Origin of the sequence: Paractinoplanes tereljensis (assembly GCF_016862435.1) — a bacterium.
Lineage (GTDB): Bacteria > Actinomycetota > Actinomycetes > Mycobacteriales > Micromonosporaceae > Actinoplanes > Actinoplanes tereljensis.
The window spans coordinates 57,672-114,262 of the sequence record NZ_BOMY01000037.1 but is presented as its reverse complement, the minus strand read 5'-3'; the positions used below and the strand labels follow the sequence as shown (position 1 = coordinate 114,262).

The 56,591-nt window shown below is 69.3% G+C and carries 53 protein-coding genes and 1 pseudogene (2 of these 54 cut by a window edge); 27 read left to right on the top strand and 27 right to left on the bottom strand.

The features are described from left to right. Window positions 1-500: the beginning of an ABC transporter substrate-binding protein gene (locus Ate02nite_RS28560; protein ID WP_203810916.1), read on the bottom strand. 514 nt of this gene lie to the left of the window's left edge; 500 of the gene's 1,014 nt are visible here — the first part of the coding sequence; the start codon lies at window positions 498-500; the stop codon falls past the left edge of the window. Then, entirely contained in the window at window positions 497-1,306 is an 810-nt protein-coding gene (locus Ate02nite_RS28555) for a class I SAM-dependent methyltransferase (RefSeq protein ID WP_203810915.1), read from the bottom strand. The genes Ate02nite_RS28560 and Ate02nite_RS28555 overlap by 4 nt, the downstream gene beginning before the upstream one ends. Window positions 1,307-1,509: 203 nt before the next feature. On the opposite strand from Ate02nite_RS28555, the gene Ate02nite_RS28550 reads away from it, so the two are divergent. Then, a complete protein-coding gene (locus tag Ate02nite_RS28550) occupies window positions 1,510-2,277 on the top strand; it encodes a DUF5919 domain-containing protein (protein WP_239147766.1) in 768 nt (255 codons plus the stop codon). On the opposite strand, the gene Ate02nite_RS28545 is transcribed toward Ate02nite_RS28550, so the two are convergent. The 3 genes from Ate02nite_RS28545 to Ate02nite_RS28535 form a co-directional block, all read right to left on the bottom strand. Beyond that, window positions 2,200-3,729 (bottom strand): GGDEF domain-containing protein, encoded by a 1,530-nt coding sequence (locus Ate02nite_RS28545; protein ID WP_203810914.1) that lies wholly within the window; start codon window positions 3,727-3,729, stop codon window positions 2,200-2,202. The two genes, Ate02nite_RS28550 and Ate02nite_RS28545, sit on opposite strands and share 78 nt — an antisense overlap. A 101-nt stretch (window positions 3,730-3,830) precedes the next feature. Continuing rightward, window positions 3,831-5,534: a carbohydrate-binding protein gene (locus tag Ate02nite_RS28540; RefSeq protein ID WP_239147765.1), complete on the bottom strand. Its 1,704-nt coding sequence runs from the start codon at window positions 5,532-5,534 to the stop codon at window positions 3,831-3,833. A gap of 126 nt (window positions 5,535-5,660) precedes the next feature. After that, the gene (locus Ate02nite_RS28535) at window positions 5,661-6,230 is read right to left on the bottom strand and encodes a redoxin domain-containing protein (RefSeq protein ID WP_203810913.1); all 570 of its coding nucleotides are present in this window, start codon (window positions 6,228-6,230) and stop codon (window positions 5,661-5,663) included. 200 nt (window positions 6,231-6,430) lie between these two features. Here Ate02nite_RS28535 and Ate02nite_RS28530 point away from each other — a divergent pair, with 200 nt between their 5' ends. After that, complete coding sequence (locus tag Ate02nite_RS28530) at window positions 6,431-6,718, top strand: hypothetical protein (protein ID WP_203810912.1); 288 nt, start codon at window positions 6,431-6,433, stop codon at window positions 6,716-6,718. On the opposite strand, the gene Ate02nite_RS28525 is transcribed toward Ate02nite_RS28530, so the two are convergent. Then, on the bottom strand, window positions 6,687-7,856 hold the full coding sequence (locus Ate02nite_RS28525; protein ID WP_203810911.1) for an NAD(P)/FAD-dependent oxidoreductase: 1,170 nt from the start codon (window positions 7,854-7,856) through the stop codon (window positions 6,687-6,689). The genes Ate02nite_RS28530 and Ate02nite_RS28525 overlap by 32 nt on opposite strands. Before the next feature lie 6 nt (window positions 7,857-7,862). Beyond that, a complete protein-coding gene (locus tag Ate02nite_RS28520; RefSeq protein WP_203810910.1) occupies window positions 7,863-8,507 on the bottom strand; it encodes a dihydrofolate reductase family protein in 645 nt (214 codons plus the stop codon). Window positions 8,508-8,524: 17 nt separating this feature from the next. Between Ate02nite_RS28520 and Ate02nite_RS28515 the strand changes: the two genes are divergently transcribed. Both Ate02nite_RS28515 and Ate02nite_RS28510 read left to right on the top strand, forming a co-directional pair. Continuing rightward, a complete protein-coding gene (locus Ate02nite_RS28515; protein WP_203810909.1) occupies window positions 8,525-8,884 on the top strand; it encodes a hypothetical protein in 360 nt (119 codons plus the stop codon). A 1,505-nt stretch (window positions 8,885-10,389) separates the two neighbouring features. Continuing rightward, window positions 10,390-11,100, top strand: a pseudogene (locus tag Ate02nite_RS28510) (transposase); the annotation flags it as partial. Window positions 11,101-11,918: 818 nt separating this feature from the next. On the opposite strand, the gene Ate02nite_RS28505 reads toward Ate02nite_RS28510, so the two are convergent. Continuing rightward, entirely contained in the window at window positions 11,919-13,847 is a 1,929-nt protein-coding gene (locus Ate02nite_RS28505) for an APC family permease (protein WP_203810908.1), read from the bottom strand. Between the two features lie 159 nt (window positions 13,848-14,006). Between Ate02nite_RS28505 and Ate02nite_RS28500 the strand changes: the two genes are divergently transcribed. Next, window positions 14,007-15,257, top strand: coding sequence for a diaminopimelate decarboxylase family protein (locus tag Ate02nite_RS28500; RefSeq protein WP_203810907.1), 1,251 nt, complete (start codon window positions 14,007-14,009; stop codon window positions 15,255-15,257). Here the strand turns inward: Ate02nite_RS28500 and Ate02nite_RS28495 are convergent. Beyond that, window positions 15,254-16,300: a magnesium transporter CorA family protein gene (locus tag Ate02nite_RS28495; RefSeq protein ID WP_203810906.1), complete on the bottom strand. Its 1,047-nt coding sequence runs from the start codon at window positions 16,298-16,300 to the stop codon at window positions 15,254-15,256. The genes Ate02nite_RS28500 and Ate02nite_RS28495 overlap by 4 nt on opposite strands. A gap of 304 nt (window positions 16,301-16,604) precedes the next feature. Between Ate02nite_RS28495 and kdpF the strand changes: the two genes are divergently transcribed. Genes kdpF through Ate02nite_RS28460 form a run of 7 tightly spaced genes read left to right on the top strand, consistent with a single transcriptional unit; the run spans window position 16,605 to window position 24,733 of the window. After that, window positions 16,605-16,694, top strand: a complete 90-nt coding sequence (kdpF, locus tag Ate02nite_RS28490) for a K(+)-transporting ATPase subunit F (protein WP_203733356.1) — start codon at window positions 16,605-16,607, stop codon at window positions 16,692-16,694. Next, window positions 16,694-18,340 carry a potassium-transporting ATPase subunit KdpA gene (kdpA, locus tag Ate02nite_RS28485; protein WP_203810905.1) on the top strand — a complete coding sequence of 549 codons (1,647 nt, stop codon included), beginning with the start codon at window positions 16,694-16,696 and terminating at the stop codon, window positions 18,338-18,340. Before kdpF ends, kdpA begins: the two co-directional genes overlap by 1 nt. Continuing rightward, window positions 18,337-20,421, top strand: coding sequence for a potassium-transporting ATPase subunit KdpB (kdpB, locus tag Ate02nite_RS28480; RefSeq protein ID WP_203810904.1), 2,085 nt, complete (start codon window positions 18,337-18,339; stop codon window positions 20,419-20,421). Before kdpA ends, kdpB begins: the two co-directional genes overlap by 4 nt. A 1-nt stretch (window position 20,422) precedes the next feature. Continuing rightward, the gene (locus Ate02nite_RS28475) at window positions 20,423-21,289 is read left to right on the top strand and encodes a potassium-transporting ATPase subunit C (protein ID WP_203810903.1); all 867 of its coding nucleotides are present in this window, start codon (window positions 20,423-20,425) and stop codon (window positions 21,287-21,289) included. Between the two features lie 21 nt (window positions 21,290-21,310). Further along, window positions 21,311-23,791, top strand: a complete 2,481-nt coding sequence (locus tag Ate02nite_RS28470; protein ID WP_203810902.1) for a DUF4118 domain-containing protein — start codon at window positions 21,311-21,313, stop codon at window positions 23,789-23,791. After that, window positions 23,788-24,468 carry a response regulator gene (locus Ate02nite_RS28465; protein ID WP_203810901.1) on the top strand — a complete coding sequence of 227 codons (681 nt, stop codon included), beginning with the start codon at window positions 23,788-23,790 and terminating at the stop codon, window positions 24,466-24,468. Before Ate02nite_RS28470 ends, Ate02nite_RS28465 begins: the two co-directional genes overlap by 4 nt. Before the next feature lie 55 nt (window positions 24,469-24,523). Beyond that, window positions 24,524-24,733 carry a hypothetical protein gene (locus tag Ate02nite_RS28460; protein WP_203810900.1) on the top strand — a complete coding sequence of 70 codons (210 nt, stop codon included), beginning with the start codon at window positions 24,524-24,526 and terminating at the stop codon, window positions 24,731-24,733. A gap of 9 nt (window positions 24,734-24,742) precedes the next feature. Here Ate02nite_RS28460 and dhaK read toward each other — a convergent pair whose 3' ends face one another. Genes dhaK through Ate02nite_RS28390 form a run of 14 tightly spaced genes read right to left on the bottom strand, consistent with a single transcriptional unit; the run spans window position 24,743 to window position 37,945 of the window. Next, the gene (gene dhaK / locus Ate02nite_RS28455; protein WP_203810899.1) at window positions 24,743-25,738 is read right to left on the bottom strand and encodes a dihydroxyacetone kinase subunit DhaK; all 996 of its coding nucleotides are present in this window, start codon (window positions 25,736-25,738) and stop codon (window positions 24,743-24,745) included. Next, window positions 25,735-26,370: a dihydroxyacetone kinase subunit DhaL gene (dhaL, locus tag Ate02nite_RS28450; protein ID WP_203810898.1), complete on the bottom strand. Its 636-nt coding sequence runs from the start codon at window positions 26,368-26,370 to the stop codon at window positions 25,735-25,737. The genes dhaK and dhaL overlap by 4 nt, the downstream gene beginning before the upstream one ends. Continuing rightward, on the bottom strand, window positions 26,367-27,116 hold the full coding sequence (locus Ate02nite_RS28445) for an HAD-IA family hydrolase (RefSeq protein ID WP_203810897.1): 750 nt from the start codon (window positions 27,114-27,116) through the stop codon (window positions 26,367-26,369). The genes dhaL and Ate02nite_RS28445 overlap by 4 nt, the downstream gene beginning before the upstream one ends. After that, window positions 27,113-27,973: a class II fructose-bisphosphate aldolase gene (locus tag Ate02nite_RS28440; protein WP_203810896.1), complete on the bottom strand. Its 861-nt coding sequence runs from the start codon at window positions 27,971-27,973 to the stop codon at window positions 27,113-27,115. The genes Ate02nite_RS28445 and Ate02nite_RS28440 overlap by 4 nt, the downstream gene beginning before the upstream one ends. A gap of 21 nt (window positions 27,974-27,994) precedes the next feature. Beyond that, the gene (locus Ate02nite_RS49005) at window positions 27,995-28,744 is read right to left on the bottom strand and encodes a helix-turn-helix transcriptional regulator (protein ID WP_239147763.1); all 750 of its coding nucleotides are present in this window, start codon (window positions 28,742-28,744) and stop codon (window positions 27,995-27,997) included. A 9-nt stretch (window positions 28,745-28,753) separates the two neighbouring features. Next, window positions 28,754-30,025: an Nramp family divalent metal transporter gene (locus Ate02nite_RS28430; RefSeq protein WP_203810895.1), complete on the bottom strand. Its 1,272-nt coding sequence runs from the start codon at window positions 30,023-30,025 to the stop codon at window positions 28,754-28,756. Next, window positions 30,026-31,720: a chaperonin GroEL gene (gene groL, locus Ate02nite_RS28425; protein ID WP_203810894.1), complete on the bottom strand. Its 1,695-nt coding sequence runs from the start codon at window positions 31,718-31,720 to the stop codon at window positions 30,026-30,028. Window positions 31,721-31,731: 11 nt separating this feature from the next. After that, on the bottom strand, window positions 31,732-32,412 hold the full coding sequence (locus Ate02nite_RS28420) for an iron-sulfur cluster assembly protein (RefSeq protein WP_203810893.1): 681 nt from the start codon (window positions 32,410-32,412) through the stop codon (window positions 31,732-31,734). After that, the gene (locus tag Ate02nite_RS28415) at window positions 32,409-33,479 is read right to left on the bottom strand and encodes an amidohydrolase family protein (protein WP_203810892.1); all 1,071 of its coding nucleotides are present in this window, start codon (window positions 33,477-33,479) and stop codon (window positions 32,409-32,411) included. Before Ate02nite_RS28415 ends, Ate02nite_RS28420 begins: the two co-directional genes overlap by 4 nt. A 3-nt stretch (window positions 33,480-33,482) precedes the next feature. Then, entirely contained in the window at window positions 33,483-33,854 is a 372-nt protein-coding gene (gene mimD, locus Ate02nite_RS28410) for a propane 2-monooxygenase effector subunit MimD (RefSeq protein ID WP_203810891.1), read from the bottom strand. Then, a complete protein-coding gene (locus Ate02nite_RS28405; protein WP_203810890.1) occupies window positions 33,851-35,020 on the bottom strand; it encodes a ferritin family protein in 1,170 nt (389 codons plus the stop codon). The genes mimD and Ate02nite_RS28405 overlap by 4 nt, the downstream gene beginning before the upstream one ends. Beyond that, window positions 35,020-36,036: an FAD-binding oxidoreductase gene (locus Ate02nite_RS28400; protein WP_239147762.1), complete on the bottom strand. Its 1,017-nt coding sequence runs from the start codon at window positions 36,034-36,036 to the stop codon at window positions 35,020-35,022. Before Ate02nite_RS28400 ends, Ate02nite_RS28405 begins: the two co-directional genes overlap by 1 nt. 19 nt (window positions 36,037-36,055) lie before the next feature. Next, the gene (locus tag Ate02nite_RS28395; protein ID WP_239147761.1) at window positions 36,056-37,705 is read right to left on the bottom strand and encodes a ferritin family protein; all 1,650 of its coding nucleotides are present in this window, start codon (window positions 37,703-37,705) and stop codon (window positions 36,056-36,058) included. A 3-nt stretch (window positions 37,706-37,708) separates the two neighbouring features. Further along, window positions 37,709-37,945 (bottom strand): hypothetical protein, encoded by a 237-nt coding sequence (locus tag Ate02nite_RS28390; RefSeq protein WP_203810888.1) that lies wholly within the window; start codon window positions 37,943-37,945, stop codon window positions 37,709-37,711. Window positions 37,946-38,050: 105 nt separating this feature from the next. Between Ate02nite_RS28390 and Ate02nite_RS28385 the strand changes: the two genes are divergently transcribed. Continuing rightward, window positions 38,051-39,823, top strand: coding sequence for a sigma-54-dependent Fis family transcriptional regulator (locus Ate02nite_RS28385; RefSeq protein WP_203810887.1), 1,773 nt, complete (start codon window positions 38,051-38,053; stop codon window positions 39,821-39,823). On the opposite strand, the gene Ate02nite_RS28380 is transcribed toward Ate02nite_RS28385, so the two are convergent. After that, window positions 39,790-42,027 (bottom strand): ATP-binding protein, encoded by a 2,238-nt coding sequence (locus Ate02nite_RS28380; RefSeq protein ID WP_203810886.1) that lies wholly within the window; start codon window positions 42,025-42,027, stop codon window positions 39,790-39,792. The two genes, Ate02nite_RS28385 and Ate02nite_RS28380, sit on opposite strands and share 34 nt — an antisense overlap. Window positions 42,028-42,142: 115 nt before the next feature. Between Ate02nite_RS28380 and Ate02nite_RS28375 the strand changes: the two genes are divergently transcribed. From Ate02nite_RS28375 to Ate02nite_RS28325, 11 genes are all read left to right on the top strand, one after another. Next, window positions 42,143-42,517, top strand: coding sequence for a YbaB/EbfC family nucleoid-associated protein (locus Ate02nite_RS28375; RefSeq protein ID WP_203810885.1), 375 nt, complete (start codon window positions 42,143-42,145; stop codon window positions 42,515-42,517). Further along, window positions 42,514-42,828, top strand: a complete 315-nt coding sequence (locus Ate02nite_RS28370; RefSeq protein ID WP_203810884.1) for a type VII secretion target — start codon at window positions 42,514-42,516, stop codon at window positions 42,826-42,828. Before Ate02nite_RS28375 ends, Ate02nite_RS28370 begins: the two co-directional genes overlap by 4 nt. Then, window positions 42,825-44,138 (top strand): WXG100 family type VII secretion target, encoded by a 1,314-nt coding sequence (locus Ate02nite_RS28365; RefSeq protein WP_203810883.1) that lies wholly within the window; start codon window positions 42,825-42,827, stop codon window positions 44,136-44,138. Before Ate02nite_RS28370 ends, Ate02nite_RS28365 begins: the two co-directional genes overlap by 4 nt. A 2-nt stretch (window positions 44,139-44,140) precedes the next feature. Continuing rightward, window positions 44,141-44,527: a hypothetical protein gene (locus Ate02nite_RS28360; protein WP_203810882.1), complete on the top strand. Its 387-nt coding sequence runs from the start codon at window positions 44,141-44,143 to the stop codon at window positions 44,525-44,527. Window positions 44,528-44,541: 14 nt separating this feature from the next. Beyond that, window positions 44,542-45,141, top strand: coding sequence for a toll/interleukin-1 receptor domain-containing protein (locus Ate02nite_RS28355; protein ID WP_203810881.1), 600 nt, complete (start codon window positions 44,542-44,544; stop codon window positions 45,139-45,141). Next, on the top strand, window positions 45,138-46,892 hold the full coding sequence (locus Ate02nite_RS28350; RefSeq protein WP_203810880.1) for a tyrosine-protein kinase family protein: 1,755 nt from the start codon (window positions 45,138-45,140) through the stop codon (window positions 46,890-46,892). The genes Ate02nite_RS28355 and Ate02nite_RS28350 overlap by 4 nt, the downstream gene beginning before the upstream one ends. Before the next feature lie 72 nt (window positions 46,893-46,964). After that, entirely contained in the window at window positions 46,965-47,489 is a 525-nt protein-coding gene (locus Ate02nite_RS28345; protein WP_203810879.1) for a SigE family RNA polymerase sigma factor, read from the top strand. Next, window positions 47,486-48,409: a hypothetical protein gene (locus Ate02nite_RS28340; protein WP_203810878.1), complete on the top strand. Its 924-nt coding sequence runs from the start codon at window positions 47,486-47,488 to the stop codon at window positions 48,407-48,409. The genes Ate02nite_RS28345 and Ate02nite_RS28340 overlap by 4 nt, the downstream gene beginning before the upstream one ends. A gap of 31 nt (window positions 48,410-48,440) precedes the next feature. After that, a complete protein-coding gene (locus Ate02nite_RS28335; RefSeq protein ID WP_203810877.1) occupies window positions 48,441-48,734 on the top strand; it encodes an ArsR/SmtB family transcription factor in 294 nt (97 codons plus the stop codon). Between the two features lie 11 nt (window positions 48,735-48,745). Further along, on the top strand, window positions 48,746-49,078 hold the full coding sequence (locus tag Ate02nite_RS28330; RefSeq protein ID WP_203810876.1) for a VOC family protein: 333 nt from the start codon (window positions 48,746-48,748) through the stop codon (window positions 49,076-49,078). Window positions 49,079-49,124: 46 nt separating this feature from the next. Beyond that, complete coding sequence (locus Ate02nite_RS28325; protein ID WP_203810875.1) at window positions 49,125-49,580, top strand: hypothetical protein; 456 nt, start codon at window positions 49,125-49,127, stop codon at window positions 49,578-49,580. A gap of 17 nt (window positions 49,581-49,597) precedes the next feature. On the opposite strand, the gene Ate02nite_RS49525 is transcribed toward Ate02nite_RS28325, so the two are convergent. Together Ate02nite_RS49525 and Ate02nite_RS28320 are read right to left on the bottom strand one after the other, a co-directional pair. Further along, complete coding sequence (locus Ate02nite_RS49525) at window positions 49,598-49,732, bottom strand: hypothetical protein (RefSeq protein ID WP_275422965.1); 135 nt, start codon at window positions 49,730-49,732, stop codon at window positions 49,598-49,600. Between the two features lie 74 nt (window positions 49,733-49,806). After that, window positions 49,807-50,376, bottom strand: a complete 570-nt coding sequence (locus Ate02nite_RS28320) for a TetR/AcrR family transcriptional regulator (RefSeq protein WP_203810874.1) — start codon at window positions 50,374-50,376, stop codon at window positions 49,807-49,809. 69 nt (window positions 50,377-50,445) lie between these two features. Here Ate02nite_RS28320 and Ate02nite_RS28315 point away from each other — a divergent pair, with 69 nt between their 5' ends. Together Ate02nite_RS28315 and Ate02nite_RS28310 are read left to right on the top strand one after the other, a co-directional pair. After that, a complete protein-coding gene (locus Ate02nite_RS28315; RefSeq protein ID WP_203810873.1) occupies window positions 50,446-51,318 on the top strand; it encodes an SDR family oxidoreductase in 873 nt (290 codons plus the stop codon). Window positions 51,319-51,418: 100 nt separating this feature from the next. Next, the gene (locus Ate02nite_RS28310) at window positions 51,419-53,752 is read left to right on the top strand and encodes a rhamnogalacturonan lyase family protein (protein ID WP_203810872.1); all 2,334 of its coding nucleotides are present in this window, start codon (window positions 51,419-51,421) and stop codon (window positions 53,750-53,752) included. Window positions 53,753-53,765: 13 nt separating this feature from the next. Here the strand turns inward: Ate02nite_RS28310 and Ate02nite_RS28305 are convergent, their stop codons facing one another. After that, entirely contained in the window at window positions 53,766-55,076 is a 1,311-nt protein-coding gene (locus Ate02nite_RS28305) for a methyl-accepting chemotaxis protein (RefSeq protein ID WP_203810871.1), read from the bottom strand. Window positions 55,077-55,235: 159 nt separating this feature from the next. Here Ate02nite_RS28305 and Ate02nite_RS28300 point away from each other — a divergent pair, with 159 nt between their 5' ends. After that, window positions 55,236-56,591, top strand: the 5' portion of a protein-coding gene (locus Ate02nite_RS28300) for a pectinesterase family protein (RefSeq protein ID WP_203810870.1). The gene runs 81 nt beyond the window's last position; only the first 1,356 of its 1,437 coding nucleotides appear in the window; its start codon is at window positions 55,236-55,238; its stop codon lies beyond the right edge, outside the window.

The window sequence follows — 56,591 nt, the reverse complement described above, 5'->3', positions numbered from 1 at the left end:
TCCACCCCGGCGAGCCGGGCGTACGCCTTGAACAGGCTGTAGACCACGCCGCCGGGAATGTAGGCGATGGTCTTGCCGGCCAGGTCCTTGGGCGCGGCGATGCCCTTGCCGCTGACCGCCATGATGCAGGACAGGTTCATCTGCTGTACGGCGTTGACGACGGTGAAGTCGGTGAACTTCTTCTGGCCGTACGCGATCAGGGCCGCCGTGATGTCGACCATCGCGTAGTCGGCCTGGCCGGACTGCAGCAGCTTGAGGTTCTGCTCGGTGCCGTTACCGGGCTGGACCTTCACCTCGAGGCCTTCCTCGCGGAAGTAGCCCTTCTCGATGGCGACGAAGATGAACGCCTCGCGGCCCTGCACGCCGGCACCGGTCAGATAGGTGACCGGGGTCAGCGTGCCGGACTCGGCGGCGGGGGTTTCCTTCTCGCCGCTGCTGCACGCGGTCAGCAGCAGGGCCGAGGCCAGGGCCGCGGCCGCGAATCGACGGAGATTTCTCATGCGGCTCGCCGCCCCGAGGTCGAGAGCAGCAGGATGCCGCGCAGGACCACGCGCGGGTCCAGGCCGAGGGTGGCCAGCAGGTCGAGTTCGTCGGCGGTCATCCCGGCGGCGATCAGGCGCTCGCGCTGCTCGGTCGAGCCGGCCGAAGCGAGCAGGGCCGCCCCGGTGCCGCCGCGCCAGGCGCCCTGCCAGCTCTGCGTGTCGACCTCTTCGAGGCCGACCTTCTCCATCGCGGTGAACAGGCCGCGGCACCAGGTGGGGTCGTTGCCGGCGGTACGCAGGACCTGCTGAAGAGCGGTCTCGTAGTGGGCGGTGATCTCGTGCAGCCGGTCGTCCGGAGTGGCCAGCACCGACTTCGACCAGCCGGCCTCCATCTCCTCGACGACCAGCACGCCGCCCGGCTTCAGGGCGCCGGCCAGCCGGGCCAGGACCTCGTGCCGCTCGGGCAGGTGCTGCAGGACCGCGCGGGCGTGGATGCCGTCGAACTGCCCGCCGGGCAGCTCGTCGGTCACGATGTTGTGCTGCAGGACGGTGACGCCGGCGTGTTCCCGGATGTGCTGCGGGCGGACGTCGGTGGCGATCACCTCGCCGTCCGGGCCGACCTGGTCGGCGAGCCAGCCCGCGATGGTGCCGGCCCCGGCGCCGATCTCCAGCCAGCGGGAGCCCGGCGCGACGCCGGCCTCGGTCAGCCGGCGGATCGTGAACGGGTCATGCATCTGTCCGAGCGCATCGAGCAGCTGCCGGGCCGTGGGCCGGTCGTTGCTGAACACGTATGGGGTTCCGGGATCCCGGACGGCCGTCGACATGGTCCATTCCTCTCGATTCCTGGCGGCGCGATTATTGACGATCACGTCGACCTTGGAGATCCATTGCTGAATCGCCCGCAAGTCAACCCGTACCGCTGGGACGTTTCACCCGCGTGGAAGGACCTTTCCAAGACGTATTGATCATTGAAAATGTCCTAAGAAAATGCTTGAAAAGTGCCCATAGGTACTGGCACCGTCGTCGGGTGAACAAACCCCTGCCGAACGAACAACTGCGGTCACTCATGCTTCAACGGGGCGTAAGCGCCGAGGAGCTGGCCGTGAAGTGCGGCATCGACACCAAGAGCGTCGAGCGCTGGCTGTCACACGGCCGCGTGCCGCATCGGCAGAACCGCTGGACCGCCGCCAAGCTGCTGGACGCCGACGAGACCTACCTGTGGCCGAGCATCCTGGCCCGTGGGGCCCGGGGCCGCACCACCGGGCGGTCCGAGTTGATCGAGCTCTACTCGGACCGGGCGAGCGTGCCGCGCGAGACCTGGCTGCGGCTTCTCGGCGAGGCGCAGAACAATGTGGACGTTCTGGTCTTCTCCGGCGCCTTCTTCGCCCAGGTTCAGCCGCGCATCGCCGAGGACCTCGCCGAACGGGCCCGGGACGGCGTCAAGGTGCGGCTCTGCTTCGGCGACCCGGCGAGCGCGGCGGTAGCGGTGCGTGACAACGAGGAGGGCCTGGCCGGCACGCTGCCCTCGCAGATCCAGGCCAGCCTGATCCGATACCGCGATCTTCTGGAGGTCGACGGCGCCGAAATTCGGCTGCACGGCACCACCCTTTACAACAGCCTTTTCCGGTACGACGAGCAGCTGGTCGTCAATCCACACGTCTACGGCAACCCGTCCAGCCTGAACCCGGTAATTCGACTGCAGAAGGTTGACGGCGGCCTATTGTTCGATCTTTACTGCGCGGCCTTCGAGCGAATCTGGAACTCGGCCGTTCCGTGGCCGGGAGTCGGCCAGTAGGAAGTTGGTCTGCTGGTCGGTGCGGGCCGGATGACCGGTGACCGAGTATTGATCACGGCCCTCCCGTTTGGCGGTATAGAGGGCCGCGTCGACCCGGGCGGTGAGCTCGGCGGCCGACTCGTCGCCGGTCCACAGCGCCAGCCCGGCCGAGAAGGTCTGCCCGTCCGGGGTGGCGTCGCGGAGCCGGTCCATCACGATGGCGGCGTCGCGCAGCCGGCCGTGCAGGATCAGGCCGAACTCCTCGCCGCCGTACCGGGCGATCAGGTCCTCGGCCCGCAACTGCTGCTCCCAGGCCGTGGCCGCCTCCCGCAGCAGCTGGTCGCCGGCCGGGTGGCCGAGCAGGTCGTTGTACCGCTTGAAGTGGTCCAGGTCGATCAGCCCGACGATCAGGGTGTCGCCGGCCCGGCGGGCGATGGCGAGGCGGCGCTCGAGTTCGGCATCCCAGGACCGCCGGTTGGCGATCCCGGTGAGGGCGTCCCGGTAGGCGATCGACTCGAGCCGGTCGGCTTGATCCTGCACGGTCCGGATCAGTCCGACCATCCGCATGATGACCAGCAGGAACACGACGATGCAGCAGATCGAGGCGGCCAGCCAGTCGACCCGGCCGCGGTCGACTATCCCGTTGGCGATCAGCAGCAGCGGGCTCAGCAGGCAGGCCGAGCCGATCAGCATCACCCGCCGTGGCGTGGCATTGCCGGCCGGGCGGTCGTCGCGGGCGCCGAACGCCGCCATTGAGGGATGCAGCGCGGCGCCGCCGAGCAGCACGGAGAAGACCATGAACAGGGGCGCGAGGCCGCCGACGGCCGCGTGTTGCGCGACCTGCCATTGGTAGGCGGCCTGCAGCACGCCCTGCACGGTGACCGCGACGACGAGTTGCCAGAAGGCGGGGCCGCGGCGGACCGAGGAGGTACACATCCGGATCACCCCGGCGAGCATCAGCAGGCCGGCCAGCGGGTACGCCATCGCTACCAACCGGACGTCCAGTGACATCCCCGGAGCGACAAGTGCCCGCAGGAACAGCAGCCAGACGGCCAGGCCAAGGCCGACGCTGACCATCAGGGTGTCGATGATGCTGTCCCGGTCCCGCCGCCAGTGCGTGCCGTTCACCAGCAGCATGAGACCGGCCAGTTCCAAGCCATATCCGGCGAGCCAGAACGGGTCCGCCAGGGAGGGGAACGGGGTCACCCCGTGGGCCACATAGATACCGAACACGACGTCGCCGGTGATGGTGGCGGTCAGGCTGGCGATCAACAGGTACCAGGGGAGTTTGCGAGCCGGGCGGTTGAGGCGGATGCCGGTGATGACGACGGCGACCGTCAGCAGCGGATAGCACCCGGCGGCGGCCGAGGCGACCGGCGAACTCTCCGGTACCAGGCTGCCCACCAGCACCACCAGCACCGCACTGACGGCCAGGTAGCCCAGCCAGAGCCGACGGATCCCGGAAACTGCCATAACCGCCCCGATCGGCCGCCGACCGGCGCCCCTGAGCGGCGGGGCGAGGTTGCTACCGTCGGGCACCCCGCCGGCCGGGTCAACGACCGGCGGGGCGCTGATCAGGACAGCGTGATCGCGTCCAGCTCGGCGTAACCGGTCCCGCCGGCGAAGTACGGCGAGCCCTTGGCCAGCCGGATCGTGTTCCAGCCGGCGTTGAGGTTCACCGTGGTGTTGACCGAGGAGCCGAACGTTCCCCATGCGCTGGTGGCCGGATAGGTCACCGTCGACCAGGCGCTGCCGTTGGCGGCCAGGCCCTGGGTGGCGCTCGCGCCGGTGGCGTTGGCGTACCCGATGTTCAGCGTGTACGCCCGGGTCTGCGGCACGTTGACCAGGAAGTCGACGAACGACGCGCTGCGCATGTCGGTCGTGCCGTCGATCTGTCCGACGTAACCACCGCTGGAGGCCGAGGCCGAGGAGAACCGGTTGGCGTTGACCACCGTGGCGTTCTCCGCCTCGTACCGCTGCTGCCAGGTCGGCACGCCGCTGACCGGGGTGACCAGCAGCTGGTAGGAGTCCAGGGCGTTCATGCTGTTGACCGGCACGCTGATGCTGCCGCTGACCACGTTGTAGGTGCCCGAGCTGACCGCGATCGGCGCGCTCTGGTTGGTGGTGCGCCCGGTGGTGCCGCTGCGCGTCAGGGTGACCCGGACCTGGGTGCCCAGCGCCGCGAGCCCGTTGACCTTGACGGTGTTGTTCCCGCTGTCCCCGCCGAGCACCACGTTGACGATCTTGCGGGTGCTGTCGTACGCGGCGACCCCCTCCAGCCACGAGCCCGGGACCGTCTGCACGATGTTGCCGGCCAGGTCGCCGTACCACTTGTAGGTCCAGTACGACGCGGTCGGCGCGTTGTTGTAGAGCAGGCCGTTGAGCGTGCCGGCCTCGTACCAGTAGGCGCGTTCGGCGTCGCGGATGCCGTGCCGTTCGAAGACCGCCATGTAGTGGACCGCCACGCTGGGGATGTCGACCTGCGACGGCGAGGCGTACTCGTTGATCGAGATCGGCCGGGGCGTGATGCCCAGCGAGGTCTCGATCGCCCGGTAGTCGGCGACGTGCGCCTGCACGTTGAGGTAGCTGTCGTTGTCCAGCTCGTGCCAGACGATCACGTCCGGCACGGTGCTGGTGTTCTTGGCGTTGGTGAGGAAATCGAGCATCCAGCTGTGGTTGTAGATGGAGTGGCTCGGCCCGACGATCGGGGTCACCGCGTCGAGCGTGCGGATCAGCTTGAAGGTGCGGGCCCAGCCGGCGTTGAAGGTGCCGGCCGACGCGGTGTTCCAGGTCCAGTCCGGCTCGTTCCACAGCTCGTAGCCGTCGACGTTGGTGGTGCCGGTGGCGGCCAGCCGGGCCTGCACCATGGTGCGCACCTTGGACTCCCAGTCGGCCCAGCTGATCCACTGGTACGGGAAGTTCGGGTAGATGTCCGGCAGCCGGTAGAACTGCTGGGCGCCGCTGCTTGTCACCTTGCCGCCGACCTGCAGGCCGTCACAGCAGGGCTGGGTGGCGCCGTTGCCGAGTTGCTGACCACCGGGCGGGGGCTGGGTCAGGTGGTTCAGCCGCAACGGGTACATCAGGCTCAGCGGCGGGTTGTTGCCGGTGTTCACGGCGTACAGCCCGCCGGCCGCCACGTGGGTGACCGGCCGCACGACGGTGCCGACGTTGACGGTGAGGGTGTTTCCGGCGGCCTGCGCCGGGGCGGAGAGCGTGCTGGTGGCGAGAACGGTGAGGACGGTCAGGGCCGCCGCGGACACGGCGGTTCGGCTACGCACAACATCACCTCGGGGATAGTGATGGCGCCTCAGATGTAGCTAGGGGGAGTTCGGGCGTCAAGGAAAACGATTGCCTTGACGCTAGGGATCGCCTCCTGTGTATGTCAAGGAAACAACCTAGGAAACTCAGCGGACCGCCTGCAGGATCCGCGACGGGCTGGTCCGGGTCGACCAGTCGGCCCGTACGTCGGTGAACCGGACGATGCCGCTGCGGTCGGCGACCACCACCGCGGCGAACGGCAGCACCGAGCGGCCGGTGCCGAGCGTGGGCCCGGCGCCCGGGCTGCTGAAGCCGAGGTTGAACGCGTCGATCAGGGCGTGCCGGCCGTCCGACGCGACGAAGAAGTCGAGGTCGTGCCGGCGCTTGACGGCCGCGAGCGGCTCCGCTGCCTGCGGGCTCACGGCGACCAGGTGCGCGTCGAGCGCCGCCAGCCCCGGGGCCAGGGAGTCCCGGTAGAGGCGCAGCGCGGCGCCGCACTCCGGCGAGTTGGCGTGCCGGATGAAGAGCAGGACGACCGGCCCGGTCTGGCGCAGCCGGCTCAGATGGATCGCGCCGAGGTCGACCTCCAGCAGCGGCAGGTCGGGCAGTCGGTCGCCGACGGCCACCATCCGGTTCCAGATCGCGTTGCGCTCGAGCTGAAGCCGAAACGCCTGGTCGTCAACAGCGTGGCCTTGGGCGCGGACGGAAGTCGCCATCGTTCTCTCCACTTCACCGGTCTTCATCGACAGTCTCAGATTACCTACATCGCCTATATTTACAGTAGGAATTAGTGTTGAGATGTGTGACGATGTTCGCCGGCTCGGCCGGATCAAAAGCGCGTTAAAAGAGGGCGCGGGCCTGTCGACGTCCCGTTAAAACAGCGGCCGCGTGAAGGTGGCCGACGGATGTTCGATAGGTGGATTACGCGTTATCCGGAGTCGGCGCCGTGGTTCTGGTGGTGCAGCTCCTGCTCAGCCGCCGCGGGTGCCGCCGGATCAATCGCCCGCTCCGGGTGGCGAGTGCCGCGGCCGCCGTCCTGGTCTGCGTCGAGATCCTGGCGACCGGGCATCAGGCGCCGCGCACTCGCTCCCCGCGGCACGAGTCGCTCGAAGGCCTGCTGCTGCGGGACCGCCCGGCGGCGGTCCTGCTCCTGCGGGACCGCCCGGCGGCGGTCAGCTACGAGAGCCGGCCAACCGGGCGGTGATGCGCCCGAGCGTGCGCAGGTCCAGCACCCCGTCCTCGAGGCCCAGCTCCACCACCCGGTCGAAGACCCGGCCGTCGCGGGCCGCCGCGCTCAGCGCGGCGTCCACCACCGACGGCCGCCGGGTCAGCCAGGCCGCGAGGCCGGAGTGCCGCAGGTGCCGGCCGAGCCGTCGGCGCAGGGCATCGCGGTAACGCTCGGCCACCCTTTCGGGCCCGGCGGCGGCCGCCGCGCCGGCGAGAGCTCCGGACAGCACGGCGTAGAAGATGCCCTCCCCGGTGAACGGATTGATCAGCGAGAGTGCGTCGCCGGCCAGCAGCGTACGGCCGCGGCCCGGCGGCGGCCGCCGGGTGGACAACGGCAGGTGGTGCCCACGCAGGCCGGTCGGCGCGCCGACGGCCAGGAGATCATTCAGCCGCCCCAGCAGGTACGCGCGGGAAAGCGGCTCGCCGCGCAACACCTCGCCGTACCCCACGTTGGCGGTCCCGTCGCCGATCGGAAACACCCAGGCGTACGCCGGCCAGCGCTGCTCGGTGGTCACGATGACCTGCTCGTCGAGGTTCTCGCTCGGCGCGTAGCCGCGGATCGCCACGGCGAGGTGCCCCGGCGGATTACCCGGGAACCCGAGCGCACGCCGCACCACCGACCCGGCCCCGTCCGCCCCGATCACCACGTCCGCCGCGAACCGCCCGTCGATGACCACCGGCCCCGCGCCATCGTCGCGGATCGCCCGCCCGTCGACGGCCAACGGGCCCGTGCCCTCGTCGCGAATTGACCGCACGGTGTGCCGACGAAGATCGGCGCCGGCCGCCACGGCCGCTCGGACCAGTCGCTCGTCGAAGACCCGTCGCGGCACGGTGTGGGCCGGCCGGGGCAGCGCGCGGGCGACCGTCGACCCGCCCGGGCCGACCAGCCGCAGCCGCCCGATCGGCGGATAGCCGTCGGTCACCCCGGTCACGCCGAGTTCCGCCAGCACCGCGACGGCCGCCGCGGCCACGCCGTCCCCGCACGGCTTGTCCCGGGGAAAGTCGGCCCGGTCGAGCAGCAGAACCCGGGCCCCGGCCCGGCAGGCGGCGATCGCGGCCGCCGCCCCGGCCGGCCCCGCGCCCACGACCGCGACGTCAAACCGGTCGACCGGCACCGCGGCCTATCGCCGGGTGAAGGTCAAGTGGGTGACGCCGCTCGGGGTAGTCACCGACTCGACGGTGAACCGGTCCTCGAGGCTCTCCAGGCCATCCCAGAGGCGCACACCCCGGCCGAGCACGATCGGAACCAGCACGACGTGCAGGTGGTCGATCAGGTCCGCCTCCAGGAACTGCCGAACCGTGCTGGGCCCACCGCCGATTCGCACGTCCAGCCCACCGGCCGCCTCCTTCGCCTGAGCGAGCACCTCGGCCGGACTGGCGTCGACGAAGTGGAAGGAGTTCCCGCCCTTCAGCGTGAGGGTCGGCCGGGGATGATGAGTAAGCACGAAAACCGGAGTGTGGAACGGCGGATTGTCACCCCACCACCCCTCCCACTCCTCGTCCTCCCAAGGCCCACGCTGCGGCCCGAACTTGTTACGCCCCATGATCTCAGCGCCGATCCCAGGCCCCCAGCCCGAGGCGAAGGCGTTGTCGACCCCTTCGCTCCCGCCGTCCTTCCCGTTCATGGACCGAAACGCGCGAGTCCCGAAGAACCACCCCATGAGCCGCGCGCCGGCGTGCCCGAACGGCGCCTCCAGGCTCTGCCCTTCCCCAGTGGCAAACCCATCCACCGAGACCGCAAGGTTGTGCACCCGTATTTTCGACATTGCCCCACTCTAAGCCCGTGCTCCCGCTGGATACGGTCGAGCCGGCGTGGCACCCGGAGGAGTGGGAGACGGAGATGGCTCTCGGCAGCGACCAGCGGCGCAAGGAACGCAGGCAGCGCATCAAAGCAACGTTCCCGAACAGCCACGTAGAGGCCGCGCTGGACCTCCTGCACCTGACAGACATGGCCTGGCACGACTGCTACGGCCCCAAAGACCTGGCGGTGCCCGACCGAGTCCTCGAAGACATCCTGCTGCTGGCCGACGGCGGCCTGGTGGCGCTGATCCGAGTAGCACGCGAAGCCGTAATCGATTTCCGAGACGTCCGCTTAGCAGCCGACGCCCTCCGAAGCGAGCCCGAAACCACCTCCGCCGGTTAACCATCGCTCGCGACGCGCCCGATTCTGCCGATGCGATTGCGCCCCGGCCGGCCCGACGACAATGCTTTCCGCCGCCGCCGAAAATCGCACTCAACATTTCGCACAATGCTACGTCAGAGGCGGCATTTCCCGGTACTTTCTTTCATAATCGGATGGTTTTCGCCATTTCCCAGGAATGGCACCGATATATTCAGAAGTGCATCCCGACACCGGCCACGGCGGGCCTCGAGTGCCAGGTCGGATGGTGTCGGTGACCCGGCGCCGCCGCCGGCAGCGTGGCCGGCGACCACCCCCGCGAGCCAGGCGGCAACCAGACCTGAGCCGCGCGACGGTGTCGAACGGCTGATGTTGTCCGCGCCCCGCCGTTCCGCCACGGCAGACCGGCAGGTTCCGGCGCACCGACTCGATGCGGCCCGCGTCGCTCACGGCGTCCGCGTCGCTCACGGCGTCCGCGTCGCTCACGGCGTCCGCGTCGCTCACGGCGTCCGCGTCGCTCACGGCGTCCGCGTCGCTTGCGGCGTCCGCGTCACTCACGGCGTCGGCATTGCCGCCTACCCGATCAACTTGGCCTACGCGGCCCGCACCGCCCACTCGGTCAGCCCGGACGATGGGGTGGACCCGCAGGCCTGCGGCCTGGTGCATTACCCCGGTCCCGGTCCCGGTCCCGGTCGCGGTCGCGGTCGCGGTCGCGGTCCCGGCCTCGGCATCTTGCCTGGGCGCAGACTCGGGCCGAGCGGCAGAATCTGTCGGGGATGCGGGCTCGGTGCGCGGCGCCTTTTCGACCCAGCCCGGGAATGCCTCCCGGCCTGTCGGGACGGACCGGCCGGGCAACTGCTCATCGACCAGCGGCATCTCGTTGTCGGCCGGAACGTCACGGCTGGAGGCCGCGGATGGCGGCCGCTGGAGGCAGGTCGCCTCCTCCGGCCAGATCAGCGGCGGGATAACCTCGGCCTCATCGTGCAGACCCAACTCGCCACACTCCCGCGAGCAACCATGCGAGCGGCACCGCTTCCACGCATAACGCCGAGGAAGCCACCACCGCCGCCCACGCTCATGGTCACGACGGAACTCGTCTTTCTCGGGCGAATAATTACGTGCCTTTGTGCGGTCCCGCAGTGCGGTCGTTGTAGACCGGTCGAATAGCTGAAGCTGCTGGTACCGCATGCCTATATTCTCGCGCGTTCCGAACCGTGCCGCTAACAGCTGATCATGCCAATCCCGAAAGCCTTCCGGAACTAATAGATCAGTTGCTTGACCAATCAATGAAGCAATTATTGCCCGGGAGGCGGGCCTAACCTCGGCCCTTCGTTAAGGGCTGTCCAAGGAGTGGACCGGAAACGAAGAAGTGCCTTCTGATCAGGGAAAATAGGGCTTGTCGAGAGTCCTAATCAACCCGTCACGGAAGGCACTTGCTGGGTGAAGACTACCCGAACACGTCCGAAGATCATGGTGACCGGGGACGGGCGAGGCGTGATAGGTCACGCCGGTGCCCGTCTGCTCGCTGACTGGACCAGGCCCTCGCTCAGATCCCCGACGCCCACCGGCACGGGACCCCGATCCTGCTGCGCTCGGATTCGGCCGGATCCAGTCACGGTTTCCTCGCCCACATCCGGTCCTTGCGTGAGCGGCACCTCGACATCCGGTTCAGTGTCGGCGCCGCGATCACCGAACCGGTACGGGAAGCGATCCGTGCCGCGACCGGCTGGCTCCCCGCCGTCGACACCGACGGCGGGCTGCGTGAACATGCCGAGGTCTGCGAGATCACCGGCCTGTTCGAGGCGGCCGGCTGGCCCGAAGGGACCCGGTTCCTGGTCCGCCCGGAACGCCCGCACCCCGGCGCCCAACTGAGCTTGTTCGACACCATCGAAGGCTGGCGGCACCAGGTCGTGGCGACCGACACCACGCCCGGTAACGGCAGCATCCAGTTCCTGGAAGCCCGGCACCGGGCTCACGCCAGGGTGGAGGACAAGATCCGAACCGGCAAGACCACCGGCTTCGGCCGGTTCCCGTCCCGCGTCTTCGCGATCAATCAGGCCTGGCTCCAACTCGCCCTGACGGGCATCGACCTGCTCGCCTGGACCCAGACCCTGCTCCTGGACGGCGACCTCGCCAAAACCGAACCCAAGAAACTGCGTTACCGGCTGCTGCACGTCGCGGCCCGGATCACCCGCACCGCTCGGCGGACCCGCCTCGCCATCGCCGCCGACTGGCCTTGAGCCGATGCCCTGACCAGCGCATTCAGTAACCTCACGGCACTACCCCGGCCTGCCGGCTGACCCCGCGGCTCACACCCCGACCAGCAACACGGAGGAACCCGGCCCCGCGCCGGGCCTCTGGCATGCCCACAAAACATCGACAAACACTCGAATCGCATTCATCGAATGACGACTATGGGCCGACGCCTAAGCGAAAGACCGAGGCTAACTTCCATGCCTGGAGAACACGCGAGCCGATCGCTGCTGGTTGGCACGCTCTGTGAAGGGGCAGGGGCCGCGATCCAACGGGATCACTTGTCAAGGGACGCCCCCTGTCCCACGCTCGGCAAGGGCGACGGCGACGGCGACGGCGAGGGCGGCGACGGCGACGGCGAGGGCGGCGACGGCGACGGCGACGGTCGCGGTCGACGATTTAGGCGGCTACCAGTTCTTGGTTGCGGTCCACGGGCCGCGAGCCGTATGTGGTTTCCACGACGGCGCGGGCCCAGCGCATGCGGGCGGCTGCGAACTCCGGGTAGTCGCCGTAAGTGGTGGCCAAGTGGGCCACGCAGCCGCGCGTGCCTCCATGCCGCCGGACCGCTTCGGCTATCGCCTCGTTGACTGCTGGAGCGCTCGGTCGGGAACTAGCGGGCAGGTCGCTGGCGAACAGGGCTGCGGCTCGGGCGGTTAGCAGATGGCTTCGCATGTGGATCAGCTCCGATCTCCTGCGGGTTGTTGCCTTCAGCGTGGACCGCCCGGGCCATTGATCGCCTCCGGTATTTCACCCGTCGCGGAGACGAGGGACCGGGGGATGAGCCGGGGTCGGAGCCTTACGGGTGTCAGCCCACGTGCACGTGGGGGCGGCGGCTTCGCTGGGGCTCGGCCTGGCGGATCATTTCGCGAGTAACGGGGGCCACCTCGCCCTGGCCGAAGATCAGGTAGCGGGCGAAGTTCGCCACCGGGTTGCCCTCGGTCCACTCGAAGTAGATGTGTGGGCGCTTTCCGGTGGTGTCGCGGATCCAGAGCAGCAGAGCCGCGATCGCACTGGGCACCGACGAACTCTCCAGCGACAGCACCCGGTAGCGGTGGTGCAGGACTTCACCCCGTACATGCAGGTCGGTTTCGAAGTCTGAAGCGTCGCTGATGGTGACCTCTACGAAAATTACGTCGCGGTCATCTGCCATGTCGTTGTCGGCCAGGATCTGGGCGATCTTGTCGCTGTATTCGCGGGAGTCTCGGCTGTCCGGCTCGTTGGCCACCAGGCGGATCTGGCGGCGGCCGCACTCGCGCAGGAAGCCCTGCGCCACCTCGTCGGCGTCGATGGTGGTGACCCGCAGTTCGAACGCCCGGTAGAGCCGGGACAGGAACGAGACGACCAGGATCGCGGCGATGAAGCAGGCGGCGATCTTCACGCCGTCGGGTCGTTCCACCACGTTGGCGATGGTGGTGTAGACGAAGATCAGGGCGATGATGCCGAAGGCGATCGTGCGGCCACGCTGCTGCCGCCGCCAGGCCGACAGGGTCACGGCGGTGGCGGCCGAGGTGATCAGGACGAGCACCCCGGTGGCGTACGCGCCGCCCTGCGCGTCCACGCTCGCCTTGAAGACGATCGTGATCAGGAAGGCGGTGCCGGTGAAGACCAGCACCATCGGCCGGACCGCGCGTGCCCAGGACGGCGCCATGCCGAACTTGGGCAGGTAACGCGGGACCAGGTTGAGCAGGCCGGCCATCGCCGAGGCGCCGGCGAACCAGAGGATCGCGATCGTCGAGACGTCGTAGATCGTGCCGAAGACGCTGCCCAGGTTCTGATGCGCCAGGTAGGCCAGGGCGCGGCCGTTCGCCTCGCCGCCGGCCTTGAACTCGTCCTGCGGGATCAGCACCGTAGTCACCACGCTGCTGCTGATCAGGAACACGCTCATGATCCCGGCCGACACGGTGAGCAGCTGCTTCGCGCCGTGGATGCGGGCCGGCAGATTGCCCTTGATGTGCGGCATGACCGCGACGCCGGTCTCGAAGCCGGACAGGCCGAGCGCCAGCTTCGGGAAGACCAGCAGGGCGATGCCGACCATCATCACCGGGTTGCCGTGCTGGGCGGTGAGCGCGTCGGTCCAGTCGCCCACGAAGGTCGGATGGGTGAGCACCCGCCACAGCCCGTCGCCGACGACGATGACGTTCAGGAACAGGTAGACGCCGACCAGGCCGACCGCGATACCGATGGCCTCGGTGAAGCCCTTGAGGAAGACCGCGCCGAGCAGGGCGATCAGCAGCAGCGTGATCAGCACCTCGTGGCCGCTGAACGACGACGGCAGGAACGGGTTCTCGTCGATGTGCGCGGTCGCGTCGGCGGCGGACAGCGTGATCGTGATGATGAAGTCGGTGGCCGCGAACCCGAGCAGGACCAGGACGAACAGCTTGCCCTTCCAGAACGAGAGCAGCTTGACCAGCATCGCGATCGAGCCCTCGCCGTTCGGGCTCTCGGCGGCGACCCGCCGGTAAACCGGCAGGGCGCCAAAAACGGTCACCAGGACGAGTACGAGGGTGGCGATCGGGGAGAGTACGCCGGCCGCGAGCGCAGCAATGCCGGGCTGGTAGCCGAGGGTGGAGAAGTAGTCCACGCCGGTCAGGCACATCACCTTCCACCAGGAGTGCGGCTTCTCCTCCTGGGGCTGCGCGTGCGGGCCTTGATGCTGCTGCGACCGGTCGGTAAGGCCCTTCAGCAGCCAGTCCCGCACCTTCTCGGGCGCATGATCGCTTTCCGTAACGGCCATCGGCCCCTCTTCCACGTGGGTTACGCACCAAAAATGGCACCGAAAGCCCTCGGCCTCCGCACGCGCGGCGTTAATACGGCGTCAAAATCGGCCCGTGGGCTCGTCAACATCGCGTCACCGACCCTTCCGGCGGCGAGGATCGGCGCGCACGGTCGGGGCATGACGCTCACCGAGTTGCTGCCCTCCCTGCGTACGTCGCTGCGACCCCCGCTCGACCCGACCGTGTGGCCGGTCACCGCCCGCTGGGCGCCGCAGGGTGACCTGCTGGTCGGCGGCGTTTCGATGACCACCCTGGCCGCGCGTCACGGCAGCCCGGTGCACGTGCTCGACGAGGCCGACGTGCGGTCGCGCTGCGCCGAGTACGTGACCGCGTTCGGCCCCCGGACGGTCTCCTACAGCGCCAAGGCCGGGCTCACCCCGGACACCGCCCGGTGGATCGCGAGCGAGGGCCTCGGCGGCTACGTCACCTCGGCGGCCGAGCTGAAGACCGCGCTGCTGGCCGGCATCCCGCCCGTACACCTGGTGTTGTGTGGCCGGTCGAAGTCGGTCGCCGACCTGGAGGCGGCCTTTGCCTGCGGCGCCGCGATCGTGGCCGGCTCGATCAGCGAGGTCGAGACGCTCGCGGCCCGCGCCCCGATCGGCCAGCGGGTGCTGCTGCGGGTGCTGCCGTCGGCCGGCCGGGGCCGCTGCCGGTACGGCCTGCCCCTCGGAACCACGATCGCGCTGGCGGCAACCAAAAAGGTGCTCGACGCCCCGAACCTGGTGCTGGCCGGCCTGGACTGCTCGATCGGCCATCAGTTGAGCCGTTTCCAGGCGTTCGAGTCCTGCCTGCGCGAGACGATGGCCTTCGGCGCGGTGATCCGGGCCCGGTTCGGCGTGACCGTGCCGGCCCTGAACCTCGGCGGCGGCCACGCGGTCGCCTACGCCGACGGCGACCACGAGTTCGCGGTGTCCGCCTTCGCCACCCGGATCCGGGGCATGCTGCGCCTGTCCGCCGACCGCTTCAACATCCCCGAACCCCGGCTCACGGTCTCCCCGGGCCGGGCGATCGTCGCCCGCGCGGGCCTGACCCTGCACCGGGTCAATGCGTTGACCACGGTGGACGGCCGGCCCACGGTGGCGCTGGACGGCAGCGTGCCCGACTGCGTGACGACCGAACTGTGCGCGGGCCGGCACACTGCATACCTGATCGGCCGGGCGTCGCAGGCACCGCGACAAGCGGGGGAGGCGATGCGACTGCCGGCCGACCTGGTGGTCGGCGATCTGGTCGCGGTGGCCGGCACCGGCGCCTACCACCACCATCAGGAAACGTACGTCGGTCGCCCGCCCGTCCTCGGCGTGGCCGACGGCCTGGCCCGGACCCTGGTGCGCCGAGAGACGCTGCGCGACCTGCTGCGGAGAACCGCCTAGAGCCAGCCGCGGCGCTTGAAGGCGTGGTGCAGCGCCGCGCCGGCCGCGACCATCAGCGCCAGCGCGAACGGATAGCCGACCCGCCAGTGCAACTCCGGCATGTCGTCGAAGTTCATCCCGTACACGGCGGCGACCAGCGACGGCGCGAAGAAGATCGCGGCCCACGCGGAGATCTTCTTGACCTCCTCGTTCTGGGCGTAGCTGGCCTCGGTGAGCCGCTGCACCTTGTCGTTCTGGGTCTGCGCGACGATGGTCGCGGTGATGGTGAGGATGCTCTGGTAGAACTCGATCACGCCCTGCAGGTATTCACGCTCGCCGTCGGCGATCCGGCGGACCCGGGTGAACCGGTCGGCGGTGTCGGCGACCAGGGTCGCGTCGTCGCCGGGCAGGTCGGGCAGGCCGGCCATCCGGCCGTAGATAGCGCTGCTGAGCGCGCTCATCGTGCGCACCGCGAGCAGCCCGTGCCGGGCCCGGAACAGGTTGTTGAGGAACGCTTCCGGGTCGTCCACGGTGCCGCCGGTGACCTGCTGCTCGAGACGCCAGACGTCGGCGGTGACCTGCTCGACGTACTCCTCCTGGTTGCGGATGAGCGCGGCCACGATGGCGTGCGACAGCCCGAACGGGCTGTCCGGCCGGAGCCGGCCTTTCTCGATGCGTTCGAGGGCCGCCCGGGTCTCCCGAAGCGGTGCCTCAGCAGACACTGCGGGATTGCTCGGGCCGTGCACGGTGACCAGGTAGTTCGGCCCGATGAACTGGTCGAGCTCGAGGTAGTGGACGTGCCCCCGCTCGCCGTCCTCCGGAGCGTGCAGCACCACGAAGACGTACTCCGCGTAGGCATGCATCTTCGGCACCCGGTTGCGTTCCACGCAGTCCTTGACCGCGAGCGGATGAAACCCGAAGACCTCGGACAGTACGTGTACGGCCTGGTCGTCGCAGTACGGGATGTCCACCCACACGAACCCGGTGTCGCCCGCCAGCAGGCCGGCGAGCTCGCCGATCGGGCGCGGCTCGGCCCCGTTCGTGGTGATCAGGTGGAGGTCCATGGCGGCCAGCATGCGCGGCCGATCACGGCGATGGCGAGGGCGTTGACGCCTTGTTAACGCGGGTGTGCGGCACGGCGCAGCGGCAGTTACGGGGGCGGCGTTAAAGGCGCGTCAACAAGCGCACAGCTGGCGTAGCCATCGCGTCAACGCTGATGACAAGGGATATCGCGGCGAGCTTCGCTTCATCTCGCAAGCATTGCCACCCCTCGTCAAGGAGTCGTTCCGTGGCTGATCTCGTGTTCGTCCTACTCACGGTGGTGCTGTTCGCAGCGCTCGCCGTGCTGATCCGGGCGGTCGAACGCTGGTGAGCGCCGTCAACGTCATCGGCCTGATCGTCGCCGTCCTGCTGGCCGCCTTCATGGTGGCGGCCCTGTTGTTCCCGGAGAAGTTCTGATGGTCGGCTGGCTTTTTGTGATCTCGCTGGTGCTCGCCCTGGTGGCGGTCTACCGGCCGTTCGGCGACTACATGTATCGGGCGATAAACCCAAAACGGAACCTGCGCGGAGAGCAACTCATCTACCGCCTCGTCGGGGTCGACCCCAAGGCGCAGCAGACCTGGGGCGTCTACGCCCGCAGCGTCCTCGCCTTCTCCGCGGTCTCGATCCTCTTCCTCTACCTGTTCCTGCGCGTGCAGAACAAGCTCTGGCTGGCGCTGGGCGTCCCGCAGATGAACACCCACGTCTCGTGGAACACCGCGGTCAGCTTCGTGACCAACACCAACTGGCAGGCGTACGCCGGTGAATCCGCCCTGGGCCACCTGGTGCAGATGGCCGGCCTCGCGGTGCAGAACTTCGTGTCGGCCGGCGTCGGCATCGCCGTCGCGGTCGCCCTGATCCGCGGTTTCGCGGGACGCAAGACCGAGACACTGGGCAACTTCTGGGTCGACCTCACCCGGATCACCCTGCGCGTCCTGCTGCCGATCTGCGTCGCGGCCACCCTGATCTTCATGATCGCCGGGATGGTGCAGAACCTGTCCGGCGGCACCGACGTCACCACCCTGACCGGCGCCACCCAGCACATCACCGGCGGCCCGGTCGCCTCCCAGGAGGCGATCAAGGAGCTCGGCACCAACGGCGGCGGCTTCTACAACGTCAACTCGGCGCACCCGTTCGAGAACCCGACCACCTGGACGAACTGGCTGCAGATCTTCCTGATCTTCCTGATCCCGTTCAGCCTGCCGCGGGTCTTCGGCCGGATGGTCGGGCAGAACCGGCAGGGCTACGCGATCGTCGCGGTGATGGCCGTGCTGGCCATTGCGAGCATCGCCCTGACCGTCGGCTTCGAGGTGCACGGTGGCGGCACGGTGCCGCAGGCGGTCGGCTCGGCCATGGAGGGCAAGGAGACCCGGTTCGGCATCCCCGACTCGGCGACGTTCGCCGCGGCCACGACACTGACCTCGACCGGCGCGGTGAACTCGTTCCACGACTCGTACACCCCGTTCGGCGGGATGATGCCGATCGTCAACATGATGCTCGGCGAGGTGGCCCCCGGCGGCGTCGGTTCCGGCCTCTACGGCCTGCTCATCCTGGCCACCATCACGGTCTTCGTGGCCGGTCTGATGGTCGGCCGCACCCCGGAATATCTCGGTAAGAAGATCGGCGCCCGGGAGATGAAGCTGGCCTCGCTGTACTTCCTGGTCACCCCGGCTCTGGTGCTGATCGGCGCGGCGGCGGCCTTCGCCACCGGCAACAACAGCACGGCGCTCAACACCGGGCCGCACGGCCTCTCCGAGGTGCTGTACGCCTTCACCAGCGCCGCCAACAACAACGGCTCGGCCTTCGGCGGCATCACGGTCAACACCCCGTGGTGGGACACCGCGCTCGGCCTGGCCATGCTGCTCGGCCGCTTCCTGCCGCTGGTCCTGGTGCTGGCGCTGGCCGGCTCACTCGCCCGGCAGAAACCGACCCCGGAGTCCGAGGGGACGCTGCCCACCCACCAACCGCTGTTCGTCGGCATGGTCGTCGGCGTCACCGTCGTACTCGTCGCCCTGACCTTCCTCCCCGCCCTCGCTCTCGGACCCATCGCAGAAGGTCTGTCATGACGTTGCTAGCCGAAAAACCCAACCCCACGACCACATCAACCCCCTCGGTTGTACGGGGTGGAATGCTCGATCCGCACCAGTTGTGGAAGTCGCTGCCGGATGCGGTTCGGAAGCTCGACCCGCGCACCCTGTGGCGCAACCCGGTGATGTTCATCGTCGAGGTCGGCGCGGTCTTCACCACGGTGCTGTCCATTACCGACCCGAGCACGCTGGCCTGGACGATCACCGTCTGGCTGTGGCTCACCGTGGTCTTCGCCAACCTGGCCGAGGCGGTCGCCGAGGGGCGCGGCAAGGCTCAGGCGGCCGCACTGCGTGCCGTCAAGCAGGACACCATGGCTCAGATCCTGGACGGCGGCCTGGTGCCGGCCGCCCAGCTGAAGCAGGGCGATCTCGTGGTCGTGGTGGCCGGCGAGATCATCCCCGGGGACGGCGACGTCGTCGAGGGCATCGCCAGCGTCGACGAATCGGCCATCACCGGCGAGTCGGCCTCGGTCATCCGCGAGTCCGGTGGCGACCGCTCGGCCGTCACCGGCGGCACCAAGGTGCTCTCCGACCGGATCGTCGTCAAGATCACCCAGAAGCCGGGGGAGAGCTTCGTCGACCGGATGATCGCCCTGGTCGAGGGGGCCAACCGGCAGAAGACGCCGAACGAGATCGCCCTCAACATCCTGCTCGCCGCGCTCACCATCATCTTCCTGCTCTCGGTGGTCACGCTGCAGCCGCTCGCCATCTTCTCCAAGGCGTGGCAGGCGGCGGCGCCGGACACCCAGGCCATCAACGGGCACGGCGTCACCGGCATCGTGCTGGTGTCCCTGATCGTCTGCCTGATCCCGACCACGATCGGCGCGCTGCTCTCGGCGATCGGCATCGCCGGCATGGACCGCCTGGTGCAGCGCAACGTGCTGGCCATGTCCGGCCGGGCGGTCGAGGCGGCCGGCGACGTGAACACCCTGCTGCTCGACAAGACCGGCACGATCACCCTGGGAAACCGGCAAGCCGCTGAGTTCGTACCCGTCAATGGGGTCTCGGACCGCGAGTTGGCCGACGCCGCGCAACTGTCCAGCCTGGCCGATGAAACGCCCGAAGGGCGGTCGATCGTCGTTCTCGCCAAGAACGAGTTCGGACTGCGTGAGCGCGAGCCGGGCCTGATGGCCGACGCGACGTTCGTGCCGTTCACCGCGCAGACCCGGATGAGCGGCGTCGACATCGGCGACCGGCAGATCCGCAAGGGTGCGGCGGCGGCCGTGCTGAAGTGGGCGCGGTCCGACTCGGACGAGGTGGCCGAGATCGTCGACGGGATCAGCGCCTCCGGTGGCACCCCGCTGGTGGTCGCCGAGAACGACCGGGTGCTGGGCGTCATCCATCTCAAGGACGTGGTCAAGGAGGGCATGCGGGCCCGGTTCGACGAGATGCGCAAGATGGGCATCCGGACCGTGATGATCACCGGCGACAACCCGCGCACCGCCAAGGCGATCGCCGACGAGGCCGGGGTCGACGACTTCCTGGCCGAGGCCACCCCGGAGGACAAGCTCGCCTACATCCGCAAGGAGCAGGAGGGCGGCCGGCTGGTCGCGATGACCGGCGACGGCACCAACGACGCCCCGGCGCTGGCCCAGGCCGACGTCGGGGTGGCGATGAACACCGGCACGTCGGCCGCGAAAGAGGCCGGCAACATGGTCGACCTCGACTCCGACCCGACCAAGCTGATCGAGATCGTGGAGATCGGCAAGCAGCTGCTGATCACCCGCGGGGCGCTGACCACGTTCTCGATCACCAACGACATCGCCAAGTACTTCGCGATCATCCCGGCGATGTTCGCGGGTGTGTACCCGGGGCTGGACACGCTGAACGTGATGCGGCTGCACTCGCCGGGCTCGGCGATCCTGTCCGCGGTCATCTTCAACGCGCTGGTCATCGTGGCGCTGATCCCGCTCGCCCTGCGCGGGGTCCGGTACCGGCCGTCCAGCGCGAGCGCACTGTTGCGCCGCAACCTGTGGATCTACGGCCTGGGCGGCGTCATCGCGCCGTTCCTCGGCATCAAGCTCATCGACCTTCTCGTCCAGTTCATCCCGGGGATCTGAAATGCGACTTCCCAGTTGGCTCTCTCAGCATCTCGCCGCCTTGCGCGCGCTTCTCGTCTTCACCGTCCTGTTGGGACTGGCCTATCCGCTCGCGTTCGTGGCGCTGGGCCGGGTTCCCGGCCTCGACGGCAAGGCGGACGGTTCGCTGATCACGGTGGCCGATAAGACGGTCGGCAGCAGCCTCATCGGCCAGGCCTACACCGACGCCGACGGCAACCCGATCGCGAAGTACTTCCAGAGCCGGCCGAGCGCAGCCGGCGACGGCTACGACCCCACGTCTACCTCGGCCAGCAACCTCGGTCCGAACAGCGTGGTCGACACGCTCTCCGACAATCCGGACGACGCGTCGCAGAGCCTGCTCACCCAGGTCTGCTCGCGGAGCCTGGCGATCGGCAAGCTGGAAGGCGTCGACGGCAGCCGGCCGTTCTGCACCAGCGACGGCGTCGGCGCGGTCCTCGCGGTCTTCTATCGCGATGGCCTGACCGGCCCGGTCACCCGGGTCGTCTCGGTCAACCAGACCGGCACCCCCTTCCTGTCCACCTACGACGGTGTCACCGTGGAACCGGCGAAGGCCGGCGAGGACTACCAGGCCCTCGGCGGTGTGATCACGCCGATCCGGGGTGACGCCCCGGCCCACCCGGTGGTGCCGGCCGACGCGGTCACGGCCAGCGCCAGCGGCCTCGACCCGGACATCAGCCCCGCGTACGCCGCGCTGCAGGTGCCCCGGATCGCCCGGGAGCGGGGGATGACCGAGGCCGCGGTCAAGGCCCTGGTGAAGGACCACACCAGTGACCGGGCGCTCGGCTTCCTCGGCGAGCCCGCGGTCAACGTGCTCGAGCTCAACCTCGCGCTCGACCAGGCCAAATAAGAGAGGAGGGCGGCGCCGCACATGGCACGCGGAGAACTACGGATCTTCCTGGGCGCCGCCCCCGGCGTCGGCAAGACGTACACCATGCTCGAGGAGGCCCAGCGGCGCGCCGAGCGCGGCACCGACGTGGTCGTCGCCTTCGTCGAGACGCACGGGCGCAAACACACCCAGGCGATGCTGGCCGGCCTGGAGACCGTGCCGCGCCGCGAGGCGCAGTACCGGGGTGCCCGGTTCACCGAGATGGACGTCGACGCCGTCCTGGCCCGGCACCCCGAGGTCGCGGTCGTCGACGAGCTCGCCCACACCAACGTGCCGGGTTCCCGGCACGACAAGCGCTGGCAGGACGTGCACGACCTGCTGGACGCCGGGATCGACGTGCTGACCACGGTCAACATCCAGCACCTGGAGTCGCTCAACGACGTGGTCGCGCAGATCACCGGCGTCGAGCAACGGGAAACCGTGCCGGACTCGGTGGTCCGCGCGGCCGAGCAGGTCGAGCTGGTCGACATGACTCCGGAGGCGCTGCGGCGCCGGATGGCGCACGGCAACATCTACCAGCCGGAGAAGATCGACGCCGCGCTCGGCAACTACTTCCGCACCGGCAACCTGACCGCGCTGCGCGAGCTGGCCCTGCTCTGGCTGGCCGACAAGGTCGAGGACCAGCTCGACAAGTACCGGGCCGACCACAAGATCAGTGCCACCTGGGAAACCCGGGAACGGGTCGTGGTGGCGCTGACCGGCGGTCCCGAGGGCGACACGCTGATCCGCCGGGCGGCGCGGATAGCGGCCCGCGATAAGGGCGCGGACCTGATGGCCGTACACGTCATGCGAAACGACGGCCTGGCCGGCGCCGACCCGGCGATCCTGGCCCGGCACCGGCTCTTGGTGGAAAGTCTCGGCGGGACCTATCACCAGGTCGTCGGGGCCGACGTGCCGCGCGCGCTGCTCGACTTCGCCAGCGCGGTGAACGCCACCCAGATCGTGCTGGGCGCGTCCAGCCGCGGCAAACTCGCCCAGCTGTTCTCGGCCGGCGTCGGCGTGACCACCACGGCGCTGTCCGGCTCGATCGACGTACACCTGGTCACCCACGAACGAGCCGCGCAGGGCCGCCGGGCCCGTCGCCTGCCGGCCGCGCTGTCCCGTGGCCGGCGGATCGCCGGTTTCGTCGCCACCCTGGCCGGGTTGCCGGCCCTGACCGGTCTGCTGCACGCCGGGCCGTCGCTGTCACTCACCAACGACATCCTGCTGTTCCTGGCGGCTGTCGTCGGGGTGTCGCTGATCGGCGGGCTGTGGCCGGCGCTGCTCGCGGCGATCTTCGGATCACTGCTGCTCAACTACTTCTTCACCCCGCCGATCGGCCGGTTCACCATCGCCGAGGGCGACAACCTCCTCGCGTTGGCGATCTTCGTGGTGGTCGCGCTCGCGGTCAGCTGGGTGGTCGACACCGCCGCCCGCAAGACCCGGCAGGCCGCCCAGGCCAGCGCCGACGCGCAGATCCTGGCCACCGTGGCGGGCGGCGTGCTGCGCGGCCAGCGACCGCTGATGGCGTTGCTGGAACGCCTGCGCGAGACGTTCACCCTGGACTCGGTGACCCTGCTGGATTCCGGCGCGGTTGTGGCCGGAGTGGGAGACCCGTGCACCGCCGCCCGGGACGCCGACGTCGAGGTGAAGGTCGACGACACGATGACCATGCTGCTGTGCGGCCATCCCCTGGAGGCATCGGACCGGCGGATCGTCGAGGCCTTCGCCGCCCAGGCCACCCTGGCGCTGCGCCAGGAACGGCTCGCGGCCGAGGCCGCTGCCGCCAAACCACTGGCCGAGGCCGACCGGATGCGTACGGCCCTGCTCGCCGCGGTCAGCCACGACCTGCGCACCCCGCTCGCCTCGGCGAAAGCCTCGGTGGCCAGCCTGCGCAGCGAGGAGGTCGACTTCGACGAGGACGACCGCCGGGAGCTGCTGGCCACCGCCGACGAATCCCTCGACCGGCTGGTCCGGCTGGTCACCAACCTGCTCGACATGAGCCGTCTGCAGGCCGGCGCGCTCGGCGTCCACGCCGTAGATCTGGGCGCCGAGGACATCGTCCCGCTGGCCCTGGACAACCTCGGACCGGACGGCCGCACGGTCGCCGTACACATTCCGGACGACCTGCCGCCGGTGCACGCCGACCCCGGCCTGCTCGAACAGATCCTGATCAACCTGGTCGCCAACGCCCTGCGCTACAGCCCCGCGGACCACCCGCCGGCGGTAACCGCCAGCACCCTGGGCGACACCATCGAACTGCGGGTCATCGACCACGGCGCCGGCATCCCCGAGGACCGCTGGGACGACGTGTTCCTGCCCTTCCAGCGCCTCGGCGACCACGACAACGACACCGGCGTCGGCCTGGGCCTGGCCCTGTCCCGAGGCCTGACCGAGGCGATGGGCGGCACCCTGATCCCCGACCACACCCCCGGAGGGGGCCTGACCATGATCCTGACCTTGCCCACCGGACGGGGCGCATGACCCGCATCCTGGTGGTCGACGACGAACCCCAGATCGTCCGGGCCCTGCGCATCAACCTGCGCGCACGCCAGTACGACGTGGACACCGCCCCCGACGGCGCGTCGGCGTTGTATGCGGCCGCCCGCCAGCACCCCGACCTGGTGGTCCTGGACCTGGGCCTGCCCGACATGGACGGCACCGAGGTGATCCGGGGCCTGCGCGGCTGGACGGTAATCCCGATCATCGTGCTGTCCGGCCGGGCCGACAGCCGCGACAAGGTGGACGCCCTCGACGCCGGCGCCGACGACTACCTGACCAAGCCGTTCGCCATCGACGAACTGCTGGCCCGCATCCGCGCGGTGACCAGACGCGGCCAGGCGACGACGGAGGCCGGCGCGGCCATCCAGTTGGGCGACCACACGGTAGACCTGGGCGCCCGAGCGGTGCTCACGGCCGACGGCACCGACGTCCGGCTGAGCCCCACCGAATGGCGCCTGCTGGAGTACCTGCTGCGCCACCCCGGCAAACTGCACAGCCAGCGCACCCTGCTGCAGGACGTCTGGGGCCCGCAGTACCTGACCGAGACGAACTACCTACGCCAGTACATGGCCCGGCTACGCCGCAAACTGGAGCCAGACCCCACCCACCCCCGCCACCTGCTCACCGAGCCCGGCATGGGCTACCGCTTCCGCCCGTAGCCGGGTGTCTCAAGGTGAGACACCCGGGGGCGGTGGTGGGGGATGTCATGGCGGGATGGAGATTGCGGCGGCGGTGGCCTGGTTCGGCGCGCTCGGGCTGGTGGTGGCTGGGCTTGTCGTGGTCGCGCTCAAGGTGGTGCAGCCCGAGGAAGTGCCGGGGTATGTGCGGGTGCGGATTCGGTGGTGGACGGCGCACAACCCGGCCTTCATGGTGGGCAGCGCCGTGCTCGGCGCGGTGGGGCTCGTCGGGCTGGTTGTCTTCTGAGACAACGGGTCAGAACACTCGGATGGCCGCCTCCGCCGGGGCCGTCAGCAGGGTTTCGATCTCGTCGTCCAGGCGGACCAGGGTCAGTGAGGCGCCGGCCATGTCGAGCGACGTGCAGTACTCGTTCACGTAGCTGCGGCCTACCGTGATGCCGCGTTCGGCCAGTTTCTGGTGGGCCCGGCGGTAGAGGATGTAGAGCTCGCTCACGGGCGTGCCGCCCAGGCCGTTGATCATCAGGGCTACCCGGTCGCCGGATTCGTAGGGCAGGTCGGGGACCACCGCGTCCAGCAGGTCGTCGACGATCTCGTCGGCCGCCTTCATCGCGCGGCGCTCGCGGCCCGGTTCGCCGTGGATGCCGACGCCGAACTCCATCTCGTCGGGGCCCAGCTCGAACAGTGGGGAGCCCTTGGCCGGCGGGGTGCACGCGGTCAGCGCCACGCCCATGGTGCGGGTGACGTCGTTGACCTTGCGGCCGATCCGGAGCAGCTCGTCCAGGTCGGCGCCCTGCTCCGACGCCGCACCGACCGCCTTGATCACGAAGAAGTTGCCGGCCACGCCGCGCCGGCCGACCGTGTAGAGGGAGTCCTGGACGGCCACGTCGTCGTTGATCGTCAGGATCTCGCAGCGCACGCCGTCGGCCTCGGCCATCTCCTTGCCCATGTCGAAGGCCATCCGGTCGCCGGTGTAGTTGTTCACCAGCAGCAGCACGCCCTTCGGCGAGTTGAGCAGCTTCGCGGTCTCGTAGACGTAGTCCATCGGGGGTGCCGCGAACACGTCGCCGGGGCAGGCCGCGTCCAGCATTCCCTTGCCTACGGCCATCACGTGGGCCGGCTCGTGACCGGAGCCGGAACCCTGCACGATGGACACCTTGTCGGCGTACGGTGCGTCGGCCCGCATGATCAGGTTGTAGGCGGGGACGTACCTGAGGGCGCCGGGGTTGGCGAGGGCGACGCCCTCCAGCATCTCGGCGACGTAGTTCTTCGGATCGTTGACGAACTTCTTCACGACGCTCCTCCTGGTTTCCACGTTTCGCTGATCCGTTCGGCGATGACCGCCACCGCCATGGCACCGGCGTCCACCGAGCCCCGGCTGCGTTCGCCGGTGTACGCCGCGCGTCCACGTTTGGCGACCATGTCGACGGTCGCGTCGGCGGCCTCCCGGGCGGCGGTCGCGGCGGCCTCGATCGCCTCCTGCGGCGACAGGCCCTGGTCGAGTGCGGCCGCCAGCCGGTCGGTCAGCGGCACCAGCGCGTCCAGCAGCGTCTTGTCGCCGACGTCGGACTGGCCGCGCGCTTTGATTCCGTCGATGGCGGCCCGCAGCATCGCGACGACCCGCTCACCGGTCGGTTCCGCATCCGACAAAGCGGTGCCCGCGCGGATGAAGGCGGTGCCCCAGAGCGGCCCGGAGGTGCCGCCGATCCGGGAGGCGATCACCATGCCCGTACGTTTCAAGAAGGTCCCGGCATTGCTGCGATCGAGGTCGGACCAGCCCTCCAGCAGCTTCTCGAACCCGCGGGCCAGCGAGTAACCGAAGTCGCCGTCGCCGACGACCGAGTCCAGGTCACCGAAGTACTTCTCGTTCTCGATCGCGGTCTCGGCGATCGTGCGGACGACGTGCTCGGTCTCGTTCACGCTCATCGCGATGCCTCCAGACAGGCGCGCAGGTCGTCGAGGGTCAGGTAGTCGCCGGGCCGGGCCGCGCTCCGGTTCGCCAGCACCTCGATCGGGGCCCGGCCGGGGTCGCCCAGGTCCGAGACCACCAGCGCGGCCTCGGTGAAGTCCTCGTCGCGGGTGTATCCGCTGACGGTCACCAGGCAGCGCAGCCCGGCGCCGGTCGCGGCTACCAGGCCGTTGTTCGAGTCCTCGACCACCAGCGTCTCGGCCGGGTGCAGGCCAAGCCGCTCGACGGCCAGCCGGTAGATCGCCGGGTCGGGCTTCTTGGCCGGGACCACGTCACCGGCGAAGACCGGGATCTTCGCGGCGATGGCGGCGCCGACCGCGCTCTCCAGCACCGCCCGTACCGACTCCTCGGCCGAGGTGGACGCGACCGCCACCGTCCACCCGTCGTCGAGGGCCGCGCCGATGATCCGGGCGATGCCCGGCCGCGGCGGGACGCGGCCTTCGGCCACCATCCGCTTGAAGATCGCGGTCTTGGCCCGGTGCCAGGTCAGCAGCGTCTGGGCACGCTCGCCGGCGTCTACCGAAGGCAGCAGCGAGGCCATCCGCTCCTTGCCGCCGCCGATCTTGAGCTTCTCGCCGTACTCCTGTTCGCTCCAGCGCACCGGCAGCCCGAACTGCTCGAAGGTCGCGTTGAAGGCGGGCAGGTGGCCGTGCCGTTCGGTGTCGGCGAGCACCCCGTCGCAGTCGAGGACGAGCGCGCTCACCAGGCCCGTCCCGAGCCGCCGAAGAGCCGGATGTGCCGCGTCGCCATCTCGATCAGCGCCGTTCGCTGATGCCGGAACAGCGTGGGCGGGTCCCACTTGCCGCGCTCGGCCGCGTCCTGCAGGGCCTCCAGACCCGACTTCATGAAGCTCTCCTTGAGCGCCGTGGAGATGTTGACCTTGGCGCAGCCCCGGGCGATCAGGTCGGTGAACTGCTCGTCGGACAGACCCGTCCCGCCGTGCAGGGCCATCGGCACGCCGGTGGCCGCGACCAGGTCGCTGACCCGCTGCGCGTCCAGGGTGGGCGCCTGTTTGTACTGGCCGTGGGCGTTGCCGATGGCCGGGGCGAAGCAGTCCACGCCGGTGTTCTTGATGAAGTCGACGGCCACCTCGAGGCTCTGGATCCGGGACGCGTCGTCCGAGCCGACGTCGTCCTCGACGCCCTGGATCCCCTCGATCTCGCCCTCGACGTGCGCCCCGGTGCGGCGCGCCTCGGCCACCACCTCGGTGGTCTGCCGCCGGTTCTCGGCGACGTCCAGCTCGTGCGCGTCGAACAGCACCGAGTTCCAGCCGCCGGCCAGGCAGCCGGTGATGACCGCGCGGTCCGGGCAGTGGTCGAGGTGCAGGGTGACCGGCACGTCGACGTCGCGGACCAGCGCCTGGAAGATGTCGTGGAGCCGGCCCCGGCCGTACTGCTTGACGGTTTTGACCGAGGTCTGCAGGATCACCGGCGCGCGTTCGGCGACCGCGGCGGCCAGGACGGCCTCGATGCTCAGGTCATTGACCACGTTGAAGGCGGCGACCCCGTAGCGTTCGGCCAGGGCGCGGTCCAGGATCTCTTTCATCGGCACGACGGGCATGGGCCCCAGTCAAGCCAGGCGTCACCCGATCGCGGTATGGGGTGAATTCCCCAGTCCGGCCGGGAGCCAGCCGTTGTCCAGCGCGGTCACCACCGCGGTGGTGCGGTTGGAGGCGCCGGTCTTGCGCATGATCGCGCCGACGTGCTTCTCGACGGTCTTCGGCGACAGCCGCAGCCGGGTGGCGATCTCGCGGTAGGTCAGGCCCTGGCGGAGCAGCTCCAGCACGTCCGTCTCCCGGCCGGTGAACGGGCCGGTGAACGGGGTCGCGGGCACCGGCACCGGGTCGGGCCGGTCGGCGCCGGTCCGGACGATCGCGGCCGCCGCGGTCTGGGTCAGTGCCTCGAGCTCGTCGAGTTCCCGGGTGGAGAAGAAGCCGGCGCGGGGTGCGAAGGTCACGCTCACCGCGATGACGTCGCCCCGCCACCAGATCGGCACGGCCGCGGCCGACCGGTGCCGAACCGGATCACCGCCGGCCAGATGCCCGGCCCGCAGCTGCCCGTACTCCGGGATGACGACCGGCCGCCGGCTGCCGTACGCCCGCCCGGTGGCCCCCTCGTCGAGCGGGAACCGGTCGCCCAGCCGGCAGAGAGCCCCGTGCTCGGCCGCCTTCGTGTAGTGCCCGGCCGCCGCGTCGATCAGCGAGATGCTGCCCGCGGCCGAGTCGGTGAGCCACGCGCAGTGCTGCAGGAGCCGCCGCAGCACAGCCTCCAGCCGCAGTTCGCCGTAGACGTCGGCCACCGCCGCCGCGAGCCGGAACTCTTCCCCGGTCACCACCCGAATCTATGTTCCCGGACGCCCGGTAAGGAAGGGCGTGAAGCTGACCAGAAGCAGGTAGGCGTTCAGGGCGATGATCAGCGCGGCCGCCAGCGACGCCGCCACCGTGGTCAGGGGGTGGTTGGCGAAGACGCCCATGATGTCTCGGCGGCGGGTTACCAGGATCAGCGGGACCAGGGCGAACGGGATGCCGAAGGAGAGCACCACCTGGGAGATCACCAGGCTGTCGGTCGGTGGCAGGCCCAGGGCCAGCACGGTCAGGGCCGGGGTCATGGTCACCGCGCGGCGGACGAACAGCGGGATCCGGCGGCGGATGAAGCCCTGCATCACGATCTGGCCGGCGTACGTGCCCACCGAGGACGACGACAGGCCGGAGGCCAGCAGCGCCACCGCGAAGGCCAGCGCCGCGCCGCCGCCGACCATCCGGCCCAGGCCGTCGTGGGCCGACTGGATGGCGTCGTCGGAGGCGAAGATGGCCGTCTGGTGGAACAGGGACGCAGCCACCACCAGCATGGACAGGTTGATCAGGCCGGCCGCGCCCAGGCCGATCAGGACGTCCATCCGCTGGAAGCGCAGCAGTTCGCGCTTCTCGCCGTCGTCGCGGCAGGCCACCCGGGACTTGGTCAGCGCGGAGTGCAGGTAGACGACGTGCGGCATGACCGTCGCGCCGATGATGCCGCAGACCAGGATCAGGCTGTCGCTGCCGGCCAGCCTGGGCACCAGACCGGACGCGACGCCGGCCGGGGAGGCGCCCACCACGATCAGGTCGTACAGGAAACCGAGCAGGACTATCCCGAGCAGGGCGGCAATCGCCAGTTCGAAGCGGCGATAGCCGCGTTGTTCGAGGGCCAGGATGCCGAACGCGACCACCGCGGTGAGCAGGCCGGCGGGGAACAGCGGGACGTGGAACAGCAGGTAGAGGCCGACCGCGGCGCCCAGGAACTCGGCCAGGTCGGTGGCCATCGCGACGATCTCGGCCTGTACCCACAGACCGCGGGAGACCGGGCGGGGGAAATGTTCGCGGCACAGTTCGGGCAGGTCGCGGCCGGTGGCCACGCCGGTCTTGGCCGACAGGTACTGCACCAGCATCGCGGTCAGGTTGGCGGCGACGATGACCCAGACCAGCGTGTAGCCGAACTTGGCGCCGGCGGCGAAGTTGGTGGCGAAGTTACCGGGGTCCACATAGGCCACGGCGGCGACGAAGGCCGGGCCGAGCAGGGTGATGGAGCCCCGAGCCCGCATCTGGCGGAATGCGGACTCGGGGACGACGACGGCCATTTATCCGACGGACGGGCCGAGGCCCAGCGACTGCGGGGTGCTCGAATCCGGCGACGGCTGGCGCAGGCCCTCGTCCAGCTCGCCGATCTCGGACATCAACGCGGCGCTGCCACCCCACGGCGTCTGCTCCTCGGCGACCAGGGTGTTGGTGGTCAGCAGCAGGCCGGCCACCGACGCGCCGTTCTGCAGGGCCGAGCGGGCGACCCGCAGCGGGTCGACGATGCCCATCTCGATCATGTTGCCGTAGCGGCCCTGCAGCGCGTCGAAGCCGTCGTCCGGGCCGAGTTGGGTGACCCGGGTGACGACCTCCTGGCCGGAGAAGCCGGCGTTGGTGGCGATCAGGAAGGTGGGCTCGGGCAGCGCCCGCCGGACGATCTCGACGCCGGTGGCGTAGTCCTCGTCCTTGATCTCCAGGCCGTCCAGCGCGTCGGCGGCGTGCAGCAGGGCCGCGCCGCCGCCGGCCACGATGCCCTCGGCCATCGCCGCGCGGGTGGCCGAGAGTGCGTCCTCGACCCGATGCTGCAGCTCCTTGAGCTCGGCCGGGGTCGGGGCGCCGACGTGGATGATGGCGACCTTGCCGGTCAGGGCGCCGATCCGCTCGGTCAGCACGTCCTCGTCGGCGCCGAAGGTGGCCCGGCCCAGCTCGGCCCGCAGCTGGGTGACCCGGAACTCGACGTCGCTGGGTGAACCGCCGCCGCCGAGGATCGCGGTGCGTTCGGCCTCGACCAGCACCTGGTCGGCCCGGCCGAGGTGGTCGAGCGTCATGGTCTCCAGGGTGAAGCCGGAGTGCCGGCTGTAGACCGAGGCGCCGGTGATCGCGGCGATGTCCTCCAGCTTGTGCAGCCGGCGGTCGCCGAAGCCGGGCGCGCGCACGGCCACGCACTGGAAGATGCCGTTCACGTGGTTGTGGGTGAGCATCGACAGGGCGGTGCCCTCGACGTTCTCGGCGATGATCACCAGTGGCCGGGGCGCTCGCATGATCTTGTCGAGCAGCGGCATGAGCTCCTGCACCTTGGTGATCTTCTCGCTGCACAGCAGGATGTAGGGGTCCTCGACGAGCGCCTGCAACCGGCCCGGGTCGGTGACCATGTAGGGCGACAGGTACCCGTTGTCGAACTCGAAACCCTCGACGAAGTCGACGCTCATCCCGTGCCGCTGCGATTCCTCGACCGTCACGATCCCGCCGTCGCCCACCGTGTGCAGCGCCTTCGCGATGATCGCGCCGACCATGTCGTCGTCGTTGGCCGAGATCGACGCCACCCGGGTCAGATCCTGCTCACTGCTGACCTCGCGGGCCACCGCGCGCAGCCGTTCCACCAGACGATCAACGGCCAGGTCAACCCCTCTTTTGACCCGTACGGGGTTAGCACCCGACCCGATCGCCGACATCCCCTCCCGGACGATCGCCTGGGCCAGCACGGTCGCGGTGGTCGTACCGTCCCCGACGATGTCGTTGGTCTTGATCGCCGCTTCCTTGACCAGCTGCGCGCCCATGTTCTCGAACTGGTTCTTGAGGTGGATCTCGCGCGCGATGGTGACGCCGTCGTTGGTGACCACCGGCGAGCCGGTGATCTTCTCGAGGATGACGTTGCGGCCTTTCGGGCCGAGCGTCGACTTGACCGCCTCGGCCAGCTTGTCGACTCCGGTCTGTAGCAGGGTGCGCGCCTCCGCGCCGAATCGAAGTTCCTTGGCCATCGGTGGTCTCCTCAGCCGTTGTCGGGGTAGCGGTGGCGCAGCATGCCGCGGCAGATGCCGGTGTTCGCGTCGAGGCTGGTCCGGGTGAGACGGGCCTTGCGCAGATGCAGCGGCACCGCGTCGGCCGCGATCGGGGCGCCGGTGATCGGGTCGATGAGCAGCGGGGAGTCGTCGCCGGCGGGTAGCCCGAGCTCCCGGCGGCGGCGCCGAAGACGGTCGAGGGCGTTCGAAGGCGGCAGGTCGCCGAGCTTGGCCGCGGACAAATCGGACGGATCGCGGCTCAGTGGGCGGCACACGACGTCTGTCCCGGCCATGACCGATTTGCGAATGAAGTCGATGCGGAGCTGGTCGAGCTCACCGGCCGCCTCACCGTCGAACGACCGCGCGAACCCGGCCCGCGCGGCCACCCCGTCGTTGATCGCGTCGGACGCAAAATGCTCGTCGAGGATCACGGTGGTGGAACGGATCTCGTCGAGAGCGGACACCGCGTCGTAGGCGTCGGCCACCATCAGGTACGCGAAATTGGGCGCGCAGAAGTAGGTCGGCAGCCGCAGATGCACCTCGGCCACGCCGTCCGGCGACACGACCGCGGAGGCCACGAAGCCGAGCGTGGTGATCGGCTCGTCCAGCTCGGGGTCGCGCACCCCGGCCAGAGCGGCCAGGATGCGCGATCCCACGATGGCGGTGGTCATGCCGGCGAGGCCGCCGGCGACTCGGTACTGACGCCCACCGCGTCGTCCCGAGCCGCCGGTGCCCCCTCGCCCGCGCCGAGCCTGTATTCCTCGGGGACTTCAATGCCGTACAGCTTGGCGGCATTGAGTCCGAGGATCTTCTTCTTGGTCGCCGTGGTCACCCGGGGGTAATCGGAGAACTCGTCGCTCGGATAGTCCCAGTCGACGAAGCCCTCGATCTGCCACTTCGGCTCCCAGATGCCGTAGTCGCTGCCGAACGTCATCTTGTCCTCGCCGACCCAGAACAGCAGCTCGCCCATCACCTTCGCGAAGAACTTGGGCCGGGCGTGCATGAGCCCGCCGATGACCACCGACAGGCCGGCGTACACGTTGGGCTCCTGGGTCGCCATGAAGCAGAAGTCCTCGATGCGGGGCAGGCCGACGTGCTCGACGATGAAGTTCAGGTCGGGGAAGTCGGTCGCCGCGTGGTCGACGTCGGAGACGTCGAAGGCGTCCTTGTCCAGCGGCCAGATCGTCGGGCCCTTGTGCACGTGGATGTTCTTGATCCCGAGCTCCTGGCACTTCTCCAGGTACCGGTACGCGCCCGGGTCCTTGAGCGTCCAGCCGCGGGAGCCGTTGTTCCACTCGGCGGTGTAGAGCTTGACGCCGATGCTGCCGTAGCGGTCGACGTTCTCGGCGAGCCGTTTGAGCCCGTCGTCGCCGTCGCGCGGGTCCCAGCGGGTGTTGGTGACGAACCGGCCGGGGTGCTTGGCGCCGAGCGCGGCGTTGCGCTCGGTGGTGTTGAACCCCTCCCGGTACCACTCGGTCAGGTACGTCGGCTGGAAGATCGCCACGTCCACGTAACCGTCGTCGAAGACGTCCTTGATCAGGTCGTCCTCGGTGTAGCTCATGAACTTCTCGATCGACCAGTGCGTCGACTCCGGCCCGAGGCTCTGGTAAGCGTGGAAGCACTCGATCCAGCCCTTGGCGTACTTCTCGGCGCCCGGGACCCAGTTGTCCGGTCCCGCGCTCCAGTAGTGCATGTGGCTGTCGACGACGAAGTACTTCTCCCCGTCCTTCTCGTACATGATTTACCGTCCCGGCTTGAGATCGAAGCCGATGAACTCGGCGGCGTCTTCGGGGTTGGCGAACATGATCGTGCGGTCGTCCTCGTGGATCATGCGGCCGTAGTGGGTCGACATGCTCTCCTCGAACTGAGCGTTGTCGAAGAAGCCCGGCTCCTCGCCGAGCGCCTCGGAGACCTCGTCGTAGACGACGTCCATCCGGTTGGTGGCGTCGACCCGGATCATCGACGGCAGCGGGGTCACCCGTACGTTCGGCTTGGTCTTCATGACCTCGGCGACCACCACGCCGATCTGGTTGTTCATCAGCGTGAAGCCGCACATGTTGGACGCGGTGTTGTCCGACTTGAACGGGCTCTCGGAGATCCTGAACCGGGTCACCGTTCCACCTCCTTGGGCAGGTCCAGGCTCAGGTCCTCGACGATGCCGGCGAAGCGGCTCTTGACCCGGTCGAGTGCGTCCTCGAAGCGCGCCGGCTTGCTGTCCGGCTGCGACCACAGCGGTTGCAGCAGCCGGGCGGCCGGGACGGCGAGCCCGACCCAGTGGGCCAGCCAGCCGTTCATGATCCGGCTGTTGTGCTCGGCGAACTCCCGGTCGTTGCTGAGCAGGTCGAAGATCGCGGTGGAGTAGCGCAGGTCGCGCTCGGCGAAGTCGTACTCCTCGGCGCCGACGATCGTCGGGGTGACGAAGTCGCCGTTGCGCGGGGCGGCCTGCATGACCAGGTGACTGCGGAACAGTTCGCCGATCAGCGGCTGGAAGACGATGTTGGCCGCGAAGATCGCCTCGGCCCAGTCGTCGATCGCGGTCAGCTGCTCGGCCAGGTCGCGCACGCCCTGCCAGGTCGGGTCGGAGTTCCAGGTGTCCAGGTGGGCGGCGCCGGCGAAGGCTTCGATCTCCTCGTCCAGGGTGAGCTGGTAGAGCGCCAGGTCCTGGGCGGCCCGGATCAGGTGCATGCTGTTCACCGCGATGGCGGTGTTGTGCATGTTGGTCGGCCCGCGCCGGTTGGCGTTGGCGAACAGGTAGAGGCCTAGGCCGTGGTCGACGTGCATCCACGCGCCCACGTGCTGCGACACGAACCGCACCCAGTTCGGGTTCCACTGGTCGAAGGCCTTGGCTTGCTTGGCCGCGTCGATGTTCTGGTTGACCTGCCGCACCACGTTGGCGTTGTAGCGGTAGAGCGACAGCTCCCACTCCTCGTTGGGGTCGCGGAACTCGTGCCAGCCGTGGGCCGGCCACTCGTAGCCCTGGCCGCCCGATCCGGGGCTGCGCACCGGTTCCGGGCGGTCGCTGCCCCAGGCCTTGAGCGCGGTCCAGTCCAGCGGGTAGCCGCCCTTGCCGTTGGCGAAGCCGTAGAGCCAGCCCTGGGCGAGGTAGTGCCGCGGGTCCGGCTGCACCTCGACCGTGACGTCCTCGTAGTGGGTCTGCTTGCGCTTGCGTGGCACGTAGTAGTTGAACCGGCGCGCGGTCGAATCCGGGAACTCCTTGGCACCGGCCTCGGCGTCGGTGAAGACGGGCTTGGGAACGCTACGTTCCGTCGCGGTCGTCATCAGTCCTCCCCACCTGTGGTCGTGAATTTGTCGTAGTAGATGTGCTTCTCGGGCGCGCCGAGCTGGGCCAGCAGCGGCATGGCCGCCTCGACCATCGGCGGGGGTCCACAGAGGTAGGCGTGCGCGCCGCGCAGGTCGACCTCGAAACGTTTGAGCACGTCGGTGATGAACCCGACCTCGCCGTCCCAGTCCTCGCCGGCGGCCGGCTCGGACAGGGCGGGCACGAACTGGAAATCCGGGAGTTTCTGTTTCAGCGCTTTGATCTCAGAGACAAAACAAAGATCTTTGGCCGTACGGGCTCCGTAGTAGAAAACGGCTTTGCGCTGGATACCGCGCTCGGCCATCGACCGCAGCAGCGCGAGAATCGGGGCCAAGCCGGCCCCGCCGCCGACGAAGATCAGGTCCCGGTCGGGGGCGTCGCGCAGGGTGAACACCCCGAACGGCCCGGTCAGCTCCAGCCGGTCTCCGACCTTCAGCTTCTGGTCGAGGAACGACGAGAAGATCCCGTCCGGGTAGACCTTGATGACGAACTCGAGCCTCTTCTTCGAGGTGGTCGCCATCGAGAACGAGCGGGTGATCTCGGTGCCCGGGACCTTGATGTCCACGTACTGGCCCGGGAAGAACGTCATCTCGGCCGGCTCGATCAGCTGGAGCACCAGGTGCCGGAGGTCGTGTGTCACCTGGTCGATCGACACGACCTCCGCCACCGCGTTGAGGATGGGCAGCCCCGAGCGGATCATCTCCTCGTCGAAGTTGAGCAGCTCGATCGTCACGTCCTCGTACACGTGCGCCCGGCACAGGAGGGTGAAGCCCTCCTCCTTCTCGTAGTCGGGCAACGCGAACGTGGAGTAACGGTCGAGCTCGATGTCGTCACCGTCGAGGACGAACGACTTGCAGGCCGCGCACTGCCCCTCCTTGCACCCGTGCATGAGCATCAGCCCCTGCTCGGACGCGGAGCGCAGCACGGTCTGCTCCTCGTCGACCTCGATCTCGATGCCGACCGGCTCGAATCTCACCCGGTGCTTCTCGCCCATGTCAGTCCCGTGCCGGCCGTCCGGCCGGGCCGCCCCTGATGTAGTTCGCGTGGAACGCCGCCCGATCCGCGTCGGTCATCTGGTTGAGCAGCACGTTCGGGCTCTGCAGGTTGGGCATGCGGCGCAGGTGGTCCAGCGTCCACAGCTTCTTCGGGTCGTCCAGGTTCAGGTGCGGCTGGGCGACCATGGTCTTGCCGTCATCCCGGACGAAGCCCATGTCCTTGACCACGTCGGCCCAGTTCCAGCCGTGGTACAGGGTTTCCCACTCGCGGGCGCCGATCAGCTGACCCATGTTCGGGGTGTTGCGGCCCTGGTAGGTGGGGCGGAACGCCTCGACGTCGGTCCACCGGCAGGCCTCGTGGCAGTACGTGCGCCACTGACCGTCCACCTCGGCCATCACCATGTCCTCGCGGACCAGGCACGGGACCATGCAGACCCAGCAGCGGTGCGGGTACTGGTAGTCGACGTCCTCGGCGACGATCGGGTGGTGGCCGTTCGGCGTACTCAGGCGGTTGTACTGCTCCCACCACTTGCCGTACCGGTCGTACCAGCCCGGGTATTTGTATTCGAACCACTCGAAGTCCTTGTCGGTCATCGGGTCGATCCGCCAGTAATTGGCCAGCCAGCCGGTCGCGAAGAACTGGGCCACCTCGTGCACGTAACCCTTGTTCCAGATCTGGTTCCAGGCTTCTTCGATCAGGTCGTGCGGGATGACCAGGCCGTACTTCTCGAGCGGCACCAGGTAGCTGCGGTAGTAGTCGTCGTAGATCCAGCGGCGCCACATCTCCGCGTACGATTCGCGGTCCTTGCGGCGGTCCTTGGTGCCGTACTCGATGAAGGTGCCGATTGCGGCGTCCACCACCCGGTGGTTGTTCCACCAGGCGTACCGCAGGTCGCGTTCGAGCAGCTGGTGGTTGCCCTCGTCGGCGAGCGCCATCAGCAGGGTGGCGTACCCGTTGGAGATGTGCCGGGACTCGTCCGACTGCACCGAGTGGAACACCGTCGGCAGCAGATAGTCGCCGTTCGCGGCGGCCTCGGCCGGCATCGCGACGAACAGCGTGTTGGTGAACGCGGTCTCGGCCACGATGGTCAGGTAGATGCTCGCCGCGGTGATCGCGTCACCGGTGATGAAACCCTCGGCGAACTGCCGGCCGATGGTGCCGCAGTAGTCGTTCTGGAAGTTGCGCAGGCTCGAGTTGAAGCCGGCCGGGTCGATGTAGTTGTTCATGTACAGGCGCTTGAGGTTCTGCTGGATCGTCGAGTGCCGTACCTCGTCGATCATTTGAATGGCCTGGCCGTTGTGCAGTTCCGGGTTGGGCACGTTGCGGAACAGCAGCGGCATCGCCCGGGCCGCCGAGATCTCCGGCAGCGGGATGATCGACAGGAACAGCTTCTGCCACTCCAGCCAGCGCTCCTGCACCTGGCGGAACATGTTGCCGCGGATCGCGCCGTCCGACGCGCCGTACACCCGGTGGTCCTTCTCCTCCTGCATCGGGAAGTACGACCGCAGCACCTGCTTGAGCGGGTCTTTCTTCTGGGCCTTGCGGAACGTGTAGTCCGTTCCGTACTGCGAGACGGGCTGGTGGTACATCGGTTCCCAGGACAGCTCTTGGATCTTCTGATGAGCCCTGGCCACGCTCTGCCGACTCATTCGTCACTCCTCTTCGCTGAAAATCGCGGCCCTGATCTGGGCGAGGTGGCGCTGGACGTTCTCGCCGACCTGGCGATCGCCTTCCGCAGCCGGTTCGATGCCGAGAGCACGCAGCAGGTCCGCGGCGGGCGCGCCCGGATCGGCGCCGCCCAGCGTCGGATGCAGGCCCTGGCCGGCCAGGTGGTGGAAGACCACATTGACCACGGACCAGGGATTGAACGTCTCGGCTGCCGACTCCATTGCCGGAGTCCATCGCGGTATCCGCGAAACGGGGGTCTCAACATGAGACGAGGGCGGGCGGCAGCGCGCGTAGGTTGTTAACCAGTTCGAAACAAGGGGGCGCCGATGCCACCTGCTTCGCAGCCCGAACTGGCCAGGACGCGCGAGCAGTTCCTCACGTCCGAAGAGATAGAACCCCATCTGGTCCGCGACGCGATCCTTGCCTCCTGGTGGCGATCGCGCCGCTGGAACGTGGCAGCCGACCGGGTCGACCTGACCTATCAGCGCGACCCCGACCTGGACACGCCGCTCACCCGCAGTGCCCTGCCGGTCCTGCGGCATCTGCGGGAACACCTCGACAACCAGCCGATCAGCATCATCCTGACCGACTCGGCCGGCCTCGTGCTGACCCGGCTCGACGCGGGCCGCGACCTCGACGCCCACCTCGACCGGGTCAACCTGGCGCCCGGCTTCAGCTACGCCGAGGAGTACGTCGGCACCAACGGGATCGGCACCGCGCTGGAGGGCGGCCGCCCGATGCAGGTGTTCGGGCACGAGCACTACGCCGAGCACCTGGAGGACCTCGCCTGCGCCGGGGTGCCGATCCACCACCCGATCTCCGGCAAGACGGTCGGCGCGGTCGACCTGACCTGCTGGCGGCGCGACGCCGACCCGCTGCTGCTGGCGCTGGCCAAGACCACGGCCGGGCAGATCCAGCAGGCGTTGCTGGCCGACAGCGGGATCCGCGAACTCGAGCTCCTCCAGGAATATCTGCGCACCTGTAGGCGTACGGCCGGAATTGTCTTTGCCTTGAACAACGACGTCGTGATGATGAACGACAACGCGCGGCACGCCCTCGACCCGGCCGAACAGGCGGTGCTGCTGGCGCAGGCGGCCGAGACGCTGGCCGGCCGCAATCCGACGGCGTCGCTCGAGGTGGAGCTGCCGAGCGGCCTCAAGGCGCGGATGTTCTGCCGGCCGGTCCGGGGCGAGGGCCGGCTCACCGGGGGAGTCGTGCACGTGAAGCTGGCCGAGCGGCCGGGCGGCGTACACCTGGACGCGGTCCCCTCGCCGCGGATGTTCCTACCCGGTCTGGTCGGCTCCGGCGGCCTCTGGCTGCGCGGCTGCCACCAGGTGAAATCGGTCTACGCGGCGGGCGACTGGCTGGCCCTGGAGGGCGAGGCCGGGGTCGGCAAGCTTGCCGTGATCCGGGCGATCCACCAGCACGACAGCCCCGGCGCGCACTTCGCGGTGATCGACGCGGCCGAACCCGGCCGCGGCTGGCTGCGCGACGTGCGCACCGAGCTCGGCACCGAGGGCGCCCTGGTCATCCAGCACGCCGACCAGCTGACCGGCAGCACCCTGCGATCGTTGTCCGGGCTGCTGGAGACGGCCCGGGCCGGCGGATCGACCCCCTGGGTGGCGGTCACCCTGAGTCAGCGCCACGACGGCAGCGAGCTGGCCGACCTGCTGCGCTTCTTCCCGAGCACGGTCGAGCTGCCTCCGCTGCGCTACCACCTGGAGGACGTCCCGACCCTGGTCTCGTTCTTCCTGACCCGGCTGGTGCCGGACGGCCGGCTGCGCTGCTCGCCGGAGGCGATGCAGATGCTGAGCCGGTCGAGCTGGCCGGGCAACATCGAGCAGCTGTTCCAGGTCCTGCGCAACATCGTCCAGCACCGCCGCAGCGGAGCCATCCAACCCGGCGACCTGCCGCCGGAATGCCGGACGGTGAGCCGTCGCCTGCTCAGCCCGCTGGAGGCGATGGAACGCGACGCGATCGTCCGCAGCCTGCTGGACTGGGACGGCAGCAAGACCAAGGCCGCCGCCGCCCTGGGCATGTCCCGGGCCACCATCTACCGCAAGATTCACGAGTACGGGATAGTCGCCCCCGGCAAATGAGGCAGCACCCGGCGGGTGGCGACCGGTGCGGTGCCCATCAGCGGCAGGGTGAACGAGATCAGGGTGCCGCCGCCCGGGTTGTCGGCCGCCACGATGTCGCCGCCGTGCCGCTCGACGACGCGATGGCAGATGGCCAGCCCCAGGCCGGTGCCGGGATACCCACCGGCGTGCTGCGCCACCCGGTGGAAGGAGGTGAACACCCGGGGCTGCTCGTCCGCCGGGATGCCGATGCCGCGGTCCGCGATGTCGATCCGGACCCGGCCGTCCGGCGCCGGATGAGCGGAGATCACGACATGGGCGAGCTGGCCCGGGCGGGTGTATTTGAGGGCGTTGCCGATCAGGTTGTCCAGCAGCTGGCGCACCATGGCCCGATCGACGAGCACCAGCGGCAACGCCGCGGTGGTGATGTCCGGCATCGGTGGCTGCGGCTCGCCGGGAACCCGCAGGTGCGTGGTGTGGTCGGCGACGACCTCGTCGACGAGCTTGCGCAGCGGCACCGGTTCCAGGTTGAGGCGGCCGTCGCGGGCGGTGGCATAGGCGAGAAGGTCGTCGATCAGCCGGCGCATCCGGTCGACACCGCTGGTGATCCGGGCCGCGATGGGCTGGAGCGTGGCCACGTCGTCGCCTTCGGCCAGGCCGTAGCTCAGCAGCTCGGCGTACCCGGCTACGACCGACAGTGGAGTTCGCAGGTCGTGCGCGGCGACCGCGGCGAAGGCCTGCAGGTCGTTTATCGACGCGGCCAGTTCGGCCTCGGCCGCCTTGCGCGCGGTCACGTCGTGGAAGACGGCCACCGCCCCCACCTGGCTGTTCGCCCGGTGCAGCGGCCGGGCCGACACGCTGAGCGTGAGCGGTTCCGGGTGGTTCTCGTTGCGGATCACCAGCTCGGCCTGCTCGGTGTGCTCTCCGATCAGCGCCCGGACCAGCGGCAGATCAGCGGTGCGGCACGGGGTGACGCCGTCGGCCTCGTAGAAGCCGTATCGAGCGGCCAGGTCGCGCTCGTCGGCGTGTTCCGTGGAGTGGATCATGTCGTGCGCTGCCGGGTTGAACACGAGCTGGTTGCTGTGCTCGTCGATGACCACCACGCCGTCGCTGATGCTGTTCATCACGGCTTCCAGCAGGCCGGCTTGCTCCCGGGCGGTGCTCTCGGCGGCGACCAGGTCGCTGGTCGCAGTGCGCACCTTCGCCTCGGCGCGGGCCCGGCCGGTGGCCAGCACCCAGACCAGGCCGGCCAGGATCAGCCCCAGCAGGCTGCCGGCGACCGCGACGACCGCGGGCAGCTCGTTGATGCCGCCCGGCAGGGCCGCCGCCGGGGCGGCGACGTGCAGTTGCCACCGATGGTCGGCGACCGTGATGGAGCCGTCGCTGGTCAGATCCCGGCGGCCGATGTTCGTCGAGCGCACGGCGGCGACCGCGACCGGGTGGCCGGCCGCGTCGTCGGCGGTCAGCGTGACGTCGAGCAACCCCTGCGAGACCTGGGACAGGGCGGTGTCCAGGAACTGCTGTCCCCGCAACCCCATCAGGATCCAGCCGCTCTGGATCCGCGCGCCGGTGACCGGGGAGGTCGCGTAGACCGGGGCGGTGAGGACGAACGACATCTGCCGCTGCGCCTCCGGCAGATTCCGGTCGATGAGCAGCTGGTAGGCGTCGGAGATGCTCACCTGCCCGGTGTGCCGGGCCGCCTCCAGGGCCCGGACGGGGGCCGGGGCCTGCCCGACGTCGATACCGGAGAGCGGCCGGCCGGTCGAGTCGTCCAGCCAGCGGGAGAACACGGTGAACAGATGCTCGCGCACCGGGCCGGCGGGTTGCAGCCGCAGGTTGGGCAGGCCACGGGTGCGCCATCGCGCCTGGGTGGCCGCGATCTGCCCGTCGGTGGCCGGGACCACGTAGACCACCGAGGTCGCCCCGGCCAGCTGCCGCCCCGCCAGCGGCGCCGTGACCTGGGCAAACTTAGCCGCCGTCAGATTCTCGAACGCGCCGGTGGCCGAGGCGATCGCGCCGACCGCGTCGACGTACCGGCCGATTTCGGCGGTCGCGGCCGCCACCACCAGCTCGTTACGCCGGGCCAGCTGCAGCTCGGCGTTGTCGTGCTGCCCAGCCGCAAGAGCCGCCGCGGCCCCGAACGCAGCGATCATCGCGATCAGCGCAACCATCCCGGCCAGCAGCAGCGCCTGCCGCGCACGCAGCCTAGCTGCCAGTCCCCTCACGCCTTTCCAGTCGGCAGGCCCGCCCGGTGAGCTGATCGTCAGTGCCGAATCATCCCTGCCGTCCGGTTTACCGACTTGATTACTATGCTCGATGGTCGACATCGATGGGGGCCATGTGTTCGACGGAATCAGCTGGGACGACGCGGATCGGACCATCGACGACTGGCAGGCCGGCTTCGAACGCCGGGCGGCGCAGGCCCGCGAGCTGGCCGGCCGGATGGAGGCCATCACGGCGACGGCGTGCAGCCGGGACCGGCTCGTCGAGGTGACCGTCGGCCGCTCGGGCGAGCTCACCGATCTGCGGCTCGACGAGGAGATCCGGCAGCAGCCGGCCGCGCGGACCGCGCGGGAGATCCTGGCCACGATCGCGACCGCCCGGGTGGCGCTGGCCGGGAAGGTGCGGGAGGCGGTCGAGGACACGATCGGTGCGGAGTCGGAGACCGGTAGGGCCGTCCTCAAGGGCTATCCGACCGGGGACGAGCCGGCGTGACCGATCAGTTCTCGGTGATCACGGACGATATCGCCGCGCACGCGCGCTCGGTCGATGCGATCGGGGACGGCGTCCAGGAGGCGGGGGACGCTGGTCGGACGGTGCGGGCCGGCGGTGACGCGTACGGAAAGGTCTGTAATTTTCTTCCGCCTTTGATGGGGTTTCTGCAGGACACCCTGATCCAGGGGATCACCGACAGCGCGAACGACCTGCGGGACACCGCGGCCAAGCTGCGCGCGACCGCCGAGGAGTACGACTCCACCGACGCCGGCAGCGCCGACGCGATCACTCGTAGCGGGCGGCTACCGTGACCAATCCGCTGGTCGCCGCCCCCTCCACCGCCGGACCCGGCGCGTTCACCGGCATCGCCCCGGTCGAGGACATCCAGCAGATCTACGCCGCGGTGCAGAGCGGATCATGGGTGGACGGCGCGCTCGGCGTGGCCGGCGGCGCCCTGGACGCGCTGGCCTTCGTTTCCGACCCGATCGGCGGGCTGCTGCAGTACGGCGTCGCCTGGATCATCGAGCACGTCAAGCCGCTCTCCGAGGCGCTGGACTGGCTGGCAGGCGACCCGAACTCGATCACCGCGCAGGCACAGACCTGGACGAACATCGCGGGCCGGCTGGCCGGCGAGGCCGAGACGCTGTCCCGGGCGGCCGGCTGGGACACCGCCGACTGGACCGGAACCGCCGCCGACGCCTACCGGGCGCACGCCACCCGGCGGATCACCGACCTGCAGGCGCTCAGCCGGGCATCGGAGACGATGGCGCTGATCACCGAGGGCGCCGGTATGCTCGTCGGCACCGTGCGGGTGATGGTGCGGGACGCGATCGCCACCGTGGTGTCCCGGCTGATCTCGTACGCCATCGAGGAATTGGCCACCCTCGGTCTGGCCAGCCCACTCGTCGTCGAGCAGGTGAGCACGCTCTGCGCGTCGTGGGCCGCGAAGATCGGCCGCTGGCTCAAGCAGCTGGTCGCCAGCATGAAGAAGCTGGCCCAGGCGATGAAGGAGCTCGGCGAGGCGATTCGCGGGCTGCGCAAGGGCGGTCCTCGTGCGGATATGGGCAAACGGGGGGACTGGAAAAACCCGGGTGACCGCCCGCAGACCCCCACCCGCCCGCCGGACGGCTACCTGCCCACCGGCGACCCGGTCTATCACGGGCCGAACTCCACGGCGGTCGGGTACGACAGCAGCACGATGCGCAACTTCGATCACGTGCAGCCCGAGCCCGGCGTGCACGACGTGGTGGTGCACGGCGAACCCAACGGCACGTTCCGGCCCGGCGTGGTCGGCGAGGACGGCGGCAAGTACCCGCACAACTACACCAACCCCGAGCAGATCGCCCAGGCGGTGCGGGACAACCCGAACTACGTGCCCGGCCAGCCGGTGCGCCTGGTCTCCTGCCACACCGGCCGGGTCGACGCCAACCCCGACCTGCCCGACCTGGTGCCGGCCGGCCAGCAGGTGGCCGACTCGCTCGGCGTGCCGGTGACGGCCCCGACGCAGGCGGTCGGTGTGCCCCTATACGGTGATGGCCAGTACGTGCCCAAGATTGCCAACAACCCCAAACTCCCCGAAGGTAAATGGGTCACCTTCTGGCCCCGGAATACAGGGAGCTGACCGTGCGGACCGCCGGAATGTTCGTCGAACTCGGGCAGACCCGTCACCCCGAGCCGCCGCAGAGCATCGCCGACCACCTCGGGGCGGAGCCGCTCGAGGACGCCGACCAGGTGACGCAGTACCTGGACAACGGCTACCTGCTGATCGACATGATGGACGTCGAGCGCGACGTCCTCGACCCGGAGCAGGAGATCCTCAGCGGCTCGTCGATCATGACGGACGGCGAGTGGCTCTGGCGCCAGGACCTCTCCTACTACGTACGCCGCCACCACGTCACCCTGCCGCCGGACCTGCTGGCCACCATCCGGGAGCGGCACTACACGATGCCGGCGGTCGACCTGGAGCGTCTGATCACCCTTACCGGCTACGCCGACCACTTCGCGTTCTAGGCCGGGAGGCGGCGGTGGCCTACGAGTACGACGTCTTCCTCAGCTATACGCGGACCGGCACCGGGCGCTGGGTGCGCGAGCATCTGTATCCCGCGCTGACGCACAGCCTGGAGAACGCCATGCCCCGGCAGCCGCGGGTGTTCGTCGACTGGCAGCAGGAGAGCGGGACGGTCTGGCCGGAGAACCTGGCCAACGCGCTGCAGACGTCCCGGGTGATGGTGCCAGTGTTCTCGCCGCCGTACTTCCGGTCGGCCTGGTGCCGGACCGAACTGGCCACCATCGCGCATCGGGAGCGGCTGCTGGAGCTCGGCACCCGGCGCCATCCGCAGGGGCTCACCCATCCGGTGATCTTCGCCGATGGCAAGCACTTCCCGCCCGAGGCCCAGCGCCTGCAGGGGGTGAGCCTGATCAAGTGGGGTGTCGACATGACGTACGAGGGCTACTCGAAGTCCCCGGCTTACGTCGGCTTCCTCAAGGCGGTCAGGGCGTTCGCGATCACGCTGGCCGACCGGATCGAGCGGGTGCCCGCGTGGCAGCCGGACTGGCCGGTGGTCGAGGCGGAACCACTGCCCGAGGTACGGGCCGAACTGCCCCGGCTCTGGGGAACTTCATGATCGTCACGTTCTACTCGTACAAGGGTGGCGTCGGACGTTCTTTCTGCCTGGCCAACGTCGGGGTGATCCTGGCCAGGTGGGGTTACCGGGTGCTCTGCGTCGACTGGGACCTGGAGGCGCCGGGCCTGCACCAGTACTTCACCGCCGCCGCGGACGGTCCCGGCGTGGTGGAACTGATCCATGCCTTCGCGAACGGGGAGAGCCCGGACTGGGACGGCGCGGAGATATCGGTCGAGGAGACGGCGGGCGGCGGGTCGCTCTCGCTGGTGCCGGCCGGTCGCCTCGACGACGGCTACCCGGAACGGGTGCAGCGGCTCGACTGGGAGGCGCTCTACCGCGAGGACGACCTCGGCAGCCACCTCGAGGACGTCCGCGACCGGTGGGCCGAACGGTACGACTTCGTCCTGCTGGACAGCCGGACCGGAGTGACCGACATCGGCGGCATCTGCACGGCCCAGCTGCCCGATCTGCTGGCGCTGTGCTTCGTCGCCAACCGGCAGAGCCTGGACGGTGCCGCCGACGTGGCCCGGCGGGCCTCGATCGCGCGTAACGCCCTGCCGTACGAGCGCTTCCGGGTGTTGACCTTGCCGTTGCTGGCCCGGCTGGATTCGCGCGAGGAGTACCACCTGGCCGCACGCTGGCAGGCCAGCGCGGCGGAGGCGATGCAGGAGTTCTACGACCAGTGGGTGCCGACCGGCGTGGGCGCGCTGAGCCTGATCGAGCAGACCACCGTTCCGCACGTGCCGGTGTGGAGCTTCGGCGAGGAGATCCCGGCCCGGACCGAACGCGGCTCGAACCCGCAGCTGGTGACCTACACCTTCGAGACGATCGCGGCGCTTGTCGCCCGCCACCTGACCAACGCCGACGAGCTGGTCCGGTCGCGCGACGAATACGTCCGGGTGGCCCGCCAGGGCTACGACCCCGCGCGTCCCGAGCCGCCGTCCGATCCGCCGGCCTGGTCCGACGACGTACGCATCGCCATGTGGGGTCCGCCGCGCAGTGGGAAGACCACGCTTCTCAACAGCCTGGCCCTGGCCATGCGGGCCGAACCGGGCGGCAGCATCACCGCCGTTGACGAATCAGCGCTGGACTTCATCGTGTCGGCCGAGCGGGATCTGGCCGGCGCGCGGCAATTCCCGGCGGCGACCGCGGTCTCATCCCGGGTTCGGCTGCAGGTGGACCGGTCGATTCCGGACCCGACCTGGCTCGACCGGCTGCTGCGTCGCCCGCCGCGGCGCCGCCGCCCGGTTCAGTTCCGGATCGACGTGCTCGACCCGCCGGGGGAGGCCTTCCTCGTCGCCGGATCCGCGCAGACCGAGGTGCTGAACTCCCTGGTGGAGGCGGACGGCCTGCTCCTCACCATCGATCCGGTCGGCGGCAATGCCGGCTACGAGGAGTTCCTGCCGCGGCTGAAGTTGATGATGGGCGAGCGGGGACGCCTCATCGAGGGGCGCCTGCCGTACTACGTCGCCGTCTGCGTGACCAAGTTCGACGAGCCGCTCGTGGCCGCCGAGGCGGTTCAGCGGGGACTCGCCGAGCGCGGTGAGATCGTCCCCGACCAGCTGGCCGAGCGCTACATGGAATCGGCCGGGCTCATCCCGTACGCGCTGAAGTCGTATTTTCTCCCGGACCGGATCCGGTACTTCGTCACCTCGGCGGTCGGCGGGGGAAACACCGGCTCGGGCCAGCCGCGCAACGTGGTCGAGCCGTTCTTCTGGCTGGCACAGCAGACCCGGCGGTCCCAGCCGTAGAGAATTTCGCGGGCTGTCGTTGGCAACCCACCTCCGTCTCCGGTCGTACTTGGATTGACGGAAGGAGAGCGAGTGCGGTCGAAGAACTTTGACGGGCTCGACGCGTTTGTCGCCGAACGTGGCAGCGCGCTGCTGGCCACCGCGGTGTTCCTGACCGGCAGCCGGGTCGCGGGTGAGGACCTGTTGCAGGCGGGGCTGGAGCGGCTCATGCGTAAGTGGCACCGGGTTCGCGGTGATCCGGAGGGTTACCTGCGGCGGCTGTTGTACCACTTGGCGGTCGACCAGTGGCGTGGCCGCCGGCGGCAGCCGGAGGTGCTGATGGATGTCGATCCGGGGAGCCACTCCGACGGCACCGATCATCTGCATCTGCGGCAGGTACTCATCCAGGCGCTGGCGGCGCTGCCGCCGCGGCAGCGGGTGGTGCTGGTGCTGCGGTACTGGGAGGAACTCAGCGAGGCGGAGATCGCGGCGGCGCTGGGTTGTTCGACGGGCACGGTCAAATCCTCGGCCTCGCGCGGGCTGGCCCGCCTGCGCGAGCTGACCGCCACCGTGTGGGCCCCCGAGGAACTCATGAGCGAGACGGAGCAGAGCAGATGACTGACCAACTGGAGCAGCAGCTCGTTGCGGGGTTCCGCGAGTACGCGGCCGACGTCCGGCTCGACACCGACGTTCTGGGCGCCGCCACGGCGCGTCACCAGCGGCGCACCAACATTCGCCGGGCGATGTTCGCCGGTGGCGCGGTCGGCGTCGCGGCGGCGCTGAGCGGGGTGCTGGTGCTCGGCAACATCGGGCAGCCGCCGGTGGATGCCCCTCGACCGTCCGCGGCGGGAACCCCGGCGCCGGCGTTGCAGCTGGCCGCGGCCGTGCAGGCCACCTCGCAGACCAGCTTCCGGCTGCGGATGACTCTCACGCGTTCCTACGAGACCGGCCGGCTGGCGGGGTACACCGAGAGCGAGGAGTACACGGGGGCGTTCGACGCGGCCGCCGACCGTGGATACCTGCGCATCGGGCCCAACCGGGTTCGCGGCGAGATCGTCGGCACCCCGGTCCCGGTCGAGATGCGCATCATCGGCGATGACGTGTACGTGGGGCGACCGGACATCGATGCGTGGAAGCGGCCCATCCAGCGGTCGGAACTGGCGGTTCTGCTCGGCACCGCGAATCCGGCGACCTCGTCCATCCTCCGGAATCTGACAGTCGATCCGGTGGTGCTGCTGGACATGCTGCGGCATCTCGGCAGCATCACCCCGGCTGGGCGGACGGGCAGCGGGAACACCGCGGTCGACGCCTACACCTTCGCCTACGACGTCGCGCCCGACGCGTCAACCGCCGCGCACCAGGTCACCGGCGGCGTCGAGATCGGCGTCGAGTCGCACCTGCTGGCCCGGATCACCCAGCAGACCACGACCACCGGCGCGAACCCGGCAGTCGCCGACGGACAGCCACTGACCTGGCGCACGGCCATCGAGTTCTCCGGCTATGGCACCGCCGTACCGGTAACGAAGCCGGGGGATTGACTATTTCGGGTCTACCCGAAATAGTTGCCGGGTGACAGCGCTCGCACTTGCCGACGGGGAAGCCGACGAGTTGCTGCGGGCGCTGGCTCACCCGGCTCGCCGGGAGATCCTTCGGCGGTGCTGGGATGGGCCGGTTTCGGCCGGGGCGCTGGCCGATGGGCTGGGGCTGGCGCCGGCCAGTGTGTCCGAGCATCTCAAGGTCCTGCGCAAGACCGGGCTGGCGGTGCTCACCCGGGAGGGCACCTTCCGGTGGTACCGGGCCGACCCGGACCGGGTCGCCGCGCTCACCGCGTGGCTGACCTCTTTCCCGACCGATACGCCCTGAGGAGCGGTCCTATGCAGAGTCCCGTCGTGCACTTCGACATCGCCGGTCCGAATGAGAAGGAGCAGCATCTGTTCTACGCCGACCTGCTCGGCTGGAACGTCGACGCCAAAGGCCCGGGCTACGCCCTGGTGCGGACGCCGGACGGCGGCCCGAACGGTGCGCTGATCGACGCCGACACGGCCTCGGTGACCATCGGCATCGCGGTCGCCGACCTCGACGCGGCGCTCGCCCGGGCCGTCGAACTCGGCGGTTCTGTGCTGATGCCCCGCACCGACAACGGCTGGGTCGTGAAGGCTCAGGTCACCGACCCGGCCGGCAACGTCCTGACGCTTATCCAGCAGTAGGATCGTCTCGGGTTTCACCGCGGGATTACCTCGGAAGCGGGCTGTCGTGAGCATCCACTTGTCCAGAGGGGGCACGCTGCGGCGGGTCGTGCTGAGCTGCGACGTGGCGGGCTGCCCGGTTCAGTTGGAACCGCCGGCCATCGAGGCGTGGCGCAGTGACCCGGACGCCCGGTCGTGGGCTCGTGATCACGCGGCCGGCTGGACCGCCGACCCGGTGCGGCAGACCGATTACTGCCCGGAACACGCCTCGTTCAGCGCGGCCCCGGCGGCCGGCCACGTCCCGCCTCGGCCGACGGCGACCGCACGGGATCGGGCCGGCAATCCGCTCAACCGCGACGACTACGCAAAACGGCTGCGGGAACAGCTGGCCGGCGGTGACCGGGCCACAGTTGCGGCCCGGCTGCTGGACGAACTGGCCGGCGTCTATCGCGGGGAGAGCCTGGGGGAGCTGGCCTTGGAGATCTCCGCGCTGCTCGAAGGCCGGCCCCGCGACCGGAACTGATCCGGCCGGCGGAGTGCTTAGCGGCCGGTGGGCGGGATGGTCGAGGAGTGGCCGTTCTTCTCGTCGCGCTTCAGGCGCTTCGCGGTCTGCTTCTCCTTGATCGTCTTGCCCTTTTTCTTGATGTTCGCCTTGGTCGTCGAGTCCTTGGACATGATCGAAACTCCCTAGGGGCCGATCGAAGAAGCTAGGCATGCTGACCATACGCCCGATTTGGACAAAAGGAGCGCTAGCCGATCCGGGCAATCAGCATGCGGAGCAGGTCGTCGCCGGTGACGTGCCACTTCTCGGCGGTCAGCTGGCCGCTGTTCTCCATCGCGACGATGCCGTGCACGCTCGTCATCAGCAGCGCGCCGATCGGGCCGGCCCGGTCCTTGTCGCCGATGACGTCCGCGACGATGGCGAGGAACTGGTCGTGCGTGCGAGAAACCGCGGCCAGAGCCTCCGGATGATCGGCGCCGGGGGCGGCAAACATCAACCCATAGGCGTACGGGCGTCGCCGGCCGGTCTCCATGAGCCCTGACAGGGCCTGCTCGAGCCGCTCGGCCGGTGCCCGGCGCCGGTCGGTGATCAGCGCGTCGAGTTGCTCGCCGACCGCCTCCCAGCTGCGGGCCGCGACCGCGGCGAGCAGATGTTCCTTGTCGGGGAAGTGCCCGTAGGGCGCGCCGCGGGACACTCCGGCCCGGGCACCCACCGCGCGCAGCGTCACGGCGTCGGGGCCGCCCTCGTCGAGCAGTTCGGCCGCGGCGTCGAGCAGCGCACGCCGGGTCGCGGCCGCGCTGTCCGCTCTGCTGCTCACGCCGACAACTTACCTGACAGCGTCACCCGGTTCACTTGACATTGTCATCTGAGTTGCTAGCTTCTTCATATGACAACGTCACATGAAGAGCTGATCCTGATCAGCGGCGCCTCCACCGGGATGGGCGCCGCCACGGCACGCGAGCTGGCCAAACGCGGTTATCACGTGCTCGCCGGGGTCCGCCGCCAGGCCGACGCCGACGCGCTGCGCGCCCCGAACCTGGAGCCGGTGCTGCTTGACATCACCGATCCGGGGCAGATCGAGGCGGTCGCCGGCCGCATCGCCGGTGACCCCGGCCACCGGCCACTGCGTGCCGTGATCAACAACGCCGGCATCGCCATCAACGCGCCGGTCGAACTGCTGTCGATGGCCGAATGGCGGCGGCAGTTCGAGGTGAACTTCTTCGGCCACGTCGCGGTGACCAAGGCCGTCCTGCCCGCGCTGCACGCCAGCTCCGGCCGGGTGGTCAACATCAGTTCGATCGGCGGCAAGGTAGCGATGCCGACCTACGGGGCGTACGCGGGTGCGAAGTTCGCCATGGAGGCGATGAGCGACGCGCTGCGCCGGGAGCTCGCCCCGCACGGCGTGCAGGTGGTGGTCGTCGAGCCCGGCGGCGTGCGCACCGAGATGACCGGCCACGGCATCGAGCGGGCCGGCGACACCCTGGCCGCGCTCTCGCCGGCCGAGCGGGGCCGGTACGGCGGTCTCCTGCAGGCGATCATCAACCACGCCACCGCGTTCACCGCGTCGGGACTTCCCGCCGAGGCGGCCGGCCGCATCATCGCCGACGCCGCGACCACCCGTCGGCCGCGTGCCCGCTACACCATCGGCCGGGACGCGGCCGTGCTCACCCGCCTGTCCCGCCTGCTCTCCGACCGGGTGCTCGACCGCGTCCTGGCCGCCAACCTGCGCCCGCACTTCCCCAAGGAGCAGGCCGCCTGAGCGGTAGTCCATTTTCTGTTGTCGATGGGTGGTGAACCGCATCTACCGGGGCGTACTGATCGTCCGCTCCCGATGCGAGAGGAACACCATGTTCAGAGGCATGACGCGGCGCCACCGCCGCGGCGTGATCGCCGCCGGTGCGATCGTGGTGGCCGGGCCGGCCGCGCTGATGGCCATCACGATGATGCCGGCCTCGGCCGCGGTGACGCCGGTCGCCGACGGGGTCTACACGCTCGTGCCGGGGGCCAGCGGCAAGTGCGTCGACGTCGCCGGTGCCTCGGCCGACGGCGCAGCCCTGCTCGTGCAGCTGGCCTGCGGCACCGCGACCAGCCAGCAGTGGAAGGCCGTGGCTCGCAACGCGGGCCAGTTCCAGCTGGTCAACGGCAACAGCGCCAAGTGCATCGACGTGCCCAGCTCCAGCACCACCTCGGGCACCCAGCTGCAGCAGTACAGCTGCGGCGACGCCACTAAGAACAACCAGCTCTGGACGTTCACGGCGTCCACCGCGACGACCGGAAAATACCTGGTCAAGAGCGTGGCGTCCGGGCTGTGCCTGAGCACCAAGGACGGTTCGACGGCGGGCAACAACCCGATCGTGGAGGAGACCTGCGCCGACATCGCCCGGATGCAGGTGGCCTTCAACTACGTCTCCGGGCCGACCACGCCCACCACCCCGCCGGCGACCACCGGACGGCAGCTGGAGGACCTGGACCGGGGCGTGCTCAGCGTGCGGTCGGGCAGCGCGAACCTGGTGTCCTGGCGCCTGCTGGGCACCGAGGCCACCGACACCGGCTTCAACGTGTACCGGTCCGGCACGAAGATCACCGCGTCCCCGATCACCACCTCGACGAACTACCTGGACTCCGGGGCGGCCGCGAACGCGTCGTACACGGTCCGGGCCGTGGTGGGTGGGGTGGAGCAGGCCGACTCGCCGGCGTCGTTGTCGTTCGCGACCGGTTACCTCGACGTGCCGCTGCAGGTTCCGGCCGGCGGCACCACCCCGGACGGCGTGGCGTACACCTACTCCGCCAACGATGCCTCCGTGGGTGACGTGGACGGCGACGGCCAGTACGAGATCATCCTGAAGTGGGACCCGTCCAACTCCAAGGACAACTCCCAGTCCGGCTACACCGGCAACGTCTACGTCGACGCGTACAAGATCAACGGCACCCGCCTATGGCGGATCGACCTCGGCCGGAACATCCGGGCCGGCGCGCATTACACCCAATTCCAGGTGTACGACTACGACGGTGACGGTAAAGCCGAGGTCGCGATGAAGACGGCCGACGGCACCAAGTCGGGAACCGGCGTCGTCATCGGCTCCTCGACGGCCGACTACCGCAACTCCAGTGGCTACATCCTGTCCGGCCCGGAATACCTGACCATGTTCAGCGGTCTCACCGGCGCCGCGCTGTCCACCGTCAACTACAACCCGGCCCGCGGCACCGTCTCCTCGTGGGGTGACAGCTACGGCAACCGGGTCGACCGGTTCCTGGCCGGCACCGCATACCTGGACGGCCAGCGGCCGAGCCTGATCATGGCCCGTGGTTACTACACCCGCGCGGTCATCGCCGCCTGGGACTTCCGCAACGGCACGCTGACCAGCCGGTGGACCTACGACTCCGGCACCAGCAACGTCGGCGCGTACGGGCAGGGCAGCCACAGCCTGTCCATCGCCGACACCGACGCCGACGGCAAGGACGAGATCATCTACGGCGCGGCCGCGATCAACGACGACGGCACCCTGCTGTACCGCTCCGGCTACGGCCACGGCGACGCGCTGCACGTCGGGGACCTCATCCCGGCGCGGGCCGGGCTGGAGGTCTACCGGGTCTCGGAGGGCACCTCGCAACCGGCCGACACCATGCTCGACGGCCGGACCGGCGCCACCATCTGGAAGCACGACTCGTGTGGCTGCGACAACGGGCGCGGAGTGGCCGGTGACGTCTACGCGGGCAGCCCGGGCGCCGAGTCGTGGTCCAACGCGATGGGTTACCTGTCGAACACCGCCGGCGCGAACGTCGGACGCAAGCCGAGCTCGCAGAACTTCCTGATCTGGTGGGACGGCGACCCGGTCCGCGAACTGCTGGACAGCACCCACATCGACAAGTACGGCACCAGCGCCGACACCCGCCTGCTGACCGGCGCGGGAGTCAGCTCCAACAACACCACCAAGGCCACCCCGGCCCTGTCCGCCGACCTGTTCGGCGACTGGCGGGAAGAGGTGATCTGGCGGCTGACCGATTCGACGGCGCTGCGCATCTACAGCACCCCGATCCCGACCGACCGCCGGCTCTACACGCTGATGCACGACTCGCAGTACCGGGTGGCCATCGCCTGGCAGAACACCGCCTACAACCAGCCGCCGCACCCGGGTTACTTCCTCGGCGACGGCATGAGCGCCATCACCAAACCGTCCATCTACGTGCGCTGAGCCGGTGGCTTCGTCAGACCCGGAACTGGGAGGCCAACTGCTGTAGCTCGGTGGACATGCGTGCCACGTCGGCCGTCGCGATCTGTGACTGGCTCACGCCCTCGGTGGTGGTCTGGGCGGCCGACGCCACGCCCTGCACGCTGCGGGCGATCTCGGTGGCACCGGTGGCCGCCTCGGCGATGTTCCGGCTGATGACGTTGCCGACCTCCTCGGAGGAGCGGCCGAGTTCGGTCATGGTGTCGCTGGCCGTCTGCGCGGACTCGACGGCCTGCGCCGCGACCTGGGCGGCCTCGGTCGCGTTGCGGGCGATCTCGCTGATCGAGGTGGTCATCTCCTCCGAGCTGGCGGCGACCGTCTGCACGCTGGTGGAGACCTCCTCGGCCGAGCTGGACACCATGCCGGCCTCGGCCGAGGCCTGGTCGGCCGCGTTGCTGATCTCGCGGCTGGTGGCCGACAGCTCCTCGGCGCTGGACGCCAGGGTCTGCGCGGTCGCGGTGAAGGCCTGGACCACCTCGCGGGTACGGGCGTTGGCCCGGTCGAGTGCCTGCGCCATCCGGCCCAGCTCGTCGCGGCTGGGCACGTTGGCGACGTGGGTCAGGTCGCCCTCCGCGACGCGGTCGAGCACCGTGGAGACGATGCGCAGCGGCCGCAGCACGAGCCGGGTGACGTACCAGGCCATGGCCAGGCCGATCAGCAGCCCGACCGCCAGGATCACGATCACCAGGCGGCGGGCCCCGGTGTAGGTGGACTTCGCGTCGGCCAGCACCGAGGCGGCCTGGGCCTGCTCGGCCTGGCTGGCCAGGTCGAGCTGGGCGAAGGCCTCGGTGGTCAGCGGGGCCGTCTGGTTGGTGAGGATGGAGACCGCGAGCGGGAAGTTGTTGGCCTCCGCCGCCGGGATCAGCTTCTGGTCGCGGATCGCCCGGTACTGGGTCCAGAGGTCTTTGAACTGGGTGATCGCCGCCTTGTCGGTGGCCTCGCTGCCGTACAGATCGGCCGCCGCGTCCAGGCTCGCGTCGAGGGTCTGGATCTTGGTCTCGACCTTCTTGGTCGCGGCCGCGTCGGTAGCGATCACCGCGTCGCGGACCGCGATCCGGGCCTGCTGGGCCAGGTCGCGCAGGGTGGCCAGGTGGATCGACGGCGTCAGGTTCTGGGTGGCGATGGCCTGGCCGCCGCTGAAGACCGAGCTCAGGCTGACGATCGCGACGATGCCGACGACCAGGGCCGCGGCGGCCAGTACGGCCACGATCGCGGTGATCTTCACGCCGGTACGGGCATCCGCCACGATGGCCAGCCGCCAGCCAGTTGTCTGACTGTTATCAGCCATTTTGTGCGTTCTCCACCGCGTCATGATCATGGATGAGCAGGCCCGGCTCGCGGCGGTACGAAGATCCTGCACCCGAAAAACAACCGTTTCCGTTATCTCGCCGGTCGCCGGTCGCACTACTAGGCGATCGAAGTCCGCCGATGCGAGAGGAACCTGCTGATGTCCGGGATCAGAGGAAGAACGAGGCTGCTGCTGGCCGCCGTGGTGCTGGCCGTCCCCGGCGCCCTGATCGGCTATGCGGCGCTGCCGTCGGAGGCGGCCGCCGTCCCGGTCGCCGGCACGACGTATCAGCTGGCGGTGACCAAGAGCGGCATGTGCATCGACGTGACCGCCGGGTCGACCGCCAACAGCGCGCTGCTGCAGCAGTGGGGCTGCTCGGACGGCGCCACCTGGCAGCAGTTCAAGCTGGTCGCGGTCGGCTCGAACTATCAGCTGGTCAACGTCAACAGCGGCAAGTGCATCGACGTGCCGAACTACTCCACGGCGTCCGGCGTACAGGTGCAGCAGTACACCTGCGTGTCCAGTCAGACCAATCAGCAATGGCGCCTGGTGGCGAGCGGCTCCGGGACGTACCAGATCATTGGAATTGGCAGTGGTCTTTGTCTTTCCGACAAGGATGCGTCGACGGCCTCCGGCGCGGCGATCATTCAGGAGACCTGCACCGCGAACTCGAACAAGCAATGGGCGTTCAACCCGATCGGCAGTACGGCTCCGGCCGGCAGCCTGGTGGTGGCCAAGGACGGCACCGGGCAGTACACCACCGTGCAGGCCGCGGTCGACGCGGTGCCGGCGAACAACACCGTGCGGAAGACCATCGCGATCAAGGCCGGTACCTATCGGGAGAGCGTGGTCATTCCGTCGAACAAGCCGTTCATCACCTTCCAGGGCCTCGGTTCGGCGCCGTCGGCCACGGTGATCGTCAACAACAAACCCGCCTCGACCGCCGGGACGACCGGCTCGGCCACGGTCTATGTGCAGGCCAAGGAATTCAACGCCACCAATCTGACCTTCAACAACGACTACGACGAGACGGTGGCCGCTTCGCAGGCCCTCGCTTTGGCACTGTACGGGGATAAAGCAGTCCTCAAGAACGTACGGATCACCGCCGACCAGGACACGCTGCTGATCTACAACAGTGCCCGGGCGTACATCGCGAACTCCTATATCGAGGGCACTGTCGACTTCATCTACGGCAACGGCCAGGCGGTCTTCAACGCCTGCCAGATCTACGAGAAGCGCAGCACCGGCGGGCCGATCACCGCGGCCAATACCCCGGCGACCCAGACGTACGGCTTCCTGATCTACAAGTCGACGATCACCGGCGCCACCTCCAACACGACGCAGCTCGGCCGGCCCTGGGGGCAGGGCGCGCAGGTGCTCTACCGCGAGTCGTCGCTGAGCGCGACCATCGCCACCGCCCAGCCGTGGATCAACATGTCCACAAACACCTGGCAGAACGCCCGGTTCTACGAGTACAAGAACACCGGCTCGGGCGCGACCGTCAACAGCAACCGG

Excerpts from the sequence above, each read along its gene's own strand:
- Ate02nite_RS28465 (WP_203810901.1), top strand. The coding sequence starts at position 23,788 with ATGACCCGCATCCTGGTGGTCGACGACGAACCCCAGATCGTCCGGGCC.
- Ate02nite_RS28545 (WP_203810914.1), bottom strand. The coding sequence starts at position 3,729 with ATGGCAGTTTCCGGGATCCGTCGGCTCTGGCTGGGCTACCTGGCCGTC.
- kdpB (WP_203810904.1), top strand. The coding sequence starts at position 18,337 with ATGACGTTGCTAGCCGAAAAACCCAACCCCACGACCACATCAACCCCC.
- Ate02nite_RS28430 (WP_203810895.1), bottom strand. The coding sequence starts at position 30,025 with ATGGCCGTCGTCGTCCCCGAGTCCGCATTCCGCCAGATGCGGGCTCGG.
- Ate02nite_RS28340 (WP_203810878.1), top strand. The coding sequence starts at position 47,486 with ATGACTGACCAACTGGAGCAGCAGCTCGTTGCGGGGTTCCGCGAGTAC.
- Ate02nite_RS28535 (WP_203810913.1), bottom strand. The coding sequence starts at position 6,230 with ATGGCGACTTCCGTCCGCGCCCAAGGCCACGCTGTTGACGACCAGGCG.
- Ate02nite_RS28390 (WP_203810888.1), bottom strand. The coding sequence starts at position 37,945 with ATGGAGTCGGCAGCCGAGACGTTCAATCCCTGGTCCGTGGTCAATGTG.
- groL (WP_203810894.1), bottom strand. The coding sequence starts at position 31,720 with ATGGCCAAGGAACTTCGATTCGGCGCGGAGGCGCGCACCCTGCTACAG.
- Ate02nite_RS28405 (WP_203810890.1), bottom strand. The coding sequence starts at position 35,020 with ATGACGACCGCGACGGAACGTAGCGTTCCCAAGCCCGTCTTCACCGAC.
- Ate02nite_RS28395 (WP_239147761.1), bottom strand. The coding sequence starts at position 37,705 with ATGAGTCGGCAGAGCGTGGCCAGGGCTCATCAGAAGATCCAAGAGCTG.
- Ate02nite_RS28415 (WP_203810892.1), bottom strand. The coding sequence starts at position 33,479 with ATGTACGAGAAGGACGGGGAGAAGTACTTCGTCGTCGACAGCCACATG.
- Ate02nite_RS49525 (WP_275422965.1), bottom strand. The coding sequence starts at position 49,732 with ATGTCCAAGGACTCGACGACCAAGGCGAACATCAAGAAAAAGGGCAAG.
- Ate02nite_RS28305 (WP_203810871.1), bottom strand. The coding sequence starts at position 55,076 with ATGGCTGATAACAGTCAGACAACTGGCTGGCGGCTGGCCATCGTGGCG.
- Ate02nite_RS28460 (WP_203810900.1), top strand. The coding sequence starts at position 24,524 with ATGGAGATTGCGGCGGCGGTGGCCTGGTTCGGCGCGCTCGGGCTGGTG.
- Ate02nite_RS28475 (WP_203810903.1), top strand. The coding sequence starts at position 20,423 with ATGCGACTTCCCAGTTGGCTCTCTCAGCATCTCGCCGCCTTGCGCGCG.
- Ate02nite_RS28420 (WP_203810893.1), bottom strand. The coding sequence starts at position 32,412 with ATGACCACCGCCATCGTGGGATCGCGCATCCTGGCCGCTCTGGCCGGG.
- Ate02nite_RS28555 (WP_203810915.1), bottom strand. The coding sequence starts at position 1,306 with ATGTCGACGGCCGTCCGGGATCCCGGAACCCCATACGTGTTCAGCAAC.
- dhaL (WP_203810898.1), bottom strand. The coding sequence starts at position 26,370 with ATGAGCGTGAACGAGACCGAGCACGTCGTCCGCACGATCGCCGAGACC.
- Ate02nite_RS28495 (WP_203810906.1), bottom strand. The coding sequence starts at position 16,300 with ATGGACCTCCACCTGATCACCACGAACGGGGCCGAGCCGCGCCCGATC.
- Ate02nite_RS28315 (WP_203810873.1), top strand. The coding sequence starts at position 50,446 with ATGACAACGTCACATGAAGAGCTGATCCTGATCAGCGGCGCCTCCACC.
- Ate02nite_RS28520 (WP_203810910.1), bottom strand. The coding sequence starts at position 8,507 with ATGTCGAAAATACGGGTGCACAACCTTGCGGTCTCGGTGGATGGGTTT.
- Ate02nite_RS28440 (WP_203810896.1), bottom strand. The coding sequence starts at position 27,973 with ATGCCCGTCGTGCCGATGAAAGAGATCCTGGACCGCGCCCTGGCCGAA.
- Ate02nite_RS28385 (WP_203810887.1), top strand. The coding sequence starts at position 38,051 with ATGCCACCTGCTTCGCAGCCCGAACTGGCCAGGACGCGCGAGCAGTTC.
- Ate02nite_RS28505 (WP_203810908.1), bottom strand. The coding sequence starts at position 13,847 with ATGGCCGTTACGGAAAGCGATCATGCGCCCGAGAAGGTGCGGGACTGG.
- Ate02nite_RS28330 (WP_203810876.1), top strand. The coding sequence starts at position 48,746 with ATGCAGAGTCCCGTCGTGCACTTCGACATCGCCGGTCCGAATGAGAAG.
- Ate02nite_RS28500 (WP_203810907.1), top strand. The coding sequence starts at position 14,007 with ATGACGCTCACCGAGTTGCTGCCCTCCCTGCGTACGTCGCTGCGACCC.
- Ate02nite_RS28470 (WP_203810902.1), top strand. The coding sequence starts at position 21,311 with ATGGCACGCGGAGAACTACGGATCTTCCTGGGCGCCGCCCCCGGCGTC.
- Ate02nite_RS28350 (WP_203810880.1), top strand. The coding sequence starts at position 45,138 with ATGATCGTCACGTTCTACTCGTACAAGGGTGGCGTCGGACGTTCTTTC.
- kdpA (WP_203810905.1), top strand. The coding sequence starts at position 16,694 with ATGGTCGGCTGGCTTTTTGTGATCTCGCTGGTGCTCGCCCTGGTGGCG.
- Ate02nite_RS28310 (WP_203810872.1), top strand. The coding sequence starts at position 51,419 with ATGACGCGGCGCCACCGCCGCGGCGTGATCGCCGCCGGTGCGATCGTG.